A 43,044-nucleotide genomic window follows, 5' to 3' on the forward strand; every position below is an offset into this window, starting at 1 on the left:
GCCTTCCTGCTGGCCCAGCAGGTTCTCGGCCTTCACCTCGAAGCCGTCGAAGCCGATCTCATATTCCTTCATGCCGCGATAGCCGAGCACCTTGATCTCGCCGCCGGTCATGCCCGGGGTCGGGAAGGGATTGGCATCGTCGCCGCGCATCTTCTCGGCGAGGAACATGGACAGGCCCTTGTAACCCGGCTCGGCCGGGTTGGTGCGGGCGAGCAGGGTCATCACGTCGGCGCGGGCGGCGTGGGTGATCCAGGTCTTGTTGCCGGTGACCTTGTAGGTCTCGCCGTCCTTGACCGCGCGGGTACGCAGCGAGCCGAGGTCGGAGCCGGTATTGGGTTCGGTGAAGACCGCGGTCGGCAGCAGCTCGCCGGAGGAGATCAGGGGCAGCCACTTCTGCTTCTGCTCTTCGGTGCCGCCGGCCATCACCAGCTCGCAGAAGATTTCCGCGCGGGTGCCGAGGGAGCCGACGCCGATGTAACCGCGGGAGAGTTCCTCGGTCACCACGCACATCGCAGTCTTGCCGAGGCCGTGGCCGCCGTATTCTTCCGGCAGGGTGAGACCGAAGACGCCCAGTTCGGCCAGTTCGGAAATCACCGACAGGGGAATGAATTCGTCCTTCAGGTGCCATTCGTGGGCGAAGGGGATGACCTTGTCTTCGGCGAAGCGGCGGAAGCTTTCGCGTACCATGGCCATGGTCTCGTCCAGGCCCATGTCGCCGAAGCCAGAGGCCAAGCCATCGGCGATCAGGCTCGCGATCTCGGCGCGCACGGCGCCGGTGTTGCCGGCATGGAGCAGGGCGGAGACGCCCGGCACGGCCATGAAGGCGTCGAGCTGGTCCTCGGTCAGGCCGTAGTCGGCGGGCCGCACGACCTCGACCTGGCTCATGGCGATGCCGCCCTCGATCTGGGCCAGATATTCGCCGAAGCCGGCCTGCAGGATCAGGGTCTCGAGCCGGGAGAGCTTGCCCTCGGCCTTCAGGCTCTCGGCCCAATGCAGGAGCTGGCGGATCGATTCGACATAGGTCGCCAGCCAAGCCAGGCCGTGGGCGGCGAATTGTTCGGCTTCGAGCTTGGCGCCCGAAACCTTGCCGTTGACCGCGACCTTGGCGAAGACCGCAGCCTTGGCGTGACCGAGGAGCACATCCGCCGCCTGGACCGCTTCCGCCGCCTTGCCGAACAGGTCGGGCAGGACGATGTCGGCGGTGTCGCTTGCAGGGGCGGCCAGGCTCATGATGATGCTCCTCGGATTACTCGGTCGTGTTACTTCAGGCGTTGTTGCCGGCTTCGATCGCGTCTTCGATCGTGCGCAGCCCCGGGTACTTGGCAGAAACCAGAACCGCCATGTTGCCCGGCTTGTGCTGGTTCTTCCACATCTTGGTGTGGGCGCGCGGAATATCCTCGAAGGAGAAGACTTCCGACATGCAGGGATCGAGGCGGCGCTCGATCACCAGCTGGTTGGCCTGGCTCGCCTGCATCAGGTTGGCGAAATGGCTGCCCTGCACGCGCTTCTGGCGCATCCACACGAAGCGGGCGTCGAAGGTGATGTTGAAGCCCGAGGTGCCGGCGCAGAACACCACCATGCCGCCGCGCTTCACCACGAAGGTGGAGACGGGGAAGGTCGCTTCGCCCGGATGCTCGAAGACGAAATCGACGTCGTTGCCCTTGCCGGTGATGTCCCAGATCGCCTTGCCGAACTTGCGCGCTTCCTTCATGAAGGCGTCGTATTCCGGCGAATTGACCTTGGGCAGCTGGCCCCAGCACTTGAAGTTGTTGCGGTTGATCACGCCCTTGGCGCCGAGCGAGAGCACGAAGTCGCGCTTGCTCTCGTCGGAGATGATGCCGATCGGATTGGCGCCCGAGATCGAGATCAACTGGATCGCCATCGAGCCGAGACCGCCCGAGGCACCCCAGACGAGGACGTTCTGGCCCGGACGCAGGATGTGCGGGCGATGGCCGAACAACATGCGGTAGGCGGTCGCCAGCGTCAGCGTGTAGCAGGCGCTCTCTTCCCACGACAGGTGCTTCGGCCGATGCATGAGCTGACGGGCCTGCACCACGGTGAATTGGGCGAAGGAGCCGTCCGCCGTCTCGTAGCCGTAGATGCGCTGCGAGGGCGAGAACATCGGGTCGCCGCCGTTGCACTCTTCGTCGTCGCCGTCGTCCTGGTTGCAGTGAACCACGACTTCGTCGCCGACCTTCCAGCGCTTCACCTTGGAGCCCACCTTCCAGACGATGCCGGAGGCATCGGACCCGGTGATGTGGTAGTCCTTCTTGTGCACGTCGAAGGTCGAGACCGGAATGCCGAGGCCGGCCCACACGCCATTGTAGTTGACGCCGGCCGCCATCACGAGCAGCAGCACTTCGTCCTGGCCGATCTCGGGCACCGGCATCACTTCGAGCTGCATGGCCTGCTCGGGCGGGCCGTGTCGCTCGCGCCGGATCACCCAGGCGTACATCGACTTCGGCACATGGCCGAGGGGCGGGATCTCGCCCACTTCGTAGAGATCCTTGACCGGCTGGCCAGCGAGGGTCGCTTGAACCTCGCTCGTGTTGGTCACCGTCATGCTTCTGTCCCTCGCGCTCCGTCGCAAAGCTGTTTGTTCAGTCGGGTTGTTGCGCCATCCCGCTTGCCGGCTGCCCCCTGATCCTATGACACAGAGATGAACCCGGATAGGCGCGGAGTTTTGGATGCTGTGGCGCTCAGTTGCAAGTTTATTTTGCGTCGCACAACATGCTAATTGAATAATATGGGATCGGATATAGGGCTAAAGAGTAACGCCGCCACCGAGCGGGCAGGCTTTTAAGCCAGAAAGTTGCGAGAGTGGGGATTCTGCAATGAGTGACAGCAAGCACGAGACCGCGGCGGCAGCGAAGAGGGACGAGCCCTGGCTGATCCGCACCTATTCGGGCCATTCGTCGGCCTCGGCCTCGAATGCATTGTACCGCACCAACCTGGCTCGCGGCCAGACAGGATTGTCAGTAGCCTTCGATCTGCCGACCCAGACGGGCTATGACGCGGACCATGTGCTGTCGCGCGGGGAAGTGGGCAAGGTGGGCGTGCCGATCTCCCACCTGGGCGACATGCGCACCCTGTTCGACGGCATTCCGCTCGGCCGCATGAATACCTCGATGACGATCAACGCGACCGCGGCCTGGTTGCTCTCGCTCTATATCGCCGCGGCCGAGGAGCAGGGCGCCAAGCGCTCCGACCTCCAGGGCACGACGCAGAACGACATCATCAAGGAATATCTCTCGCGCGGGACCTATATCTTCCCGCCGCAGCCCTCGATGCGCCTGATCGCCGACGTCATTTCCTTCACCTACAAGGAAGTGCCGAAGTGGAACCCGATGAACGTCTGCTCCTACCACCTGCAGGAAGCGGGGGCGACGCCGGTGCAGGAACTGGCCTATGCCCTGGCGACCGCGCAGGCGGTGCTCGATGAAGTGAAGAAGGCGGGCCAGGTGCCGGCCGCCGACCTGCCCAAGGTGGTCGGCCGCATTTCCTTCTTCGTCAATGCCGGCATCCGGTTCATGACCGAGATTTGCAAGATGCGCGCCTTCACCGAGCTCTGGGACGAAATCACCCTGAAGCGCTACGGCGTGCAGGAAGAGCGTTTCCGCCGCTTCCGCTACGGCGTCCAGGTGAACAGCCTGGGGTTGACCGAGCAGCAGCCGGAAAACAACGTCTACCGTATCCTGCTCGAGATGCTGGCCGTCACCCTGTCCAAGGACGCCCGCGCCCGCTCGGTGCAGTTGCCGGCCTGGAACGAGGCGCTCGGCCTGCCCCGGCCCTGGGATCAGCAATGGTCGCTGCGCTGCCAGCAGATCCTGGCCTTCGAGACCGATCTCCTCGAATTCGGCGACATCTTCAACGGCTCGACCGTGGTCGGCCAGAAGGTGGCCGAGCTGAAGGCCGCCGCGATGGAGGAGCTGGACCGGATCGACGCCATGGGCGGGGCGATCGCCGCCGTCGAATCGTCCTACATGAAGCAGCGCCTGGTCGAGAGCAACGCCCAGCGCCTGGCCGCCATCGAATCGGGCGACATGACCGTGGTGGGCGTCAACAAATTCACCGAATCGGCGCCGAGCCCGCTCGCCACCGGCGAGGAGGGGGCGATCCTGGTGGTCGACGACGCGGCCGAGACCGAGCAGGTCGAACGTCTGAAGGCTTGGCGGGCGTCGCGCGACGCCGCCAAGGTGAAGACGGCGCTCGAAGAGCTGCGCCGGGCCGCGGTCGAAGGCCGCAACATCATGGAACCTTCGATCGCCGCCGCCCATGCCGGCGTCACCACCGGCGAATGGGGCCAGACGCTGCGTGAAGTCTTCGGCGAATACCGCGCCCCCACCGGCGTCGCCCGCGCCGCCTCGGCCCCGGCCGGCGACATGGCTTCGGTGCGCGCCAAGGTCGACGCCGTCTCGGCCAAGCTCGGCCGCCGTCTCAAGTTCCTGGTCGGCAAGCCGGGCCTGGACGGCCATTCCAACGGTGCCGAGCAGATCGCCGTGCGGGCGCGCGACGCCGGCATGGAAGTGGTCTACGAAGGCATCCGCCTGACGCCCGCCCAGATCGTCAATGCGGCGCTCGAAGAAGGCGTCCACGTCGTCGGCCTGTCGATCCTCTCGGGCAGCCATGTCGCCCTGGTGACCGACGTTCTCGACAAGATGAAGGCGGCCGGCATCTCCGACATCCCGGTGATCGTCGGCGGCATCATCCCGCCCGAAGACGAAGCCAAGCTGAAGGCCGCCGGCGTCGCCCGCGTCTACACCCCGAAGGACTACCAGCTCACCGACATCATGGCCGACATCGTCGACATGATCGACGGCCTGCCGGCCGCGGCCTGAGACGAGGCCGGCACGGCCCTTCGCCCTATTACAAGGGGAAGCAAAGAAAAAGGGGCGGCAGGGTTTCCCCGGCCGCCCCTTGGCGTTTGGAGTCCTCAGGCGACCGCTTTGGTGGCGCCGGGGCGCCGGCGGTTCTTGTTGATTTCCTTCAGGTACTCGATGCCTTCCTCGGCGATGGCATCGCCGACCGTATAGTCGCCCTCGGCCTTGAGCTGGACCATGTCGACATACTGCTCGTAGAACCACTGGGTGCGCTCGGTGATGATGCCGGCGTTCAGCAGGGTCTTGATCAGCACACGGAAGATGTCGGTGCCTTCCTTCATGCGTTCGCGGCGCACGTCGTCGGTCGAGGCTTCGAGCACGGCGGCCTGCACCCAGGCGGGATCGAGACCCAGGCTCTCGTAGATCCAGCCCTTCTGGTCGGGCGAGACGAGGTTGAAGAACAGGGTCTGGAAACAGTTGAAGGCCCAGTCCTCGACCCGCTGGTGCTCATCCTTGGAGAGCTTGGAGATCGTCCGGTCGGCCCAGATCTTGCCGAACTTGTGGTGGAATGCCTCGTCGGTCATGACCAGCTGCGTGGTCTTCTTGAGCAGCGGATCGTAGGTCTTGGCATGAAGCATGGCGAAGGCGCCCATGGCGAGACCTTCGACCAGCATCTGCATGCCGACGAGCTTCTTGTAGACCTCTTCCGAGAGCACCAGTTCGGACAGGAGGTCGCCCAGGATCGGGCCGACCGGCGCCGGCTTGCCCCAGCGGGCCTGGATGTAGCGGGTGAAGGCGGTGACGTGGCGCGCCTCTTCGCGGGCCTGGTTCGCGGCATATTCCTGGGCGCCGGGGTCGACCAGGATATGGCACAGGCTGGCCGAGAGGCCGAGGGCGCCCTGCTCGCCGTGCAGGATCGACGAGAGCGACCAGTGCGTGTTCATATTCACGAGCTGGATCTTCTGCTTCTCGTTCAGCTTGTCGCCCACCGCGCTCTGCAGTTCGAGCATCAGGTCGAACGGCAGCAGCGGCCGGTTCTCCATGTCGAAGGGCGCGGAGAAGTCGATATAGGCGGGGTCCAGCGGATCCCAGAAATGGTCGTGGGTGGCCGAGATGATCTTGTCGAAGGCGCTCGTCCGCGTGCCGTAGCGGTCGACCGCGATCATCGCCGCGAAATCATTCGGGCTGACCGTGTTGTAGGCCGGATCCTTGGTGATTTGCGATACCAGGGCGTTCATGCGGCTCCTCCCGTTGCTACCCCTTGCTTATTGGAATTGGGGTAATCTGACTTTCTGTCAGGCTAAGCCTGCCGTCCGTCCTTGGCAACAGGAAAAGCGAAGGCGCCTCATGTTCTGGGCGGCGGTCAGTGATCGGCCGGAGCCCCCCCGCCGGCCGTCAGCTTCCGCATCAGGGGTACCAGAACGAGGATCGAGAAGAACACCACCGACATGATCAGCAGGACGTCGGTGAAAGCCAACACATAGGCTTCGCGCGTCACCATTTGGCGCACGATGGCAAGCGCCGCCTTGTCGCCGTCGATCGTGCCGCCGGCCAATGTCGAGAAATAGGACGACATCTGTTCGAGCCGGCCGGTGGCGACCAGGCGGGCCGGATTCACCGCTTCTGCCAGGCGCGCCACATGGTGGTCGAGCCGGTGGGTCAACAGGGTGTTGATGATGGCGAGGCCGAAGGCGCCGCCGGTGTTGCGCATCAGGTTGTAGAGGCCGGAGCCGTTCTTCACCTCATGCGGGTCGAGCGCGCCGAGCGAGAGCATGTTGGCCGGGATCATGCACAGCATGATGCCGAAGCCGCGCACCGCCTGGGGCAGCACGAAATCGGCGAAATCGGATTCCGAGGTCAGGAAGGAATTCAGATAGACGCCGAGGGAGAAGGCGAAGAGCCCGATGCCCAGCACGATCCGGGGATCCAGCTTGCGGGCCATGAGGCCCGAGATCGGCGTGGCCAGGAACTGGCAGGCCCCGGTCACCGCCAGCACGGTGCCGATGTGGAAACTGTCGTAGCCCGAGACCCGTCCGAGGAACAGCGGCAGGATGTAGACGGAACCATACATGCCGAAGCCGATGGCGAAGGCGATGGTGCAGCCGATGGCGAAATTGCGGTTGGCGAAGACGCGGAGGTCGATCACCGGCCGTTCGAAGGTGAAGGCGCGCCAGAAGAACCAGACGGCGCCGGCCGTCGCCAGGGCGGTGAAGGTGATGATCTCGTCCGACTGGAACCAGTCGTTCTTGGCGCCTTCCTCGAGCACATATTGCATCGAGCCGAGGAAGAGGGCGACGGCGGTGATGCCCTGGAGGTCGAAGCCGCGCAGGAGCTTCAGGTTGGGCCGGTCGATGTCCATCAGGCTGGCGGTACCGATGGTGACGAGCAGGCCGGGGGCGATGTTGAGCAGGAACAGCCAGTGCCACGACAGGGCCGAGGTGATCCAGCCGCCCAGGGTCGGGCCCAGGGTCGGCCCCATGGTGGCGATCAGGCCCATCAGGATCGAGGCGCGCGGATTGTTGCGGCCGAGCACGAAATAGGAGGTCGCGAAGACGGTCGGGATCATCGCCCCGCCCAGGAAGCCCTGGGCGACGCGGAAGGCGATCATCGATTCGATCGACCAGGCGAAGGCGCAGGCGAAGCTGGCCAAGGTGAAGCCGGCGCAGGAAATGACGAACAGCCAGCGCGTCGAGATGACCTGGCTGAGCCAGCCCGAGAGCGGGATGATGATCACTTCCGCGATCAGATAGGACGACTGCACCCAGCCGATCTCGTCGGGCGCGGCCCCCAGGCCGGCCTGGATCTCCGAGAGCGAGGAGGCGACGATCTGGATGTCCAGGATCGCCATGAACATGCCGACGACCATGATGAAGAAGCCCACCAGGTGGCGCCTCTCCGGCCGCGGATTGCCCATGGCGTCGAGCGGCACCGACGAGGGCGGCGGTGCCGGCGGCTCGTCCCGCCGGGCCGCGCCGGCGACCGGCCGGTCCAGGGTTTCGGCGACGCTCATGGGGCGGGCCTCAGTTGCCCGCGGCGACGGCGGCGGGGCCGGCGACATAGGCGCTGGCCGACGGCGCCACCGAGGTGTCGACAGTGACCACGACCGAGAGGCCGGGGACCAGGCGCGCCGTCGCCGGCTGGCCTTCGTCGAACAGGATCTTCACCGGCAGGCGCTGGACGACCTTGGTGAAATTGCCGCTGGCGTTCTCGGGTGGGAGCAGGCTGAACAGCGCGCCGGAGGCTGGGCTCAGGCTCTGCACCTTGCCGTGCAGGGTGACGCCGGGCAGGGCGTCGACCGTGACTTCGACCGGCTGGCCGGCCCCCATGGCGGGGAGCTGGGTTTCCTTGAAATTGGCTTCGACCCAGATTTCCTGCACCGGCACGACCGAGAGCATGATCACGCCCGGGCGGACATATTGCCCGGGCACCACGCCCTTGTTGCCGATCACGCCGTCGGTCGGCGCGCGGATCACCGTATCGGTCAGGTTCTGATGGGCCTGGGCCGCCTGGGCCTTGGCCCGGTCGAGGGTGGCGCGGGCTTCCACCAGTTTGGCTTGCAGCACCGCCAGTTCGGACGTCTCGACCTCGACATTGGCGCGGGCGGCGCTCAGGGCGGCGACGGCCTTGGCGCTGTCGGCCTTGCTCTGGTCCAGGTTCTGGCGGGTGGCGAAATCGGCCGTCGCCAGCTTGTTCTGGCGGGTGAGGTCGAGGGCGGCACGATCGGCTTCGGCTGCGGCGCTGTCGACCTGGGCCTTGGCGGCGGCGATGCGCGACGACTGCTGCGCCAGCTGCTGGCTCAGCGTGTCGACGTCGGCCGCGGCGGCTGCGGCCGCGGCATCGGCGGCATCGGCGGCGGCCTTATAGGTCGAATCGTCGATGCGCAGCAGGATGTCGCCCGCCCGCACCATCTGGTTGTCGGTCACCGTGACGGAGGCGACGGTGCCTTCCACCTTGGTGCTGATCGGTGCGATGTCGGCCTGGACATAGGCGTCGTCGGTCGAGACCAGGTGACGGGTCAGGTACAGCCAGGCGGAGATGCCGACCACCACCAGCGCCACCAGACCGATGAGCCCGAACTTCACCTGCGGCTTCATGACATCGATTCCTGCGATCACGAGGGACTAGACTGAACCGTTCAGTTCAGTTCATATAACACCGATCCGGTTTGTGCACAGCAACACAGTTCATGCATAGTCTGCATGGCAGATCGTGCGCAGCCGGCGCGAGGTCGAGCGATGAAGGCGGAACGGGTCGAGGACGAGGTTCAGGCGGGCGCGGACGGTGCGCCGGCCGCGGACGACGCATGCCATCCGGCCAAATACCGGCAGGTCCTGCAGGCGGCAGGCGAATTGTTCCTGGACCAGGGTTTCGCCGGTACTTCGATGGATGCGGTGGCGCGCCGGGCCGGGGTCTCCAAGGCGACGATCTATGCCTATTTCGCCTCGAAGGAAGACCTTTTCGAAGCCATGGTGTCGCATGGCAAGGACGAGCGTTTCGCCACCCTCTACCAGGCCGATCTCGACAGTCTCGGCGTCGAGGCGGCGCTGTCGCGCGTCGCCCACGAATTCATGGCCGTGCTGACCAGCCCGCAGTCGCTGAAGACGCTCCGCGTCATCATGGCGGAGGCGGGGCGCCGGCCCGATCTGGCGGCGCGCTTCTACCGCGCCGGGCCGGACCGGGTAATGGCGGCGCTGACCGATTATCTGACCCGGGTCGCCGAACGCGGCGAGCTGGCGATCGAGGATCCGCGAATCGCCTCCCAACTCTTCTTCGGCATGATCCGGGGCGACCTGCATCTCCGCCGCATGCTCGGCCTCGCCGACCAGCCCGATGCGGCCGAAGTGGCGCGGCTCGCCGATGCCGCGGTCGCCATGTTCCTGCGCGCCCATCGCCCCGCGGGGCAGTGACGGGGATCGCAGCGGTAAAAGACGGCGCGCGATACCCTTAACCTTCTGCGCGCACCTGCTAATCTGGCGCGCGGGGCACAGGGTCGAGGGGACGCGCTGAGGAATGGATACAATCGTCGGTACGGTTTTCGCGATCGCGGGCCTGCTCGCCCTGATCAGCGTGCTGCCATCGCTCGCCCGGCGTCTTTCGGTTCCCTATAGCGTCGTCCTCGCCCTGGTCGGCATCGCGGTCGGCGCCTTGTCGTCCGCTGCGGCGACGACGGCGATCAGCGGCCCGCTCGGCGACATGCTGCTGGAATGGCGGAGCTTCACCTCGAGCTCGGTCGTCTTCATGGTGGTGTTCCTGCCCATCCTGCTGTTCGAAGCCTCCCTCGGCATCGACGTGCGGGAATTGTTCGACGATCTCTTCCCCGTGCTGCTGCTCGCCGTGGTCGCCGTGGTGGCGGCCACTTTCGTGGTCGGCAATGCGCTCTCCTACGCCAGCCCCTACAGCCTGATCGTCTGCCTGCTGCTCGCCTCGATCATCTCGACCACCGATCCGGCCGCCGTGGTCGCGATCTTCCGCGACCTCGGCGCGCCGCGTCGCCTCTCCCTTCTGGTCGAGGGCGAGGCGGTGTTCAACGACGCCGCGGCGATCACCCTCTTCACCATGCTGACCGCGGCCCTGACCAAGGGCCAGGGACTGGACGGCATGTCCGGCCTTTGGATGTTCCTCGAGCATTTCTCGATCGGCCTCGTGGTCGGCCTCGCCTTCGGCTGGGGCGCGGCCGCCCTGGTGCCCGTCCTGCACGACAATCGGCTGGCCGAACTGACGCTGACCGTGGGCGGCACCTACCTCGCCTATATCCTGCCGGAACATTATCTCCATGCTTCGGGCGTGGTCGCCGTCGTGGTCTTCGCGCTGACCTTCGGGGCGATCGGCCGGCTCCGCATCGCGCCGGAAAATTGGCGCCACCTGCATCATTCCTGGCAGACACTGGGCTTCTGGGCCAATTCCCTGATCTTCGTGCTGGCCGCCATGCTGGCGCCCAAGACGCTGGCCACCGTGACCTGGCAGGACGGTGGCTTGCTCGGCGTGCTCGTCGTCTCGGCCCTGGCGGCGCGCGCCCTGGTGATCTTCGGCCTGATGCCGGTGATTTCCTGGTTCGGTCTCGCCCAGAAGGTGGCGCTGACCTACAAGGCGGTGATCGTCTGGGGTGGGCTGCGCGGCGCCGTGACGCTCGCCCTGGCGCTGGCCGCGACCGAGAACTATCTGCTGCCGGAAGAGGTGAAGCGCTTCATCGGCGTGCTCGCCACCACCTTCGTGTTGTGGACGCTGCTGGTGAACGGGCTGACCCTGAAGCCCCTGATCAAGCTGGTCGGGCTCGACCGCATGTCGCCTTCCGACCTCGCCACCCGGGACCGGGTGATGGCGCTCAGCTTGACCGCCGTGCGCGGCCACGCCGAAGAGATCGCCCGCAACCACCGGATCGACGAAAGCGCCCTGAAGAAAGTCACCGCCTATTACGACCGCCGGCTCGGCGAACTCGAGGTGGCGGCGGCGCTCGACAATGTCCAGCCCGGGCGCGAGGACATCGGCAACGCCGGCCTGGTCACCATGGCCCACCGCGAGCAGGCGATCTATCTCGCCATGTTCGAGGGGCGGGTGATCGGGCGCGAGCTGGTGGCGCCCTTGGTCACCCTGACCGCGGGTCTCGCCGATGCCGCCAAGTCCGGCGGCCGGGCCGAATATCTGGAGGAGGCGGTGAAGGCGACCCGCTTCCGTCCGGGCTTCCGCCTCGCCCTCTTCCTGCACCGCCGCTTCGGTTGGAGCCGGCCCCTGGCGCTCGCCCTGGAAGCCCGGCTGGAGCGTCTCTTGATCATGCAATCGGCCCTGCGCGAGCTGGTTTCCTATGTCCGGCGCACGCTTGCGCCGGTCTTCGGCCCGGCCACGGCGACCATGATGAGCCAGGTGCTGGAAGAGCGGATCACTGCGGTGGCGAGCGCGCTCGACGCCCTCAAGCTGCAATATCCCGACTATGCGAGCGATCTCGAAGCCCGCTACCTCGCCCGTGCCGCCATGGGCCAGGAGGCGGTCGCCTATAACGACATGCTGGACGAAGGCGTCGTCTCGCAGGAGATCGCGGGCGCCCTGCAGCGCGACCTGGAAACCCGGCGCACCCTGATCAGCCGGCCGCCCCGCCTCGACCTCCGCCTCTCGGCGGCAGAACTGGTGTCGCGCGTGCCGATCTTCGCCGGCCTCGCCGGGGCGCGCTGCAACGATGTCGCCGCCCTGATGCGGCCCCAGCTCGCGGTGCCGGGCGAGAAGATCGTGGCCAAGGGCGAGCGCGGCGACACGATGTATTTCATTTCATCCGGCGCGGTCGAAGTGGCCGTGGGCGACACGCCGGTGCGCCTCGGTTCCGGCGCCTTCTTCGGCGAGATGGCCCTGCTCTACGACCGGCCGCGCAATGCCGATGTCACGGCGCTCGGCTATTGCCAGCTGCTGGAACTCTCCCGCCGCGATTTCGAGCGCCTGATGGCGGCCGACGAGACCGTGCGCAAGACGATCCTCGCCGCCGCCGAAGCCCGCGCCCAGGCCCAGTCGCAGGGGCACGCCTCGCAGGGATAAAATGCGCCAATGGCGTATTTTTGGTGATTCCACGCGGGGATTTCGATAGGCTGTCACCATGAAATTCGTCCGGACCAGGCGCTATCTCCGCGACCTCGCTGCGATGAAGGCGGCGCCGGCCGATGTCGAGGCGCTGGAAAGGGCGATCGCCACCAATCCGTCTGCGGGCGCCGTGATCCCGGGGCTCCAGGGGCTGCGCAAGATCCGCTTCGCGCTGGCCGGCAGGGGCAAATGCGGTGGTGGGCGGGCGATCTATTTCCTGCGCTTGACGGAGGATCTGGTGATCATGCTTTTCGCCTATTCGAAATCCGATCGCGAAGATCTGTCGCAGGAACAGCGGAAGGCTGCCCTGAAACTCCTGGCCGAACTCGAAGACATGGCGACGGAGGACGAATAAATGAGCGGAAAGAAGACGGCCGATACCGATTTCGGTCAGGCGCTGCTCGACGGCCTGCGGGAAGCGGTCGCCTGGAAACGCGGCGAGACGGCGCTGGAGACGGCGAATATCGAGCCGATGCCGCCCGCGCGTATCAAGGCGATCCGGAAGTCTGTCGCACGTTCGGCCGCCGAATTCGAACGCCGTTACGGCATTCCGGCCGCCACCGTGAACAACTGGGAGCAGGGTCGGCGGAGCCCCGATCCGGCGGCTCGTCTCCTGCTCCGCATCATCGAGCGGGAACCCGGCGTGGTCGCGAAAGTCGTGGCAGAGCCCGACCCACCGGCCCCGGAGGCGGCGAGCGATCGTCGGCGCTGATCAGCGGAGGGTCAGGCCCAGCACCGCTTCGAGTTCGGCCAGGGCCTGGTCGGCGCCTGTCACCTTGATGGTGTGCATGCCCATGGCCTTGGCCGGCTTCAGGTTGATGCCGAGATCGTCGAGATAGACGGCGCGCCGCGGGTCGAGCTGCAGGATCTCGCAGGCCATCTCGTAGAAGCGGGGATCGGGCTTGCGCACGCCGACCCGGCGGCTCTCGATCACGGCGTCGAAGCGCTGCATGACCGCGCCGACCTCGGCCGCATAGGCCGCACCGGCCCCGTTGTCGTTCACATTGTTGGTCAGGCAGGCGGTGCGGTAGTGGCGGCGCACCCGGTCCAGCGCCTCGACCATGGCGGGGCGGACGGCGCCATGGATCACCGCGATCACGTCGCGGCCGCGCAGGCGCGCGCCCACGGCCTCGGCCTCGGCCGCGAAGGCTTCGTCGAAACCGGCGAGGTCGATCTCGCTCCGCTCGAAGCGGGCCCAGGCGTTGCTGTCCGGATTGGCCGCGTTGATTCGGCGGATGGTGTCGCGGGGCAGGCCGCGGGCGGCTTCGAGGTCGTTGAAGGCCTCGAAGGGCGAGGACAGGATGACCCCGCCGAAATCCCACAGGACGGCGTCGAAATCGAGGTTCGGCATCATTCTTCTTCGTTGAAGCGGTTGGCGACCAGCTCGCCGATGGCGTCGAGTGCTGCCTCGGCCTCGGGCCCGGTCGCCGAGACATCGATCGTGGTGCCGAGTGCTGCGGCCAGCATCATCAGCCCCATGATCGAGGTGCCGGTCACCGTGGAACCGTCCTTGGTGACCTTGAGCTCGGCGTCGAAACGCCCGGCGGTCGCGACGAATTTGGCCGCGGCCCGGGCGTGCAGGCCGCGCCGGTTGCAGATCTTCAGCGTGCGCGGCCCGACGGCCGCCGACGGTTCCGCTTCACTCACGCCTGTTCCCCGGCCAGCAGGGCTGATGCGACCGAGATATATTTCCGCCCGGCTTCCTGGGCTGCGGCGATCGCTTCGTTCAGGGTCATCTTGCCCCTGATCGAGGCGAGCTTGATCAGCATGGGCAGGTTGACGCCCGCGACCACTTCGACCCCCGGCTTTTCCATCACGGAAATGGCGAGATTGGAGGGCGTGCCGCCGAACATGTCGGTCAGGATGATCACGCCCTTGCCGCGGTCGACCGAGGCGACGGCTTCGACGATGTCGCTTCGCCGCTGCTCCATATCGTCATCGGCGCCGATGCAGATCGCGCGCATCGCCTGCTGCGGGCCGACGACATGCTCGGTCGCCGCTATGAACTCTTCGGCCAGGCGACCGTGGGTCACCAACACGAGGCCGATCATGGCTCCATTCGACAAGACACCCTCAAGCGAACACCGTATCGCGGTGTATGACGGTGACGCGATGGCCGGCTTCGCGCAAGACCCTGCCGACACGTTCGGCCATGAAGACCGAGCGATGGCGGCCCCCGGTACACCCGAATGCGATGGTCAAATAGGATTTTCCCTCGCGCCGGTAGAGTGGCACCAGAAAGCCGACGAGTCCCGCGACTCTTTCGTCGAACTCGGGAAAGGCCGGGTCGGCCATGATATGGGCGCCCACTTCGGGATCGCGCCCGGTGCCGGGCCGGAGCGCCAGCACCCAGTGCGGATTGGCCAGGAAACGCACATCGAAGACAAGATCGGCTTCGCGCGGCAGGCCCCTCTTGAACGAGAAGGACATCACCGTGACCGAGAGCCCGGCGTGTTCGTCGAGCGGGTAGAGGCCGGCGATCAGCCGCTTCAGGTCGTTGATCGAAAGCAGCGTGGTGTCGATCACCTCGTCCGCATCCTCGCGCACGTCCTTCATCAAGCGCTGTTCGAGGTCGATGCCATCCTGCACCTGGCGGTCGAGCGCCATCGGGTGGCGCCGCCGCGTCTCGGTATAGCGCTGGGTCAGCACCGCCTCGGAACAGTCGAGGAAGAGGACCTGGAGATTCAGGTCGCGGCGGGTACGGAATTCATGCACCTGGGCCAGGAACTGCTCGGTCGAGAAACCGCGGCTCCGGCTGTCGACGTCGATCGCGACACCTTCGGCCGAATGTTTGGCATCGGGCGCCAACACGCTGGGCAGCAGGCCGAGGGGCAGATTGTCGATCGTCTCGTAGCCGAGATCCTCGAGCGCCTTCATGGCCGAAGACTTGCCGGCGCCGGAAAGCCCCGTGACCAGCACGACCGGCAGGCGGCCGTCGGGCGGTACGCCCTCGGCTGGCGGCATCAGGCCTTTGGCGAAATCGTTCATCGCATCACCTCGCGGAGGCCGCCGGCGGCATCCAGGGCCAGGGCGACCTTGAGGGGCGCCGAAGCCTCGAAGGGGTTAACCGCGAAGCGTGACAGGCGCAAGTCGCCGATCGATTCCGTTGCCGGCGGCGGCATCCGCTCGACCTCGCCGGGTCCGGCCAAGTCGACCACCAGGTGCAGCGGTGCCGAATCGGCCGATTCGAAGCGGAGGATGCCGAGGCCGCGCACTTCGAGCAGGCCGCGCAGTGCCGCTGGCGCCCGGGCGACGGCCCGGCCATCCTCGACCGCGACCGAAACCTGGTCGTCGGCCACCAGCAGGGCGCCGCGGTCGATCAGGCGGAGCGCCAGGTCCGATTTGCCCGCACCCGAGGGGCCGCGCAACAGCACGCCCCGGCCGCCGAGGGCGACACAGGTGGCATGGAACAGCAGGGGAGACTCGACGGACATGGGCGGCACGTTGCGCCGCGGCCCCGGCGCCGTCAATCGACCACCGGGGCCGGTGGTCGGGTGCCGCGCCGCTTCGCCTCGGTCGTGACGGGCAGGCGCACGGTGAACAGCGCGCCGGCCACGCTGCCGTCCGGATGGCGGCGGTTCGAGGCTTCGATGGTACCGTCATGGGCTTCGACGATCTGCCGTGCGATGGCGAGGCCGAGGCCGGAATGGCTGCCGACCTGCTCGTTCGGTCGCTCGGTATAGAAGCGGTCGAAGATCCGACCCAGCGCTTCCTCCGGAATGCCCGGGCCTTCGTCGCCCACGGTCGCCACCAGGGTCTCGCCCTGGCGCGACAGGCCGACATGCACCCTGGCCTCGTCGCCCGGCGGCGAGAAGGAGATCGCATTGTCGATCAGGTTGCGGAAGACGCGGCCGAGCCGCTCGCCCGAGCCGAAGACGGCGAGATTCCGCGCCTCGGCCGTGATTGCCAGGACGAAGCCCGGCCAATTCTCGTGGTCGAGGTCGGCATAGGTGTCGACCAGGCCGGTCAGCAGCAGGTCGATCTGGATCTTCTGCCGTTCGTCGCGCGCCATTTCGGCGTCGAGCCTGGAAGCGTCGGAAATTTCCGAGATCAGCTTGTCCAGCCGGCGGACGTCGATTTCGATGATCTCGGCCAGGCGCTGGCGGGCGGACGGGTCCTTGGTCCGCGCCCAGGCCTCCACGGCACTGCGGATCGAGGAGAGCGGGTTTTTCAGCTCGTGGGCGACATCGGCGGCGAAGGCTTCGATGGCGTCGATCCGGCCATAGAGGGCGTCGGTCATGTCATGGAGCGAGATCGAGAGGTCGCCGATCTCGTCGCGCCGCCGGCTGAAGTCGGGAATCGGGATGCGCTGGCCGCGGCCGGCCTTCACCTGTTCGGCCGCCTCGGCCAGACGGTGCACCGGCTGGGCGATGGTGCGGGCCAGGAAGAAAGACATCAGCACGGTGACGGCCAGGGCGACGCCGAAGACTTCGAGGATGGCGAGCCGTTCGGCCCGGATCGCCTGGTCGATGTCATGGGCCTCGACCGAGAGGACGAGGGCGCCGAGCACCTTCCGGAAGCGCGTCACCGGGATCGCCACCGAGATGTGCGGCGTGCCGTCCGCCGTCATGCGCTCGATCGCGCCGGTGCTGCCGGCCAGCGCCGCCATGGCTTCCGGATAGTCGCGCGCCTGCTGCAGCGGAAAGTCGTGATAGACCGGCAGGTGGCGCGCGGCGGGCAGCAGCGGCTCGATCAGGTCGTAGAGGAATTCGATGAAGCCCGGACCCTCGTCCGGCGGCGGCAGTTCGACCCGGCTGACCTGGGCGTCCATGCGCAGGTCGTTGGTATCGGCGACCAGGCGGCCGTCGTTGTTGAACAGGCGGGCGCGGGTCTGGGTCGGGTCGGTCAGGCGGCGCAGCAGGGCGCGCGCCGGCTCCATGTCGAGATCGGTCGCCTCGGGCCCCGAGGAGGCCGCGAGGCCCAGGGCACCGGCGATGATCTCGCCCTGGGTCAGCAGGGCTTCGGCGCGCTGGGTGACCAGGCTGGCCCGGAACTGGTCGAGATAGAGCACGCCGCCGACCAGGACGCCGAGCGCCACCACATTGACCGCCAGGATGCGCCGGGTCAGCGACGAGAAGGGACCGCGGCCGCGCGGCCGCAAGTCGCGCCTGAGGGAGCGGTGGGGGGACAAGGGCCTCAGGTCTCGTCGAACTTGTAGCCGATGCCGTAGAGCGTCTCGATCGAGGCGAAATCGGCATCGACCGACTTGAACTTCTTGCGCAGGCGCTTGATGTGGCTGTCGATCGTGCGGTCGTCGACATAGACCTGATCGTCATAGGCCGCGTCCATCAGCTGGTCGCGGCTCTTCACATGGCCGGGGCGTTGGGCCAACGCCTGGAGGATCAGGAATTCGGTCACCGTCAGGGTGACCGGCTGGCCGTCCCAGGTGCAGGCGTGGCGCAAGGGATCGAGGGTCAGGCGGCCGCGCACCATCAGGGGCTCCGGCTTGGCGTCGCCGCCCTCGGCCACGGCATCGGCCCGGCGCAGCAGCGACTTGATCCGCTCGATCAGCAGGCGCTGCGAGAAGGGCTTGCGGATATAGTCGTCCGCGCCCATGCGCAGGCCCAGGACCTCGTCCAGCTCGTCGTCCTTCGACGTGAGGAAGATGACCGGCAGGCTGGAAGCCTGGCGCAGGCGGCGCAGCACCTCCATCCCGTCCATGCGCGGCATCTTGATGTCGAGCACGGCGAGATCGGGCGGCGAACGGCCGAAGGCGGCCAGCGCCGCGGCCCCGTCCGTGAAGGTCTCGACCGCGAAGCCCTCGGCTTCGAGACCGATCGAGACCGAGGTCAGGATGTTGCGGTCGTCGTCGACCAGGGCGATCTTGGGAATATGTTTCGACATTGTCCTCGGCCTGTGAGCGCCCCCCGACGTGCGGCCGGCGCCACGCTTATTCTCCTGGACCCTGATTTTGGCAAGGTTGGGGCGCCGCCGCCAGTTTGCAAGCCGGCACGGCTACGGCAGGCGTCATGCCGCATGGTGGACCGGCGGCCGTGCATGTCTATGATCGAGGCCACAGCCGGACCCGAACGATGACCGAACCAAGCCAGACTCCCGCCACGCTCGCCCGCCACCTGGTCCGCCGTGCCGCCACGGCGGCGCTGGCCGTGCGCCTGCCGCCGGACGGGCATCCTTATGCCTCGCTGGTCCTGACCGCGCTCGACCATGCCGGGCGGCCGCTCCTCTTCATTTCGCGCCTCGCCGAACACACCAAGGCGCTGGAGGCCGATCCGGCCGCGGCGCTCCTGTTCGACGACACGGCGGGGCTGGAGGCCCGGCTGACCGGGGCCCGGGCCACCCTGGTCGGCCGCGCGGCCAAGGTCGACGATGCGGCCCTGAAGGACCGTTTCGTTGCGCGCCACCCGGAAGCGGCGATGTACCGCGACTTTCCCGATTTCGCCGTCTGGCGTCTCGAGGTCGAGCGGGTCCATCTGGTTGCCGGCTTCGGGCGGATTCATTGGATCGACGGCGCCGACTTCCTCTTCCCGGCCGACGAGGCGGCGGAACTGGCGGCGGCCGAACCGGGTATCGTCGCGCATATGAATGCCGACCATGCCGATGCCGTCGCCCTCTATGCGACCGTGCTGGCCGGGCGGCCGGCGGATGCTTGGCGCATGGTGGCGATCGATCCCGACGGCATCGACCTGATGGCCGGTCCCGCGACCCGATGCCGCATCGCCTTCCCCGCGCCGGTGCGAAATGCAACCGAAGCGAGAGCATCTCTCGTCGATCTCGTCCGTGTAGCGCGCCAGGCCGCGACATAAAGTGAATTGTAGCCATTTGAGGCCAACTGACTGGTTGCGGGCCCTGCATGACAAAATTATTTTGCGCCGGTCGCGCAACCCATATGGGCTGCGAGTGTTTCTACGTCGTCTTCTGATAACCCGCAGCGGGATCGTCATCCCGCGCCGACATCCGCGGAGAAGTACATTGCGCCAGATTGGCACCCATATTTCGCGCCACGGCCTCGAACTCCAGGGCATTCGCAACGTTGCGGCTTCCTACTGGAACCTCGAAGCTCCGGCCCTCTATGAAGAGGCCATCCGCCGCGGGGAAGGCGTGGTCGCCCAGGGCGGCCCGCTGGTCGTGAAGACCGGTCAGCACACCGGCCGTTCGGCTACCGACAAGTTCACCGTGAAGGACGCCGAGACCGAATCCACCGTGTGGTGGGGCAAGTCGAACCAGCCGATCACGCCCGAGAAGGCGGCCGGCCTGCGTGCCAAGGTGAAAGCCTATCTGCAGAACCGCGATGTCTTCGTGCAGGACCTCCACGGCGGCGCCGATGCGGCGAACCGCGTCAAGGTCCGCGTGATCACCGAATTCGCCTGGCATTCGCTGTTCATCCGCAACCTGCTGGTCCGTCCGGCGCGTGAGGAACTGGCCGATTTCGTGCCCGACTTCACCATCATCGACGTGCCGAACCTGCTGGCCGACCCGGCGGCGGACGGTACCAAGACCGAGACCTTCATCGTCGTCGACTTCGCCGAGAAGACGATCGTGATCGGCGGCACCTCTTATGCCGGCGAGATCAAGAAGTCGGTCTTCACGATCCTGAACTACCTGCTGCCGACCAAGGCGGTGATGCCGATGCATTGCTCGATCAACGTCGGCAAGGCGGGCGATTCGGCGGTCTTCTTCGGCCTTTCGGGCACCGGCAAGACCACCCTTTCGGCCGATCCCGAGCGCGAACTGATCGGTGACGACGAGCACGGCTGGTCGGAAGACGGCGTGTTCAACTTCGAAGGCGGCTGCTACGCCAAGATGATCCGCCTCTCGGCCACCGCCGAGCCGGAAATCTACTCGACCACCCGGCGCTTCGGCACCGTGCTCGAGAATGTGGTGCTCGACCCCGACACCCGCGTGCTCGACCTCGACGACGCCACCCTGGCCGAGAATTCGCGCGGCGCCTATCCGCTCGACTTCATCGCCAATGCCTCGGCCACCGGCGTCGCCGGCCATCCGAAGAACATCATCATGCTGACGGCCGATGCCTTCGGCGTGCTGCCGCCGATCTCGCGCCTGTCGCCGGAAGAGGCGATGTACCACTTCCTGTCGGGCTATACCGCCAAGGTCGCCGGTACCGAGAAGGGCCTGGGCAAGGAGCCGCAGGCGACTTTCTCGACCTGCTTCGGCGCCCCCTTCATGCCGCGTCACCCGACGGTTTACGGCAACATCCTGAAGGACAAGATCGCCAACCACGGCGTCTCCTGCTGGCTCGTCAACACCGGCTGGACCGGCGGCGTGTTCGGCGTCGGCCACCGCATGCCGATCGCGGTCACCCGCGCCCTTCTGCGCGCCGCCCTCGACGGTTCGCTGAACAAGGCGCAGTTCCGCAAGGATGCGAACTTCGGCTTCGAAGTTCCGGTCGCGGTTCCCGGCGTGCAGAACGAGATCCTGGACCCGCGTCAGACCTGGGCCGACAAGGCCGCCTATGACGCCCAGGCCAAGCACTTGGTGAAGCTGTTCATCGACAACTTCGCCCAGTTCGAAGACCACGTCGACGAAGCGGTCCGCAAGGCTGCCCCCAAGGCCGCCTGAGCGATCGTCACAACGCTTCCGATCAGGGCCGCGGCATGCCGCGGCCCTTTTTGATTCTCGTCGCGCGGCCGTCCGGCCGGAAGAAGCGTTAACGTTGCCGGGATAGGATCGCGGGGATCGCCCCGCCGACGAAAGGCCGTCGCTTGACCATGCTGGACAGACAACAGTCGCTCGACCGCAGCCTCGTCCGGATCGCCTGGGTGATGCTGCCGGTCACCGTCATGCTGGCGGCGCTCGACCAATGGCCCTATCTGACCGAGCGGTTCAGCCGCGGGCAGGTGGTCGGCCGCGATGCCTATGCCTTCTGGGCGGCGGCACGCCTCGCGCTCGAGGGGCGGCTGAGCGAAATCTACGACCATGCCGCATTCCAACAGGCGGTGGCGGCGATGCTCGGCCCCGGGACGGGGCTCCACGTCTTTCCCTATCCGCCGCCGGCCCTGGCACTGCTGCTGCCGTTCGGGGCGATGCCCTATCCGCTGGCACTCGCCCTGTGGTCGCTGGCGGGGCCGCTCGCCTTTGTTGCCGCGGTGGCGGCGCCCGATTTTCGCCGCCTGCCGGTCATGCTCGCGCTGGCCGCGCCGCTGACCCTCGCCAATGTCGTGCTCGGCCAGAACGGTCTTTTCGGCGCGGCGCTGACGATCGGCGGGCTGCGCCTCGCCCTGCATCGGCCGGTGGTGGCGGGCGGTCTCGTCGGCCTTCTCGTGTTCAAGCCGATGCTCGGGCTGTTCCTGCCGCTCGCCCTGCTGTTCGACCGGCGATGGACGGCTTTCCTAACAGCCGGGGCGACGGTGATCGGCCTCTGTCTCTTGTCCCTCGCCCTCTTCGGGGAGGGGCTCTGGCTCGCCTATCTGCATGACGGTGTGCCCTTCCAGCGCGACCTGCTCGAACACGGCACCGGCATCGCCCAGGCGATGAAGCTGACCGGCTTCATGGCGGCGCGCACGCTCGGCTATGGCGTCGAGGCCAGCTACGCGGTGCAGGGTGTCTTCAGCCTGGCGGCGGCCGTCCTGGTCGCGGTCGGGCTGTGGCGCCGCCGGGGCGGTCGGGGCTTCGACGGGCGGGACGTCCTGATCCTCGCCCTCGGCACCGCCGCCGCCCTGCCCTACCTGCATTTCTACGATCTCGCCACGATCGCGGGCGGGCAGATCCTGCTGGCGACGCGCAGGGACGGGGGCCGGCCTGCGCCTGCCGGCGCCCGGCTGCAAGTCCTCCTCTGGGCCTTGCCGCTCGCCGGCATGATCCTCAATGTGAATGGGATACCGGTGGCGGCGCCGCTTCTTCTGCTGGCGCTCGGATCTCTCGCATTGCACCGGCCGCCGGCGGCATGACGGCCTCGACCTCGAAGCGCGGTCGCCGCTTGGTCTCGAGGTAGATCCGCCCGACATATTCCCCGACGATGCCGAGGGCGAACAACTGGGCACCGCCCAGGAAGCTGACGACGATCAGCAAGGAGGCCCAGCCCGGCGCCGACGCCGCGCCGATCAGGCTCGCCCCTAGTGCCCACAGGCCGACCAGCCCGGCGAGCAGGGCGACGGCGAAGCCGGTCAGCGTGATGACGCGGAGCGGCGCCAGCGAGAACGACGTGATCCCGGTCAGCGCGAAGGAGACCATGCGCAGGAAGGGATATTTGCTCTCCCCCGCCTGGCGCAGGCCGCGGGCGTAAGTGACGGTCGCGGTGCGGAAGCCCAGCATGGGCACCAGCGCGCGCAGGAACAGGTTCACCTCGGTATAGCGGTCGAGGGCGGCGATGGCCCGCCGGCTCATCAGGCGGAAGTCGGCGTGGTTGAAGACGAGGCGGACGCCCAGCCACTGCATCAGGCGGTAGAAGAGCTCGGCGCTCACGCGCTTGAAGCGGCTGTCCTCGTGGCGGTCGTCGCGGACGCCGTAGACGATTTCGGCACCTTCGCGATAGGCGGCGATCATGCGCTCGATCGCACTGGTGTCGTCCTGCAGGTCGGCGTCGATCGAGACGGTGATTTCCGTCGTGCTCGCCTTCAGCCCGGCCAGGAGGGCGTTCTGGTGCCCGCAATTGCGCGACAGCTTCAGCCCGCCGCAGCGGGGATGGCGCCGCCCCAGGCGTTCGATCGCCGCCCAGGTCTCGTCGCCCGAGCCATCGTCGACGAAGAGGATTCCGCTGTCCGGCGCGATCACGCCCCGGCCGGACAGATCGTCCAGCAGGGCGCAGAGACGGGCCGCGGTATCGTCGATCACCGCCACTTCGTTGTAGCAGGGGACGATCACGGTCAAGGCTGGTGAATCACGGTCGGTCGCCATGGGATCGGTCCCTGGAAGTGGCGGCGGGAGCGCCGGCAAAGACGAGATGGTAGCTGCCGAGGAAGCCGGCGAGGACATAGGCGGCAACCCCGGCGAGCTGGGCCAGGGACGGTAATTCCGGCGCCACCGACAGCAAGCTGCCGAGCACGGCGAGATTGGCGCCATAGGCCGCCGCCTGCACGGCGACGAATTTCGCCGGACTCCCCCGTCGCCCGCCGAAGGTGAAATGGCGGTTGGCGACGAAGCTGGCCGGGATGCACAGGCCATAGCCGAGCGCATTGGCGACCACGGGCGAGGCGCCGAGGGCCATGAACAGGAAGATCAGCCCGAGGCCGAGCAGCGTATTGCCCGCGCCGACCAGGCCATAGCGCAGGAAGCGGGCCGAGAGCGCTCTCATGCGGTCGCCACGATCGAAAATTGCGCCCCGAGCGGCAGCCACCCGAGCCGCTTCTCCAGCGGGCGCAGGGCTGCGAGCAGGCGTGGAAAGAAGACATGGTAGCGGATCTGCGGTGCCCGCCAGCCGGCGTCCCGGACGCGCCCGGCCAGGGTACCGGCCCGTTGCAGGCGGGCATTCGCATCGAAGGGGCAGGTATTGACGGCGTGCCGGGTCAAGGGGTTGAGCGGATTGTGCTCGAACAGCACGAGCAGGCCGCCCGCCCGCGTCACGCGGCGCAACTCCGACAGCCACCTGCCGTGTTCGCCGGGCGCGATATGGTGGAAGACACAGGCGGTGAAGGCGAGGTCGACGGTGCCGTCGGCGAGCGGAAGGGCGTCGCCCGCGATCCGCAGGAATTCGGCGTGGGCGCCCGGAAAGCGGCCTTCCGCGATCTCGAGCGAGCGGGTCGAGACATCGGCGCAGCAGATCCGCGCTTCGCCGAACGCCTGGCGCAGGAAGGGCAGCGAATTGCCGATCCCGCTGCCGAAATCGAGGACGGTTTGCGGGGCGAGTCCCGCCTCGTCGCAGAAGCGCTCGGCTTCGCTGACCTTGTAGGCGTGAAAATACTCCGGGGCCTCGCCGCTGATGGCGATATTGGCCCTGTGGTCTTTCAGGTAGGCGTCGGCGTAGCGGTCGAATTCGCTGGGGTCCAAGGCGTTGCTCCTGCGGCGGCTCGGCCACCGTCGTCGCGAGGATAGCAGCCAATCCCTAAGAACGCCTTCGTGGCGGAATTGTGCCGAGATCGGGCATCGCCGCCCCATGGGCGCCACGCAAGGCCCATGGCGGGGCCGCAATCGGGGTCGAGGCTGACCCGGTTTCCAATTTGGGGGGAACCCACGATGCCCGTCTCTACCCTCGTCCGCCCGCCGGGTGCCGCAAGGCGCCGCTTGGCCCGCTCGCTGCCCTTGGTGGTCGCCGCCGGCCTGGCCGCCTGCAACCTCGAACAATCCGAAACCCAGAGCGACGCGGCACCCGCGAAGCCGCAGGCCGACGCGACGGCGCCGGCCGCGCCGCTGATCGAAAGCATGCCCCGGGCCGAGGCGCCCGCCCGCACCGCGGTCGCCGGCGGCATTGCCGGCATGGCGCCGCCGCCGATGCCGCAGCCGACCGACGACCGCTTCACCGATGCCGAACAGAACCCGGTGAAGCTGGTCGCCGAGGAACCGGTCTCGACCTTTTCGGCCGATGTCGACACCGCCTCCTACGCCGTGGTCCGGCGCTTCCTGCGCGAGGGCCGCCTGCCGCCGGCCGGTGCCGTTCGGGTCGAGGAGATGATCAACTATTTCCCCTATGCGCTCGAAGGGCCGCGTGATCCCGGGCGTCCCTTCAGCACGCGGATCGGTGTCATGCCGACGCCGTGGAACGCCGACAGCCGGCTGATGACGGTGACGATCAAGGCGATGGATCTCGACCAGGGGGGCCGGCCGCCGCTCAATCTCGTGCTGCTGGTCGATGTCTCCGGTTCCATGCAGGGGCGCGACCGCCTGCCCCTGCTGAAAAGCGCCTTCGCGGATTTCGCCAGGGACCTCAAGCCCGAGGACCGGATTTCGATCGTCGCCTATGCCGGCGGCGTCGATGTCGTGCTGCCGCCGACCAAGGGCTCGGACCAGAGCCATATCCAGGCCGCGATCGAGGGGCTCCAGGCCGGCGGTTCGACCAATGGCGCCGGCGGGCTCGACCGCGCCTATCGCCTGGCGCGGGAGAATTTCGCCGAACATGCCGTCAACCGCATCATCCTCGCGACCGACGGCGACTTCAACATCGGCCAGAGCAACCCGAAGGCACTCGAAGGCTATATCGCGGAACAGCGGAAATCGGGTGTCTATCTCTCGATCCTGGGCGTCGGGCTCGACAATCTGAACGACAACCTGATGCAGAAGCTGGCCCAGGCCGGCAACGGCAACGCCGCCTATGTCGATACCGCCGTCGAGGGACGCAAGGTGTTGCACGACGAGGCCGCCTCGACCCTGGTGCCGGTCGCCGACGACGTGAAGTTCCAGGTCGAATTCAATCCGGCCAAGATCGCCGAATACCGCCTGATCGGCTATGAGACGCGCGGCCTGCGCCGCCAGGACTTCAACGACGACAAGGTCGATGCCGGCGACGTCGGCTCGGGCCAGACGGTCACCGCGATCTACGAGGTGACGCCGGTCGGCGCCAAGCCCTCGGTCGATCCGCTCCGCTATGGCAGCCCGGTGCCGGAACTGGACGACCGTGCCGGTGGCTCCCACGGCGACGAAATCGCCTTCCTGCGCATCCGCTACAAGCTGCCGGGCGAGAGCCGGAGCCGGCTGATCGAACGCCCGGTAACCACCGCCGATGCGGTCGCCGACCTGAAGGACGCCACGGCCGACCAGCGCTTCGCCGTCGCCGTCGCCGCCTATGGCCAGAAGCTGGCCGGTGTCGGCTTCGTCGCCGGCCTGTCCTGGCCGGCGATCGCCGAACTCGCCCAGGGCGCCCGCGGCGAGGACGCGGAAGGTTACCGGGCGGAATTCGTCCAGCTCGTGCGTGCGGCCGACGCTCTCGATTGAGGGAGCGTTAGGCGGCAGGCAGGGCGCGGACCTCGACCGGCAGGCCGTTCAGCACGGCATTGCCGGAGGCGGCGTCCAGCGCCTCCTCGTCCGAAAGGTCGTTGAAGGAGACGCCACCCGCTTCCCGCGCCACCGAGAGGCGGATGCCGTCCCGCGTCGCCTGGCCCCAGCCGTGGGGCAGGCAGACAACGCCGGGCATGACATCCTCGCAAGCCTCGACCTCGATCTCGACCGTGCCGGTGCGGCTGGTCACCGCGACCGCGGTGCCGTCGCGGATCTGGCGCGCTTCCATGTCGGTGGGGTGCATCTGCAGGCGGTGGCGGGCCGGGCCCTTGACCAGGCGCCGGCTGTTGTTCATCCAGGAATTGTTGGAGCGGACGTGGCGCCGCCCGATCAGCACCAGGCCCTGGGCCGCCGGTGCCGCGAGAAGGCGCGGCAGGTCGGCGAGGGCGCCTTCCGGCGCCGCCTCGATCGCGCCATGGATCAGCCGTTCCGGCAGCGAGGGGCGCAGCGGGCCGAGGTCGAGGCCATGGGGGGCAGCCTTCAGCCGGTCGAGGTCCAGGCCATAGGGGCCGGTGCGGAGCCCCATGTCGATCAGCATCTCCATGGGCAGGAGGTTCGGCGCCTCCTGGCCCATGGCGGCGGCGAAGGCCACGGCGATGCCGGTCAGCACTTCCCAGTCGTGGCGGGCATCGTCGGGCTTGTCGAACAGCGGCTCGCTCCAGCGCGCCACGTTGTGCACGGCGAGCGCCAGGAAGGCGAGATCGTAATGGCCGCGTTCCAGGGGCGAACAGGGCGGCAGGATGACGTCGGCGTGGCGCGTCGTCTCGTTGACGAAAATGTCGACCGAGGCCATGAAGTCGAGCGAGGCCAGAGCTTCGTCCAGGCGCCGTCCGTTCGGCGTCGAGGAGACCGGATTGCCGGCGACGGTGAGGAGGGCGCGGATCTGCCCCGGCCCCGGGGTCTGGATCTCTTCGGCCAGCGCCGCGACCGGCAGCGAGCCGGCGAATTCCGGCAGGCCGCGCACCCGGCTCTTCCAGCGGGCGAAGCCGCCGGCCGAGCGGGGCGCCAGGGCGGCATCGATGGCGGGATGGGGCAGCAGCGTGCCGCCCTCGCGGTCGAGATTGCCGGTCAGCAGGTTGAGGAGCTGGATCGCCCATTGGCACAGCGTGCCGAATTCCTGGGTCGAGGTGCCCATGCGGCCATAGACGGCGGCATGAGGGGCGGCCGCCAGCCGGCGGGCCAGCGCCCTTATCGTCCCGGCATCGAGCCCGCTCGCCACCGCCGCGCGTTCGGGCGTCACCGGGCTGAGTGCCGCGCGTACGGCATCGAGCCCGCGGGTCACTTCGGCCAGGCGGCCGGCATCGGCCAGGCCTTCGTCGAACAGGACATGGACCATGGCGAGCAGCACCATGGCGTCCGAGCCCGGGCGGATGAAGTGATGTTCGCTGGCCACCTTGGCGGTCTCGGTCCGGCGCGGGTCGACCACCACCATCTGGCCGCCGCGCGCCTTCAGCGCGGCCAGCCGGCCGGGGAAATCGGGCACCGTCATCAGGCTGCCGTTGGAGGCCATGGGATTGGCGCCGAACACCAGCATGAAATCGGTGCGGTCGATGTCCGGCACGAAGAGATAGTTCTGATGGCCATACATCCAATAGGCCATCAACTGATGGGGCAATTGGTCGACCGAGGTCGCGGAAAAGACCGATTTCGTCTTGATCAGGCGGAGCAGGGGGGCGGAATGGGTCAGCATCCCCGCCGAATGGACCGAAGGATTGCCGAGATAGGCGCCGACCGCGTCGCGCCCATGTTCCTTGGCGATGGCGGCGAAGCGCTCGCCCACGGTGGCGAAGGCCTCATCCCAGGAGATTTCCTCGAAATCGCGCCCGCGGCGGCGGAGCGGTTGGCGCAGCCGGTCCGGATCCTCATGCAGGTCCTTCAGCGCCACCGCCTTCGGGCAGATGTGGCCGTGGGAGAGGACATCGGCCTTGTCGCCCCGGATGCTGGCGACCCTGCCGTCCGCCACCGCGATCTCGAGGCCGCAGATCGCCTCGCACAGATGGCAGGCACGGGTATGGACTTCGGCCATGTCTCTCTCCCCCGATCGGTCCCTTGGGATCGTTCTTTTGGAGCGAGCCTAGGCCGTTCCGAATTCGACCGGAAGAGGCTCAGTGGGCCTCGGCCCAGCTGTGGCCGGCGCCCGCCTCGACCACCAGAGGCACGGAGAGGTCGACGGCGGGCAGGGCCGCCTTTTCCATGATCCGGATCACGACCGGCTTGGTCGCCTCGACCTCGGCCTCCGGCACTTCGAACACGAGTTCGTCGTGGACCTGGAGCAGCATGCGGGCCGTAAGGCCGGCCTCGGCCAGGGCATCGGGCATGCGGATCATGGCGCGGCGCATGATGTCGGCGGCAGTGCCCTGGATCGGCGCATTGATCGCGGCGCGTTCCATGAAGGCGCGGCGGGCCTGGCTCTTGTCGTTGATGGCGGGCACGTGGCAGCGCCGGCCGAACAGGGTGGTGACGTAACCCTGCGCGTGGGCGATCGCCTTGGCTTGGTCCATATAGGCGCGGATGCCCGGGAAGCGCTCGAAATAGCGCTTGATATAGGCCCCGGCCTCGCCCTGGGGAATGCCGAGCTGGTTGGCCAGGCCGAAGGCGGAAATGCCGTAGATGATGCCGAAATTGATCGCCTTGGCGCGCCGCCGCACCATCGGGTCCATGCCTTCGACCGGCACGCCGAAGACTTCGGAGGCGGTCATGGCGTGGATGTCGATCCCCTTGGCGAAGGCATCCTTCAAGCTGCCGATGTCGGCGATATGGGCCAGGATGCGAAGCTCGATCTGGCTGTAGTCGGCCGAGACCAGGCGATGGCCGGGGGCGGCGACGAAGGCCTTGCGGATCTTCCGCCCCTCTTCCGAGCGGACCGGGATGTTCTGCAGGTTGGGATCGGTCGAGGACAGCCGCCCGGTCGAGGTCGAGGCCATGGCATAGGACGTGTGGACGCGGCCGGTCACCGGGTTGATCTGGGCCTGGAGCGCATCGGTATAGGTCGACTTCAGCTTGGCGAGCTGGCGCCAGTCCAGGATCTTCTGCGGCAGTTCGTGGCCCTGGGCGGCCAATTCCTCCAGCACGTCGGCGCCGGTGCCCCATGCCCCGGTCTTCATGCGCTTGCCGCCGGGCAGGCTCATCTCGTCGAACAGGATCACGCCCAATTGCTTGGGGCTGCCGACGTTGAAGCTGCGCCCGGCCAGGCGGTAGAGGTCCTGCTCCATCTCCGCCATGCGCCCCGCGAAATCGGCCGACAGGCGGGCCAGTTCCGTCCGGTCGACCAGCACGCCGGCGGCCTCCATCTCGATCAGCACGGGCGACAGCGGGCGTTCCAGCGTCTCGTAGACGGTGGCGACATGGGAGCGGAACAGCCGGGGTTTCAGGGCCTGGTACAGGCGAAGGGTGACGTCGGCATCCTCCGCCGCGTAACGCGTGGCGTCCGGGATCGCCACTTCGTCGAAGCCGATGCGGTCCTTGCCGGTGCCGGTGACCGCATCGTATTTCACCGTCTCGAGACCCAGGTGCAGGCTCGCCAGCTCGTCCATGCCGTGGCCGTGGGCGCCGCCTTCGAGGGCGTAGGAGATCAGCATGGTGTCGTCGACCGGCGTGATGACCACGCCGTATTTGCGCAGCACCAGCATGTCGTATTTCAGGTTCTGCCCGATCTTCAACACGTCGTCGGCGGCGAGCAGGGGCTTCAGGCGGTCGAGCGCCGCTGCGAAGGGGATCTGGTCCGGCACCGCGCCGTCGAGCGCCAGGCCGCCGCGCGCCCGGTGGCGCAGCGGGACATAGCAGGCCTTGCCCGCCTCGACGGAAAGGGAGAAGCCGACCAGTTCCGCCTGCATGGCGTCGAGCGAAGTCGTTTCGGTATCGAAGGCGACGAAGCCGGCGGCGAAGGCGCGGGCGATCCAGCCGTCGAGGGCGGCGAGCGTGGTCACCGTCTCGTAAGCCGCTTCCGGCACTGCGGCGGCAGCCGGCGGGGGCGGGGCGGCGATCGCATCGGCGGCGCGGTTCGCCGTGCCCATCAGGGGGGCTGCCAGACGCGCGCCCAGCTTGTTCTTCAGGCTGCGGAAATCATTCTCTTCGAGGAAGGGCAGCAACAGTGCCCCGTCCAGCGGGCGGACGGCGAGATCGTCGAAACTCTCGGGCAGGGGCACGTCGGCCTTCAGGCGCACCAGCTCGCGGCTGAGGCGGGCGAGGTCGGCGTGGGTTTCCAGGTTCTCGCGCCGCTTCGGCTGCTTGATCTCGCCCGTGCGGGCCAGCAGCGTGTCGAGGTCGCCGTAGGTATTGATCAATTCGGCCGCGGTCTTCTGGCCGATGCCGGGCACGCCCGGGACATTGTCGGTCGAATCGCCCATCAGGGCCTGGACGTCGACAACCTTCTCGGGCCCGACGCCGAATTTCTCCAGGACCTCGGGAATACCGATCCGTTTGACCTTCACGGGGTCCATCATCTCGACAGGGCCGCCGACCAGCTGCATCAGGTCCTTGTCGGAGGAGACGATGGTGCAGCGCGCGCCGCGTTTGCGGCATTGGGCGGCCAGGGTCGCGATGACGTCGTCCGCCTCGAAGCCTTCGAGTTCGAGGGCTGCGACGTTGAAGGCCTTGGTCGCCTCGCGGATCAGGGCGAACTGCGGCACCAAGTCTTCCGGCGCCGGCGGGCGGTGGGCCTTGTATTCGGGATAGAGGTCGTTCCGGAAGGTCTTCCGCGCGGCGTCGAAGACGACGGCCAGATGGGTCGGCCGGTCGCCGTCGCCGACATCGGCCAGGAAGCGGGCCAGGATGTTGCAGAAGCCGAGGACGGCGTTGACCGGCGTGCCGTCGGCCCGGGTCAGCGGCGGCAGGGCGTGATAGGCACGGAAGATATAGCCCGAGCCGTCGACCAGATAGAGGTGTTCGCCCTCTTTCCCGCCGGCGCCCGGGCCGCCCGCCTCAGTGGGCATGGGCGTGGGCGCCGCCCTTCAGGAGGTAGAGCCGGCCGCAGTAGGGGCACTGGATCTCGCCCTTGCCTTCCATGTTCAGATAGACGCGCGGATGGCCCAGCGCGCCTTCGCCGCCGTCGCAGGCGACGATCGGGGTTTCGACTTCCTTGGTTTCGGGCGCTTCGCTCGCCATGGCTGATCCATCTCCTGAACGCGGCCGGATATTAGCGCAGCCTAATCCCCTGTCCACCACCCCGCGATGCCTTTCGACAGGGTTGCCCGGCCCCGAGGCTTCGGTTATTGTCCGCGCCTCCTCCAGTGCACCCGTAGCTCAGCTGGATAGAGCGCTGCCCTCCGAAGGCAGAGGTCGTGAGTTCGAATCTCGCCGGGTGCACCACTTTCGCAAAGACGCCAGGCTCTTTGCCGTTCCGACATCTCGGTACCATTGGACGAAACGCCGGCCGGTCAGCGGCTTGCCTCGGCTCCCGACCGGGGATGAGCACGGGCTCACATCACCAGGGCGGCGTTTCGAAGGTCGAATCGGCGAAGGGTTCCGGGGCGATCAGGGCCGGAGGCTGTTCGGCGTCGCGCAATTGGTAGAACAGGTGGGGCAAGCCCAGGGACGGGTCTTGGGTCGCGTCGGGATAGGGCACCGCCGCTTGCCAGCGCGGGTGATAGCGGATGGTGCCGGAAACGCTGCGATAGGGCAGGTCGAGCAGGATGCTGGCGATCCGGCGGTTCTGCTCGGACCCGCCGGGGCCGGCCGTGCCGCCCGCCACGGCGGCGGCGATCGCATAGTGATGCAGGGAATTATAGGTCTGGCAGCCGATCTCGGGGGTCGCGTCCGGACCGAAGCGGGCCTTGTACTTCTTGAAGAAACCCCAGCCCAATTCGTCGCGTGGCAGGCCGATCACCGTGCCGATGATCGCCCCGCGGCCCTTTTCCCCGACGAGGTCGGAGAAGGAACGGTGCAATGCGCCGTACTGCAGGTAGAGCAGCGACGGCAGGGGGTTTTCCATGAACTGGAGCTGGAAGCGCGCGAGATCGCCGGAATAGAAATGGGTCAGCGCCATGACCGCCGGGGCATGGCCGCGGATCTCCTCGAGCAGGGGGCGCCAGTCGCCCGGAATGCGCCGGAGAATCCGGGGCGGAAACACCGGGTGCCAGCCGAATTGTTCCGCCGCCTGGGCCATCGCATTGGCGATGACGATGCTGTAGGGCTTCGGCCCCGAGACGATGGCGATGCGGTTGTTGTTGGGGCGCCACTGCCCGCTGTCGCGCAGCCAGGACAGGAACTTGATGAAACCCTGGCCATACCAGTATTCGGCCGGGTCCGACATGAAGCAGCCGAAGTAACGCTGCGGATCGCTCATCACCGTATCGTGATGCTGCAACAAGGTGTTGTTGTGAATGTAGATGATGCCGGCGTCCGCCACCGGCTCGTATTCCGAATTCTGGGAACCGATGTTGTACCCGGCAAAAATCCCGTGGACACCGTCGGCGAGGAGCTGCCGGGTGGCGCGCACGGTTTCTTCGGCCGTCTGGTTGCCCGTGTCGGCGAAGATGGGTCGCAGGGGCCGACCCAGAATACCGCCCCGCTTGTTGATCTCCTCGCAGGCGAGAAGGATGCCGTTGCGGAACTCCCGGCCATCACTGGGGGACGTGCCGGTCAGGGGGACCATGCCGCCGATCGGAATGCTGTCGTCGCTCATGCCGCAACCCTTTCCGCTTCAGGAGAGTTCGGGGACGAGTTCGGGCTCGAACAGAACATTATGCATGATGACGCGAAGGCCAGGCGGGCTGACCGGCTTGATCAGCACGGGGAAGCCCTGACGCCGGATATCGGTGATGAGGTCCGGGCTGGTGTCGGCGGTGACGACGATGGCGGGACAGGGCAGCTCGAGAAGATCGTTGAGCTGGTGCACGATGTCGGTCCCCTTCGCCCCGCCCCGAAGACGATAGTCGGTGATGACGATGTCCGGCTTGTGCTCCAGGGTGGCGACCGCGCCCGGAATGTCGCCAAAGGCATCGAAGACTTCGACGACGATGCCCCAGCGCTGGAGCAGGGTGATCAGCGCGTCGCGCAGGTTCTGGTCGTCCTCGAGCACGAGGCAGCAGAGCCCGGTGAACTCGCCGCCGATCCTCTCGGTGATTTCCGGCTCGCCGACATTGGAATGCCAGACGTCGCCCAGCGGCACGTCGAGGGCGAACATGGTGCCGTGCTTCGGCGTCGAGCGCAGGGTGATCTTGTGGCCGAGAACATCGGCGAGGCGGCGCGCGATGTTGAGACCGAGGCCGAGGCTGTGCCGGCCCGATTGCTGACCGGCGACGCGGAAGAACTCCTCGAACACCGCCTCCTGGTGCTCGGCCGCGATGCCGCAGCCGGTATCGTGAACCTCGATCCTCAGGGTCTTGCCGAAACGCCGGCAACCCACCAGCACGCGGCCGACGTCGGTATAGCGGATGGCATTGCCGACGAAATTGGACAGGATCCGTTCCAGGAGCGCGCGGTCGCTCTCGATGGCGGCCTTCGAAGGCATGATGCGCAGGTCCAGGCCCTTTTCCCTGGCGAGATGGGCGAATTGGACGCGCAGGCGGTCCAGGACGGTCGAAACCTGGAAGGTCTGGATGCGCGGCTCGACCTTGCCCGCGTCCAACTGCCCGATGTTGAGCAGCGCGCCCAGCAGGTCCTCCATGATCGAGGCCGAGACATCCATGGCGTGTAACGCCTCGATGCGCTCCTGCTCCGACGTGGCGGACAGGCAGGAATAGATCAGGATCTTGAGCGAGGCGAGCGGCTGGCGCAGGTCGTGGTTGGCGGCGCGGAGGAAGCGGGACTTGCTCTGATCCGCCGCCGCCGCCGTGTCGCGCGCCTTTTCGAGCGCCCGCTGGGTGCGCCAGCTCGCGCTGATGTCGACGAAGAGGCTGACGCTGCCGCCGCCCGCCATGGGCCGGCATTCACCGCGCAGGACTTGCCCGTCCGTGAAGATCATGGTCAGCCCGTCGAGCGGGCCGAGGCGAGGCGGCGCGCCCGGCTCCTCGGCCGCCGGTTCGGATTGGACCAGCAGCCCGGAGGTTTCGAGCGCCGCGATCAGGGAATCTTGGGAGATGCCGTGGGTAATGCCGCCGATGAGCCCGGCGAAACGATGCCCGAAGGCCGTATTGAACGTGACCAGTCCCAAGTCGCCGTCCCAGACCGCGAGACCATGGCCGAGCGCTTCAAAGGCCCGGGCCTTCATGTCTTTCGTGGCGTCTTCGGCGATATCGCGGTCCGCGGACTCGGGCATCGTCAATCCGCGTCCGAGGCCCGGCTCAGATAGTCGGCATTCTCGACCGCGAGACGGATAATCGCCTCCCGCGTGGCGATGTTCAGCTTCTTCATGGCATTGCCGAGGTGGACGCGCACGGTCTGCCGGCTGATGTCCAGGTCGGAGGAGATCGCCTGCAGGGAGACACCCTTGCCGAGGGCGGCGAGGACTTCGGTCTCGCGCCGGGTCAGTTGGGCGAAGCCCGGTGGCATGTCCGTCGCCTGCACGGACGGGGCAGGGGTCTGGTCGCGGCTGCCGCGCCTTCCGTCGGCGCCTTCCGCCGGGCCGTGGGCCCTGGTCAGGATATCGCGCGGAAAGGCGACCTCTCCCGCCATCACCCGGCTCAAGGCGTGCTTGATCTCGGACGGGCCATAGGACTTCGGAATATAGCCGACGACGCCGTGGCGGATCGCTTCCAGCACATGTTCCGGGTCTTCATAGACCGAGACGATGACCACGGGCACGGCCGGGAAGCGGTTGCGGAGAACCTGCAGCCCCTCGAAATCCCGGAAGCCCGGCATGACCAGATCAATGATGACGAGGCCGATCGTCGGATTGCGCTCGAGCGCGCTCAGCGCCTCGTCGAAGCTCGCCGCTTCCTCCACGTCGCCGTTCGCGCCGAGGCTGCGCGCGACCTGACGCAGAGACTCCCGAACCACCCAATGGTCATCCGCGATCAGGATGGTCATCGGTGGAACGGCCGCTGCGGGCTCATCCAGCTTGGACAAGGGAACGCTCATGTTTCCTCGAAGGGCCCATCCGGTTGCCCCGGACGTCTGCCGTTATTTTCACCACATGCATCCATCTATAGCGGACCGGCCACCGTGGCAACGGCCGAAGCCGGCGCCGGGGCCAGGAAGGGGGAGGTGCAGGGCGCTACAGCTAGACGTTTCATGCGTTTACCTCTTCGGTGATGTCTAGACGCTTCGTTAGAATGGAAGCATAAAAATTTATCCTCGGTATAGATAATTAATTGACAGTTACGCGAATTGCTTCTTAGCCTTGGTCCAGGCGGCAAGAGGCGAGGGGTGCCAACCCCGAATCTCGCTGAATCTAGATGAAACGATAATTCCGAATCGACCGACCATCACGGAGATGAATCGCCATGACGAAAGCATCTGGGGCTAAGGCGGGACTGAGCGGCCACAAGCCTTCGATAACGCGGCGATCCGCGCTGAAGATCGGCGCGGGCGGCGTCGCCATGACCTTCGCGGCGCCCTATATCGCGCGCGGGATGAGCGACAAGCTGCTGGTCGGCGTGCCGTCGTCGCTGTCGACCCCCTATGGCGTGGCCGACGATACGGACCACCTGAACGGCACCAAGCTGGCGGTCGAGGAGATCAACGCGGCCGGCGGCGTGCTGGGGCGCGAGATCGAGCTTTATGTGCCGGACGTCGACAAGCTGTCGCCGGAGAGCTGCCGCCAGGCGATCGCCGCCTGTATCGACAAGAAGGTGCTGGCGATCTCCAACTCCTTCGTCTTCGCACCGATCGCCGCGATGGACGAGTCGGCCAAATACAAATGCCCCTATCTGAACGGCAACGCCCAGCGCCTGCCGACGGAAGCCTTCAAGGCCGATCCGGTCAAATACAGCCACATGCTGCAAACCTGTCCGGCCGAAGTGAACTATGGCTGGACCTATCCCCTTTGGCTGAAGGCCATGGAGACGACCGGCGCCTGGAAGCCGAAGAACCGCAAGATTCACATCGTCGCGGAACAGGTCGGTTACTGCCAGACCATCCTGAAGGCGGCCCGGGAGTCGATCCCCAAGCTCGATTTTGAACTGGCGGCGGTGACGGACATCCAGTACCCGGTGAACGACTGGGGCCCGGTCATCCAGCGCCTGAAGGAGGTCGATGCCGGCGCCATCATGATCGACCATTGGGTGGCCGCCGAATATGCCGCCTTCTGCAAGCAGTTCAGGGCCAATCCGGTCGAGAATTCGCTGGTCTATCTGCAGTATGGCCCGTCGCAGCCGGAGTTCCTGGAACTCGGCGGCAAGGCGACCGAAGGCTTCTGCTGGTCGACCACCCTCGGCGTCTATGGCGACGCGCGCGGTCAGGAATTCCGCAAGAAATACGTCTCCCGCTTCCCCGAGTTCGAGGGAAACATGGGCCTCGTCTACACCGGCAACGGCTATGACATCATCCACTACCTGAAGCTGGCCTGGGAAGCGACCGGCAAGCCGGAAGACTTTGCCGCCAACATCGCCTGGATCCGCAACAATCCCTATCGCGGGGTCTGCGGCCTGATCGACATGAAGAACGATCTGCAGGAAGCCCTGCATTTCCCGGACAACGGCTTCGGCAACCAGTCGACCGACCTGGAGAAGGGCATGTCCCAGCTCTACGTTCAGGTCCAAGGCGGCGCGCACAAGATCATCTGGCCGAACGAGATCGCGGAATCGAAGCTCGTCGCCGCCCCGTGGTGGAACTGAGCCGCGATGGCTGGATCGAGCGACACGCCGATCTTTTCCTGTGAAAGCCTCTCGCTCGACCTGGGCGGGCGAGAGGTGCTCAGGAACATCGGCTTTGACCTGCGGCCGGGCGAGGTGCTGGGCATCATCGGCCCCAATGGGGCGGGCAAGACCAGCCTCCTCGAAATCCTGTCGGGCCGCTATCAGCCGAAGAAGGGCCGCGTCACCTACAAGGGGCGCGACATCACGCCCCTGAAGCTGTTCGAGCGCGCCCGTCTCGGCATCGGCCGCACCTATCAGACGCCCATCGTCTGCGAGGACCTGACCGTGGGTGAGACCTTCAAGGCGGCACGCCAGGCCTTCCGGCCCTATCTGACGCGCTTCGACGCCGAATATGGCGCCAACCTCGTTCATTTCACCACGCCCTATGACCGCGCCAACAGCCAGTTGAAGACATTCGAGCGGCGCAAGCTGCTGATGGCCAATCTTCTGATGCGCCGGCCGAGCGTCCTCTTGATGGACGAGCCGGCCGCCGGCCTGATCAACGCAGAGATCGACGAGATCGACCAGATCCTGCGCATGTTGTCGAAGGAGATGAATGTCGCCGTGCTGATCGTCGAGCACCGCATCGAACTCCTCGATTCCATCGCCGACCGCGTGATCGTGATGGACGCGGGCGAGGTCATCGCCGAAGGCAATCTCGCCGACGTGATCAAGAGCCCCGCCGTCCGTGCCGCCTATTTCGAGGCGCATTGAGAAAGCGGAGGGGAACACGATGACAGAAGTTCTGAAAATCGAGGGGCTTTCCGCCGGCTATGGCCCGCTTCGGGTCATTCACGACCTGGACCTCGTGATCCGCTCCGGCGAAAGGCTCGGCATCGTCGGGTTGAACGGCCACGGCAAGACCACGCTGATCTATGCGATCGCCGGGCTCACCGGCTGGCAGCGCGGCTCGATCCTGCTGAACGGCGTCCAGATCGGCCGCACGCGCAGCCAGGGCGCCGGGCGTTACACCCACCAGATCGTGCGCAAGGGCCTGGCGATCATGCCCCAGGGCGACGAGATCTTCACCGGCCTCACGGTCGAGGAACATCTCGATTCAGGCGCCTTCACCAAGGACGCCTGGCGTGACCGCAAGCAGCGCAAGGAGAAGGTGCTCGACCTCTTTCCGGCCCTGGGCAAATTGATGAAGACGCCGGTCGGCCGTCTGTCCGGGGGCGAGCGGCGCATGGTCTCGATCGGGCGCGGCCTGATGACCGATGCCAAGCTCTATCTGGTCGACGAGCCGTCGCTGGGGCTCGCCCCCAAGATCGGGCAGAGCGTGATGGAAGCGCTGCTCGCGATCGACCTGAAGGACAGCGCCATGTTCATCGCCGAGCAGAATGTCGCCCTGCTGGAAGGCCGGGTCGACCGGGTGATCGGCATGCATGCCGGCAAACTGAAGGGCGAGGCTTCGACCACGCTCGGCATCGGCTGAACGGGGCAGGTTCCATGGAAATCGTCCAAATTCTCATCAATGCGATCGTCATCGCCTCGATCTACGGGCTGATCGCGGTCGCCGTCTCCATCACCTGGTCGAGCTTGGGGCTGATCAACCTCGGCTATGGCTTCGTCTTTTCCTTCGCCGGCTTCTGGGCCTGGGTCGTCGCCCAGAATGTCTCCGAATGGCCGCCGATCATCGCGGCGGCCGGGCTGATCGGCGGCGCCGTCGGCGGTGTCCTCATCTGTCTCATCGTCTTCATTCCCCTGCACGACAAGCCCAATTTCACCACGCGCGGCATGATCGGGACCCTGGCGATCAGTCTGATCGGCTCCCAGGCCCTGCTCATGCAGTTCGGGCCAAGGGCGAAATCCCTGCCGGAACTCTTCGGGTCCTGGCAGCTCGACATCGCCGGCATGGCGCTGACGTCCGACAAGATCGGCATCGTCGGCTGTTCGATCCTGATGCTCGGCTTCGTCGTCGCCTGGATGAAGGGAAGCAGACGGGGCCTCGAGATCCGCGCCATGATGATGAACCCCCATGCGGCCTCCATCGTCGGCATCGGTATCCGTTCGACCGGCATCTATGTGATGGCGATGACGGGCGCCATGGCGGGGCTCGCCTCCATCCTGCTGTCGCAGACCTATTACATCGCGCCCTTCAGCGGCCTGACGCCGCTCATCAAGGGGGTGAGCATCGCGCTTTGCGGCGGCCTCGGCTCGGTCCAGGGGGCGGTGATCGCCGCGATGATCCTGGGTCTGACCGAAGCGGCGACGTCCCGTTTCCTCGGCGGGCAATATGTCCTGATCACCCAGTTCCTCGTCATCATCATGATCCTGATCGTGCGCCCGCGCGGCATTTCGGGACTTCTTGACAAGGCTCGTGAACAATGACCGACAAGCCCCGGCCCATCACCTGGCACAACCCCCTCGAGCCCTGGGGCCAGGACCAGGGCAATCCGGAACTGACGTCCGTCGCGGCGCCCGACGCCGGTGATACCTGGCGTGCCCATACGAAATTCAAGGCGAAGACCTTCAAGGTCGGCCGGCTGAAGCATTACGTCATCTGGCCGAACCACGGCCAGCGGCTGTGGCGTCGGCGGCGCTGGTGGCCGACCCGTCGGAACGTCCTGCATATCAAGGGGCTCTATAACCGCAAGACCCTGAAGGCCGAAAAGAAGATTCAGGACCGGCGCCCGATCTATTGGGCGATCTGCCTGGCGCTGCTCGTCATCGGCCCCGCCGTTTTCCCGGCCTCGGTCTATAATACGCTGCTCTCGGCCGGCACGATCTTCGGCATCTTCGCCGCGATCAACGTCTGCTGGACACTGGTGCTGGGCACCGCCTCGATCTTCACCCTGGCCACTTATGCGGTGGTCGGGGTCTCGGCCTTCGTCACCACCTATCTCTCCATCCAATGGGGCTTGCCCTGGTATGTGCTGCCGGTGGGGGGGGCCTTCCTCGGCCTTGCCATGGGGGCGGTGATCGCCATTCCGGCGCTGCGCCTGGACGGCTTCTATTACGCGCTGCTCACCCTCGGCCTGAACGAGCTTTGCCGGGTCTTCTTCACCACGTCGAAGATTTTCGGCGCGTCCTCCGGCGGGCTTTACGGCGCCCAGAGCTTCGTGCCCGATAGCTGGTCGCCGGAGGCGCAATCGCTGCTCTCCTATTATTCCGCCTTCCTGCTGCTGGGCGCCGTGCTCTTCCTCTTCCGCTTCATCAACGGCAAGCAGTTGGGCCGGATCCTGCGCATGGCGCCGGAAAAGCGCGAAGCCTTCGCCGAAGCCTGCGGCGTCGACTATCGCCGGGCGCGCATCATCATCTTCGTCGTGACCTCGGCGGCGCTCGGCTTCATCGGCGGCTTCTATGCCACCCTCTATCGCGGCACCGCCTTCTCGATCTTCAGTTTCGATACCGTGCTGCTCGGCCTCGCCATGGTCACCATCGGCGGCATCGGCAAGGCCGAAGGCGCCATCCTCGGCACCTTGGTGGTCACCTTCCTCGACAAGGTGCTGATCGACCTCGGCCCGGCGCGGCTGTTCCTGATCGGCCTGATCATGCTGGGGGTCGTGCTGTTCACCAACAACGGCTACTTCGGCATCAAGAAGCAGTTCAACGCCTGGCGCGACAAGAAGCGCGGCGAATGGCGCTCCATGCGCTCGGAAAAGGGCGGTGAAGCCCTGCCCGAGGAAGCGACCGAACGCGACAACAAGGACGAGGTCTATTTCCTGCGCTTCGACAAGATGCAGCGGGATTACCTGAAGACCCTGATCTGCCCGGAAATCATCGAGGAACACCGCCAGCAGCCGCTCGGCCAGCACAGCGCCACGCTCGAACGCCTGCTCATGTATTTCCGGCGTGCGCCCATGGACGACAAATACGCTCTTCAACGCAATCTCGAGACCGGCCGCTACAAGATCATCGCCTTTTCGGGTCACCGCGGCGTCTCGCCCCGGGTGGTCGAGGACCGCGAATACGACACGGTCGGCGATGGTTATCACGCGATCTTCGTCCGCCGCGTCCACGACCTGATGGAATCGTGATGCCGTGCAACCGTCATCGTCCGGAGGCCCGCCGCCCATGACAGAGCCACTCGACCCCAATCCGGTCAACGGCGAACTCGCCGTCCGTGAATATTTCGACAGCAAGACGCGGCGTTATCTGAAGCGTGTCATCACGCCCGATCTGATCGAAGAGCACCGCCGCGATCCGCACGCCCAGCACCGGAGCGAAGCGCTCGGCCGCCTGATGTTCTATTTCAAGAACCTGCCGATCGACCAGCAATACGCCCTGCGGCTCATGCCCGACGGCCGCTATCGCATCACCGACATCCCCAGGCCGGGACACCCGCCGGTCGCGGTCGACGGCACCGACTATGCCGATCCGGCGGCCGGCCTTCACGGGATTTTCCTGCGCAAGATCAACGATTTGATGGGTAGGCAAGATGGCTGAACAGAAGATCTTCGGATATACCGACCGGCTGTCGGTCAAACAGGGCGAAAAAATCGCCGTCCACGTCAATTGCGACGGTGCGGATTTCGCCGATGCCCAGCTCGTCCGCCTGATCCACGGCGACAGCAACACCGAGGCCGGACCGGGTTACATCGAACAGGAAATTCCCCACCCGGCGAACGGGCGCTGGGCGGTGAAGAAGCAGTTCACGCAGCTCGGCAATTTCCTGACGGTGGCGGACCCGGAGCAGCACCTGAAGCTCGACGGCACGCTGTCGATGGCGGCCTTCATCTGGCCCTCGCTGCCGAAGCGCGGCGCCCGGCAGACCATCATGGGGCGCTGGGATACCGAGAACAACAAGGGTTTCGCCCTCGGCATCAATCCCGACGGCTATCTCGAGTTCTGGGTCGGCGGCGGCGATGAGGTCGATTACGTCACCGCGGAAATGCCGCTGATCAAGCATGTCTGGTATCTGGTCGGTGTCAGCTTCGACGCCGTGACGAAGACCGCGACGCTCTATCAGGAAGGGGTTCTCAACCGGTACAACTCCCTGATCGGGCGGACGACCCCCTATGACTTCGCCTCCCATGTTCAGGCCCGCCTCCGCTTCGCCCAGTTCAATCCGGCGGACGTGCCCTTCCTGATCGGCGGCGCCCGGGATCATCACACGCTGCGCGGCGATTTCGTCGGCGATCTCTATGCCGGCAAGATCGACCGCCCCTTCATTTCGGAACGGGTGCTGACCCGCGCGGAACTGGACGGCGTGAAGGCCGGACACCTGCCGCCGGCCGACGGCCTCGTCGCCTATTGGGACACCGCCGCCGGCTATACGGAGGACGGCATCGGCCATGATGTCGTCGATACCGGTCCCTATCGGCTGAAGACCCGGGGGGTGAACCATCCGGTGCGCGGCATGACCGGCTGGAACTGGAACGGCAAGAACGATTGCTTCCGCCTGGCCCCACAGGAATTCGGCGGCATCGAATTCCACCCGGACGCGGTCACCGACTGCGGCTGGGCGGTGACCAAGACGGTCGAGATTCCGCCCGGTCTCAAGGCCGGGGCCTATGCTTTCCGCCTGCGCGTCGGGCCGGGCCGGGGCATCGCCGAAGAATATGTCGTCTTCTTCGTCCGCCAGGCCCGGCCGACCGCCAAATTGTGCTTCCTGGTGCCGACCGCCAGCTATCTCGCCTATGCCAATGAGACGCTGGCCTTCGACGCTCAGATCGTGCAGCCGATGACCGGCCAGCCGCCGATCATTTCGGATGTCGAGATCGAAACCTACGAACACCGCGAATATGGCCTCTCGACCTATAACAGCTATGAGGATGGCGCCGGCGTCTGCTTCACCTCGTGGAAGCGGCCGATCATCAACATGCGCCCGAAGTTCCGCAATTCGTGGATGGGGGCGCCGTGGCAGTTCCCGGCCGATCTGTCGATCACGGCCTGGATCGAGCATTGCGGCTATGACTGCGATTTCATCACGGACGACGACCTGCACCGGGAAGGGGTCGAGGCCCTGAAGCCCTACAATTGCGTTCTGACCGGCACGCATCCCGAATATGTCTCGGAACGGATGCTGGACGCGCAGGAGGATTACGTCGCGGAAGGCGGCCGGCTCATCTATATGGGCGGCAACGGTTACTATTGGTGCGTCAATTTCGATCCGGCGGAAAACGCCGTCATGGAAGTCCGCAAGCTCGACAGCGGCATGCGCGCCTGGGCGGCCAAGCCGGGCGAGCATTACCTGCAGACCT

37 protein-coding genes and 1 tRNA gene are annotated in these 43,044 nt (G+C 66.6%); 17 read left to right on the forward strand and 21 right to left on the reverse strand.

All coding sequences use genetic code 11. The features are described 5' to 3' along the window. Positions 1–1,230: acyl-CoA dehydrogenase family protein (locus WC493_RS09715; protein WP_373065014.1), on the reverse strand; the 1,230-nt coding region annotated here is incomplete at its 3' end. 34 nt (positions 1,231–1,264) lie between these two features. Further along, positions 1,265–2,563 (reverse strand): crotonyl-CoA carboxylase/reductase, encoded by a 1,299-nt coding sequence (gene ccrA / locus WC493_RS09720; RefSeq protein ID WP_373065016.1) that lies wholly within the window; start codon positions 2,561–2,563, stop codon positions 1,265–1,267. A gap of 271 nt (positions 2,564–2,834) precedes the next feature. Between ccrA and WC493_RS09725 the strand changes: the two genes are divergently transcribed. Further along, on the forward strand, positions 2,835–4,838 hold the full coding sequence (locus WC493_RS09725) for a methylmalonyl-CoA mutase family protein (protein ID WP_373065019.1): 2,004 nt from the start codon (positions 2,835–2,837) through the stop codon (positions 4,836–4,838). Between the two features lie 95 nt (positions 4,839–4,933). Here WC493_RS09725 and WC493_RS09730 read toward each other — a convergent pair whose 3' ends face one another. The 3 genes from WC493_RS09730 to WC493_RS09740 form a co-directional block, all read right to left on the reverse strand. Beyond that, on the reverse strand, positions 4,934–6,058 hold the full coding sequence (locus WC493_RS09730; protein ID WP_373065021.1) for a ferritin-like domain-containing protein: 1,125 nt from the start codon (positions 6,056–6,058) through the stop codon (positions 4,934–4,936). A 125-nt stretch (positions 6,059–6,183) separates the two neighbouring features. Further along, positions 6,184–7,830, reverse strand: a complete 1,647-nt coding sequence (locus WC493_RS09735; RefSeq protein ID WP_373065023.1) for a DHA2 family efflux MFS transporter permease subunit — start codon at positions 7,828–7,830, stop codon at positions 6,184–6,186. A 10-nt stretch (positions 7,831–7,840) separates the two neighbouring features. After that, positions 7,841–8,914 carry an efflux RND transporter periplasmic adaptor subunit gene (locus WC493_RS09740; protein ID WP_373065025.1) on the reverse strand — a complete coding sequence of 358 codons (1,074 nt, stop codon included), beginning with the start codon at positions 8,912–8,914 and terminating at the stop codon, positions 7,841–7,843. Positions 8,915–9,055: 141 nt separating this feature from the next. Between WC493_RS09740 and WC493_RS09745 the strand changes: the two genes are divergently transcribed. The 4 genes from WC493_RS09745 to WC493_RS09760 all read left to right on the forward strand — a co-directional run bounded on the left by WC493_RS09745 (position 9,056) and on the right by WC493_RS09760 (position 13,092). After that, positions 9,056–9,727: a TetR/AcrR family transcriptional regulator gene (locus tag WC493_RS09745; RefSeq protein ID WP_373065027.1), complete on the forward strand. Its 672-nt coding sequence runs from the start codon at positions 9,056–9,058 to the stop codon at positions 9,725–9,727. Positions 9,728–9,830: 103 nt separating this feature from the next. After that, the gene (locus WC493_RS09750; RefSeq protein ID WP_373065029.1) at positions 9,831–12,338 is read left to right on the forward strand and encodes a cation:proton antiporter; all 2,508 of its coding nucleotides are present in this window, start codon (positions 9,831–9,833) and stop codon (positions 12,336–12,338) included. Between the two features lie 58 nt (positions 12,339–12,396). Continuing rightward, on the forward strand, positions 12,397–12,735 hold the full coding sequence (locus tag WC493_RS09755; RefSeq protein WP_373065031.1) for a type II toxin-antitoxin system RelE/ParE family toxin: 339 nt from the start codon (positions 12,397–12,399) through the stop codon (positions 12,733–12,735). Next, a complete protein-coding gene (locus WC493_RS09760) occupies positions 12,736–13,092 on the forward strand; it encodes a helix-turn-helix domain-containing protein (RefSeq protein WP_373065033.1) in 357 nt (118 codons plus the stop codon). It abuts the gene before it with no gap. On the opposite strand, the gene WC493_RS09765 is transcribed toward WC493_RS09760, so the two are convergent. The 7 genes from WC493_RS09765 to WC493_RS09795 are packed head-to-tail and all read right to left on the reverse strand — an operon-like array spanning position 13,093 to position 18,224. Beyond that, on the reverse strand, positions 13,093–13,734 hold the full coding sequence (locus WC493_RS09765) for an HAD-IA family hydrolase (protein ID WP_373065035.1): 642 nt from the start codon (positions 13,732–13,734) through the stop codon (positions 13,093–13,095). After that, positions 13,731–14,027, reverse strand: a complete 297-nt coding sequence (locus tag WC493_RS09770; RefSeq protein ID WP_373065037.1) for an HPr family phosphocarrier protein — start codon at positions 14,025–14,027, stop codon at positions 13,731–13,733. The genes WC493_RS09765 and WC493_RS09770 overlap by 4 nt, the downstream gene beginning before the upstream one ends. Continuing rightward, complete coding sequence (locus tag WC493_RS09775) at positions 14,024–14,431, reverse strand: PTS sugar transporter subunit IIA (RefSeq protein ID WP_373065039.1); 408 nt, start codon at positions 14,429–14,431, stop codon at positions 14,024–14,026. The genes WC493_RS09770 and WC493_RS09775 overlap by 4 nt, the downstream gene beginning before the upstream one ends. 22 nt (positions 14,432–14,453) lie before the next feature. Next, on the reverse strand, positions 14,454–15,368 hold the full coding sequence (gene rapZ, locus WC493_RS09780) for an RNase adapter RapZ (protein ID WP_373065041.1): 915 nt from the start codon (positions 15,366–15,368) through the stop codon (positions 14,454–14,456). Further along, on the reverse strand, positions 15,365–15,814 hold the full coding sequence (locus WC493_RS09785) for an HPr kinase/phosphorylase (protein ID WP_373065043.1): 450 nt from the start codon (positions 15,812–15,814) through the stop codon (positions 15,365–15,367). The genes rapZ and WC493_RS09785 overlap by 4 nt, the downstream gene beginning before the upstream one ends. A gap of 32 nt (positions 15,815–15,846) precedes the next feature. After that, on the reverse strand, positions 15,847–17,511 hold the full coding sequence (locus WC493_RS09790) for a stimulus-sensing domain-containing protein (protein ID WP_373065045.1): 1,665 nt from the start codon (positions 17,509–17,511) through the stop codon (positions 15,847–15,849). Between the two features lie 5 nt (positions 17,512–17,516). After that, the gene (locus WC493_RS09795) at positions 17,517–18,224 is read right to left on the reverse strand and encodes a response regulator (protein WP_373065047.1); all 708 of its coding nucleotides are present in this window, start codon (positions 18,222–18,224) and stop codon (positions 17,517–17,519) included. A gap of 188 nt (positions 18,225–18,412) precedes the next feature. Between WC493_RS09795 and WC493_RS09800 the strand changes: the two genes are divergently transcribed. From WC493_RS09800 to WC493_RS09810, 3 genes are all read left to right on the forward strand, one after another. After that, positions 18,413–19,144, forward strand: a complete 732-nt coding sequence (locus WC493_RS09800) for a HugZ family protein (RefSeq protein ID WP_373065049.1) — start codon at positions 18,413–18,415, stop codon at positions 19,142–19,144. 166 nt (positions 19,145–19,310) lie between these two features. Further along, positions 19,311–20,918, forward strand: coding sequence for a phosphoenolpyruvate carboxykinase (locus WC493_RS09805; RefSeq protein ID WP_373065051.1), 1,608 nt, complete (start codon positions 19,311–19,313; stop codon positions 20,916–20,918). Between the two features lie 149 nt (positions 20,919–21,067). Continuing rightward, complete coding sequence (locus WC493_RS09810; protein WP_373065053.1) at positions 21,068–22,246, forward strand: glycosyltransferase family 87 protein; 1,179 nt, start codon at positions 21,068–21,070, stop codon at positions 22,244–22,246. On the opposite strand, the gene WC493_RS09815 is transcribed toward WC493_RS09810, so the two are convergent. The 3 genes from WC493_RS09815 to WC493_RS09825 are packed head-to-tail and all read right to left on the reverse strand — an operon-like array spanning position 22,161 to position 24,281. Further along, on the reverse strand, positions 22,161–23,192 hold the full coding sequence (locus WC493_RS09815) for a glycosyltransferase family 2 protein (RefSeq protein ID WP_373065055.1): 1,032 nt from the start codon (positions 23,190–23,192) through the stop codon (positions 22,161–22,163). The genes WC493_RS09810 and WC493_RS09815 overlap by 86 nt on opposite strands. After that, positions 23,176–23,589: a GtrA family protein gene (locus WC493_RS09820; protein WP_373065057.1), complete on the reverse strand. Its 414-nt coding sequence runs from the start codon at positions 23,587–23,589 to the stop codon at positions 23,176–23,178. The genes WC493_RS09815 and WC493_RS09820 overlap by 17 nt, the downstream gene beginning before the upstream one ends. Further along, positions 23,586–24,281: a class I SAM-dependent methyltransferase gene (locus WC493_RS09825; RefSeq protein WP_373065059.1), complete on the reverse strand. Its 696-nt coding sequence runs from the start codon at positions 24,279–24,281 to the stop codon at positions 23,586–23,588. The genes WC493_RS09820 and WC493_RS09825 overlap by 4 nt, the downstream gene beginning before the upstream one ends. 186 nt (positions 24,282–24,467) lie before the next feature. Here WC493_RS09825 and WC493_RS09830 point away from each other — a divergent pair, with 186 nt between their 5' ends. Then, a complete protein-coding gene (locus WC493_RS09830) occupies positions 24,468–26,159 on the forward strand; it encodes a von Willebrand factor type A domain-containing protein (RefSeq protein WP_373065061.1) in 1,692 nt (563 codons plus the stop codon). A gap of 7 nt (positions 26,160–26,166) precedes the next feature. Here the strand turns inward: WC493_RS09830 and WC493_RS09835 are convergent, their stop codons facing one another. The 3 genes from WC493_RS09835 to WC493_RS09845 form a co-directional block, all read right to left on the reverse strand. After that, positions 26,167–28,248, reverse strand: a complete 2,082-nt coding sequence (locus tag WC493_RS09835; RefSeq protein ID WP_373065063.1) for a molybdopterin-dependent oxidoreductase — start codon at positions 28,246–28,248, stop codon at positions 26,167–26,169. A 79-nt stretch (positions 28,249–28,327) separates the two neighbouring features. Continuing rightward, positions 28,328–31,153 (reverse strand): DNA polymerase I, encoded by a 2,826-nt coding sequence (gene polA, locus WC493_RS09840; protein WP_373065065.1) that lies wholly within the window; start codon positions 31,151–31,153, stop codon positions 28,328–28,330. Then, positions 31,143–31,325, reverse strand: a complete 183-nt coding sequence (locus WC493_RS09845) for a zinc-finger domain-containing protein (RefSeq protein ID WP_373065067.1) — start codon at positions 31,323–31,325, stop codon at positions 31,143–31,145. The genes polA and WC493_RS09845 overlap by 11 nt, the downstream gene beginning before the upstream one ends. Before the next feature lie 127 nt (positions 31,326–31,452). On the opposite strand from WC493_RS09845, the gene WC493_RS09850 reads away from it, so the two are divergent. After that, positions 31,453–31,529, forward strand: a tRNA-Arg gene (locus WC493_RS09850). A gap of 115 nt (positions 31,530–31,644) precedes the next feature. On the opposite strand, the gene WC493_RS09855 is transcribed toward WC493_RS09850, so the two are convergent. The 3 genes from WC493_RS09855 to WC493_RS09865 are packed head-to-tail and all read right to left on the reverse strand — an operon-like array spanning position 31,645 to position 35,180. Beyond that, a complete protein-coding gene (locus tag WC493_RS09855; protein ID WP_373065069.1) occupies positions 31,645–32,844 on the reverse strand; it encodes an ABC transporter substrate-binding protein in 1,200 nt (399 codons plus the stop codon). Positions 32,845–32,862: 18 nt separating this feature from the next. After that, the gene (locus WC493_RS09860) at positions 32,863–34,419 is read right to left on the reverse strand and encodes a hybrid sensor histidine kinase/response regulator (RefSeq protein WP_373065071.1); all 1,557 of its coding nucleotides are present in this window, start codon (positions 34,417–34,419) and stop codon (positions 32,863–32,865) included. 2 nt (positions 34,420–34,421) lie between these two features. Continuing rightward, positions 34,422–35,180, reverse strand: coding sequence for a response regulator (locus WC493_RS09865; RefSeq protein ID WP_373065073.1), 759 nt, complete (start codon positions 35,178–35,180; stop codon positions 34,422–34,424). A 365-nt stretch (positions 35,181–35,545) separates the two neighbouring features. On the opposite strand from WC493_RS09865, the gene WC493_RS09870 reads away from it, so the two are divergent. From WC493_RS09870 to WC493_RS09900, 7 genes are all read left to right on the forward strand, one after another. Continuing rightward, entirely contained in the window at positions 35,546–36,877 is a 1,332-nt protein-coding gene (locus tag WC493_RS09870; RefSeq protein WP_373065075.1) for an ABC transporter substrate-binding protein, read from the forward strand. A gap of 6 nt (positions 36,878–36,883) precedes the next feature. After that, positions 36,884–37,612 (forward strand): ABC transporter ATP-binding protein, encoded by a 729-nt coding sequence (locus tag WC493_RS09875; protein WP_373065077.1) that lies wholly within the window; start codon positions 36,884–36,886, stop codon positions 37,610–37,612. 19 nt (positions 37,613–37,631) lie between these two features. Further along, positions 37,632–38,333: an ABC transporter ATP-binding protein gene (locus tag WC493_RS09880; RefSeq protein WP_373065079.1), complete on the forward strand. Its 702-nt coding sequence runs from the start codon at positions 37,632–37,634 to the stop codon at positions 38,331–38,333. A gap of 14 nt (positions 38,334–38,347) precedes the next feature. After that, positions 38,348–39,229: a branched-chain amino acid ABC transporter permease gene (locus WC493_RS09885; RefSeq protein ID WP_373065081.1), complete on the forward strand. Its 882-nt coding sequence runs from the start codon at positions 38,348–38,350 to the stop codon at positions 39,227–39,229. Then, positions 39,226–40,878, forward strand: coding sequence for a branched-chain amino acid ABC transporter permease (locus WC493_RS09890; protein WP_373065083.1), 1,653 nt, complete (start codon positions 39,226–39,228; stop codon positions 40,876–40,878). The genes WC493_RS09885 and WC493_RS09890 overlap by 4 nt, the downstream gene beginning before the upstream one ends. A gap of 37 nt (positions 40,879–40,915) precedes the next feature. Beyond that, positions 40,916–41,287 (forward strand): hypothetical protein, encoded by a 372-nt coding sequence (locus tag WC493_RS09895; RefSeq protein ID WP_373065086.1) that lies wholly within the window; start codon positions 40,916–40,918, stop codon positions 41,285–41,287. Further along, on the forward strand, positions 41,280–43,044 hold a 1,765-nt coding region (locus tag WC493_RS09900), incomplete at its 3' end, for a N,N-dimethylformamidase beta subunit family domain-containing protein (protein ID WP_373065088.1). The genes WC493_RS09895 and WC493_RS09900, both read left to right, overlap by 8 nt.

The sequence above is a fragment of the Zavarzinia sp. genome, assembly GCF_041650655.1.
Taxonomy (GTDB): domain Bacteria; phylum Pseudomonadota; class Alphaproteobacteria; order Zavarziniales; family Zavarziniaceae; genus Zavarzinia.

Excerpts from the sequence above, each read along its gene's own strand:
- ccrA (WP_373065016.1), bottom strand. The coding sequence starts at position 2,563 with ATGACGGTGACCAACACGAGCGAGGTTCAAGCGACCCTCGCTGGCCAG.
- WC493_RS09725 (WP_373065019.1), top strand. The coding sequence starts at position 2,835 with ATGAGTGACAGCAAGCACGAGACCGCGGCGGCAGCGAAGAGGGACGAG.
- WC493_RS09730 (WP_373065021.1), bottom strand. The coding sequence starts at position 6,058 with ATGAACGCCCTGGTATCGCAAATCACCAAGGATCCGGCCTACAACACG.
- WC493_RS09735 (WP_373065023.1), bottom strand. The coding sequence starts at position 7,830 with ATGAGCGTCGCCGAAACCCTGGACCGGCCGGTCGCCGGCGCGGCCCGG.
- WC493_RS09740 (WP_373065025.1), bottom strand. The coding sequence starts at position 8,914 with ATGAAGCCGCAGGTGAAGTTCGGGCTCATCGGTCTGGTGGCGCTGGTG.
- WC493_RS09745 (WP_373065027.1), top strand. The coding sequence starts at position 9,056 with ATGAAGGCGGAACGGGTCGAGGACGAGGTTCAGGCGGGCGCGGACGGT.
- WC493_RS09750 (WP_373065029.1), top strand. The coding sequence starts at position 9,831 with ATGGATACAATCGTCGGTACGGTTTTCGCGATCGCGGGCCTGCTCGCC.
- WC493_RS09755 (WP_373065031.1), top strand. The coding sequence starts at position 12,397 with ATGAAATTCGTCCGGACCAGGCGCTATCTCCGCGACCTCGCTGCGATG.
- WC493_RS09760 (WP_373065033.1), top strand. The coding sequence starts at position 12,736 with ATGAGCGGAAAGAAGACGGCCGATACCGATTTCGGTCAGGCGCTGCTC.
- WC493_RS09765 (WP_373065035.1), bottom strand. The coding sequence starts at position 13,734 with ATGATGCCGAACCTCGATTTCGACGCCGTCCTGTGGGATTTCGGCGGG.
- WC493_RS09775 (WP_373065039.1), bottom strand. The coding sequence starts at position 14,431 with ATGATCGGCCTCGTGTTGGTGACCCACGGTCGCCTGGCCGAAGAGTTC.
- rapZ (WP_373065041.1), bottom strand. The coding sequence starts at position 15,368 with ATGAACGATTTCGCCAAAGGCCTGATGCCGCCAGCCGAGGGCGTACCG.
- WC493_RS09785 (WP_373065043.1), bottom strand. The coding sequence starts at position 15,814 with ATGTCCGTCGAGTCTCCCCTGCTGTTCCATGCCACCTGTGTCGCCCTC.
- WC493_RS09795 (WP_373065047.1), bottom strand. The coding sequence starts at position 18,224 with ATGTCGAAACATATTCCCAAGATCGCCCTGGTCGACGACGACCGCAAC.
- WC493_RS09800 (WP_373065049.1), top strand. The coding sequence starts at position 18,413 with ATGACCGAACCAAGCCAGACTCCCGCCACGCTCGCCCGCCACCTGGTC.
- WC493_RS09810 (WP_373065053.1), top strand. The coding sequence starts at position 21,068 with ATGCTGGACAGACAACAGTCGCTCGACCGCAGCCTCGTCCGGATCGCC.
- WC493_RS09815 (WP_373065055.1), bottom strand. The coding sequence starts at position 23,192 with ATGGCGACCGACCGTGATTCACCAGCCTTGACCGTGATCGTCCCCTGC.
- WC493_RS09820 (WP_373065057.1), bottom strand. The coding sequence starts at position 23,589 with ATGAGAGCGCTCTCGGCCCGCTTCCTGCGCTATGGCCTGGTCGGCGCG.
- WC493_RS09830 (WP_373065061.1), top strand. The coding sequence starts at position 24,468 with ATGCCCGTCTCTACCCTCGTCCGCCCGCCGGGTGCCGCAAGGCGCCGC.
- WC493_RS09835 (WP_373065063.1), bottom strand. The coding sequence starts at position 28,248 with ATGGCCGAAGTCCATACCCGTGCCTGCCATCTGTGCGAGGCGATCTGC.
- polA (WP_373065065.1), bottom strand. The coding sequence starts at position 31,153 with ATGCCCACTGAGGCGGGCGGCCCGGGCGCCGGCGGGAAAGAGGGCGAA.
- WC493_RS09845 (WP_373065067.1), bottom strand. The coding sequence starts at position 31,325 with ATGGCGAGCGAAGCGCCCGAAACCAAGGAAGTCGAAACCCCGATCGTC.
- WC493_RS09855 (WP_373065069.1), bottom strand. The coding sequence starts at position 32,844 with ATGAGCGACGACAGCATTCCGATCGGCGGCATGGTCCCCCTGACCGGC.
- WC493_RS09860 (WP_373065071.1), bottom strand. The coding sequence starts at position 34,419 with ATGCCCGAGTCCGCGGACCGCGATATCGCCGAAGACGCCACGAAAGAC.
- WC493_RS09865 (WP_373065073.1), bottom strand. The coding sequence starts at position 35,180 with ATGAGCGTTCCCTTGTCCAAGCTGGATGAGCCCGCAGCGGCCGTTCCA.
- WC493_RS09870 (WP_373065075.1), top strand. The coding sequence starts at position 35,546 with ATGACGAAAGCATCTGGGGCTAAGGCGGGACTGAGCGGCCACAAGCCT.
- WC493_RS09875 (WP_373065077.1), top strand. The coding sequence starts at position 36,884 with ATGGCTGGATCGAGCGACACGCCGATCTTTTCCTGTGAAAGCCTCTCG.
- WC493_RS09880 (WP_373065079.1), top strand. The coding sequence starts at position 37,632 with ATGACAGAAGTTCTGAAAATCGAGGGGCTTTCCGCCGGCTATGGCCCG.
- WC493_RS09885 (WP_373065081.1), top strand. The coding sequence starts at position 38,348 with ATGGAAATCGTCCAAATTCTCATCAATGCGATCGTCATCGCCTCGATC.
- WC493_RS09890 (WP_373065083.1), top strand. The coding sequence starts at position 39,226 with ATGACCGACAAGCCCCGGCCCATCACCTGGCACAACCCCCTCGAGCCC.
- WC493_RS09895 (WP_373065086.1), top strand. The coding sequence starts at position 40,916 with ATGACAGAGCCACTCGACCCCAATCCGGTCAACGGCGAACTCGCCGTC.